Origin of the sequence: Peribacillus sp. NPDC097197, from assembly GCF_050278025.1 — a bacterium.
Classification (GTDB): Bacteria; Bacillota; Bacilli; order Bacillales; family DSM-1321; genus Peribacillus.
Genome location: NZ_JBNNST010000020.1, coordinates 1 through 57,671, shown reverse-complemented (window position 1 = coordinate 57,671; position 57,671 = coordinate 1). Strand labels below are relative to the sequence as shown.

Genomic DNA, 57,671 nt, shown 5'->3' with positions numbered 1-57,671 from the left:
ACCTTTATTTCTACTGTATTTGCCTTACCCTGTTGTTCAAGGGCTTCAATTTCAGCTTGCTCTTGTTTTTTCTCTACATAGTAATCATAATCCCCGAGGAATTCTTCATTGCCGTCCTTGGATAGCTCTATGATTTTTGTAGCGATTCGATTAATGAAGTAACGGTCATGCGAGACAACAAGAATGGTTCCAGGATAATCGATCAAAGCATTTTCAAGGACTAACTTGCTCTCCAGGTCCAAATGGTTAGTCGGTTCATCCAGAATCAAAAAGTTTCCCTTTTCCATCATCATTTTCGCTAAAGCAAGGCGAGCCTTTTCCCCACCGCTCAAAGTTGAAACGGTTTTCAACACATCGTCCCCGCTAAAAAGGAAATTGCCGAGCACTGTCCGGATATCTTTCTCCGGTTTAGTCGGGTAATCATCCCATAGTTCATTCAGGACGCGTTTATTAGAAATGAGATTGGCTTGTTCTTGATCGTAATAACTGACCTCGACATTGGTTCCAAAGCGGAATTCCCCGGAAATCGGAGGGAGCTTTGAAATGACGGTTTTCAATAATGTAGATTTACCGACACCATTTGGTCCGACGAGGGCAATGCTTTCGCCTTTTGTCATCCGGGAGTTAATGTTTTGAGACACTGCTTCCCCCGCATAGCCGATGGCCAAGTTTTGAAGATGAAGCACTTCATTGCCACTTTGTTTTTCTATTTGAAAGGAAAAATTGGCGGATTTCTCATCACCCTGAGGCTTGTCCAATACGTCCATCTTTTCCAGCTGTTTACGACGGCTTTGGGCTCTTTTGGTCGTCGATGCCCTAGTTATATTACGTTGGACAAAATCTCGCAGTTTTTCTATTTCCCCTTGCTGTTTCTCGAATTGTTTCATTTCACGTTCATAGTCTTCTGCTCTTCTTTCTAAGTAGGAGCTGTAATTTCCATAGTACTTTTTCATGTTATTCCGTGAAATTTCATAGACCTGATTGACAACTTTATCAAGAAAATAGCGATCATGGGACACAATAAGTACTGCACCCTGATAGCTTTGCAAATATTGTTCAAGCCAAGAGAGTGTCTCGATATCCAGATGGTTTGTAGGCTCATCGAGTATTAAAATATCGGGTTTCTTTAAAAGTAATTTCCCCAAGGCAAGGCGTGTCTTTTGACCACCGCTCAATGTGGAAATTAAAGTGGAATGATCAAAATCTCCAAATTGGAGACCATGTAAGACAGAGCGGATATCCGCTTCATATTGATACCCGCCCTGTTCTTTGAATGTAACCTGGAGGGTATCATATTCACTTAACACCTTTTGGTAACGTATTTCATCTTCAAATGTTGCGGGGTCGGCCATGGCAGCCTCGAGTCGCCGTAGTTCTTTTTCTTGTGCGATCAGTTTTTCGAATACAGTCAGCATTTCGTCCCAAATGGATAGTTCGGATTCCAATCCAGTATCCTGGGCCATATAACCGATTGTAATGTCTTTTGGCTTGATGATTTCGCCACCATCATGGGAAATTTGACCGGCTATAATTTTTAGCAAGGTTGACTTTCCTGCTCCATTTCGACCGACTAGGGCAATCCGGTCTTTATTTTGAACTTCAAGCTTCATATTTGATAAGATTAGCTCAGCACCATAATATTTCGATAGTTGATTGATTTGTAATAGAATCATGGATTTCACCTCAATTGATTATTGTTAGTGTAACGTATTATAGTATTTAACGGCAACAGCTTTGGTTTTAAAGGTGAAAAACAAGCTGTTACATAATGTAGGATAATAGTGTATGATTTAGGAGGGGTAATTTTATGAGCGATTTAACGCATTTTAATGAACAAGGCAGAGCCAAAATGGTTGATGTGAGCACGAAGCCAGAGACAATCCGGACGGCAACAGCTCAATCCAGCATCTTATTGAACGAAGAAATATATGAAAAAATCACGAATCAACAAATGAAAAAAGGTGATGTATTGGCGGTAGCACAGGTTGCAGGCATCATGGCCAGCAAAAATACATCCAATATCATTCCGATGTGTCACCCCATTTCCCTACAAGGGGTCAATATAGCTTTTGATTGGGAAAAAGAAGAAAAAGGGTACCGGCTTAAAATTGAAACACAGGTTAAGACAAAGGGTAGTACAGGTGTTGAAATGGAAGCGTTAACAGCAGCATCTGCAACCGCATTAACGGTTTACGACATGTGTAAGGCACTGGATAAAGGAATGATTATCGGGCCTACATTTTTAGTGGAGAAAACAGGTGGCGTGTCCAGCAGTGATTACAAAAGGCAGCTAAATCAAATGTAATCGTTTTAAAAGCATGTATAAAGGCGGGGAAGAACAATGAACCATGACCCAAAGATACCGCAAGCAACGGCTAAAAGGTTGCCCTTGTATTATCGATTTTTAAAAAACTTACATTCCTCAGGTAAACAAAGAGTTTCCTCAGCTGAGCTGAGTGAAGCTGTAAAGGTAGATTCAGCAACGATCCGCCGCGATTTTTCCTACTTTGGAGCACTTGGAAAGAAGGGCTACGGCTATAATGTCAATTATTTATTGTCTTTCTTCAGAAAAACATTGGATCAAGATGAACTGACAAAAGTAGCCTTAATTGGAGTGGGGAATTTAGGAACTGCCTTTTTAAATTACAATTTCATGAAAAACAATAATACAAAAATTGAAATGGCATTTGAAGTTTCTGAAGACAAGGTCGGAAAGACCATCGCTGATGTGCCGATCTATCATATGAACGAAATAGACACACTTTTGCAGGAAAACAATATTACGGTAGCGATTTTGACGGTCCCTGCCCAAGAGGCCCAGACGATAACCGATCGTTTGGTTCAGGCCGATATAAAAGGGATACTGAATTTCACTCCAGCCAGGCTGACTGTACCCCCATCCATAAGGGTTCATCATATTGATCTGGCGGTTGAGCTTCAATCGCTGATCTACTTTTTAAAGCACTATCCTGTAGTAGAAGAAGCTGTTCTAGAAGAATAAAAACACGCTGCGATTATGCAGCGTGTTTTTTATTTTTTGTTATTCTTTTGTATGGACTTAATTTTAAAGTGGATGAGAATCATACGGATCCCAGATCCCAAATCAAGAGTCGCAATCAATACAAGGATATAGGCGAAAAATCCCCATCCGGAAGAATTGACTGTCTGGACGGCAATCGTTGTAAAGAGAATGCCCAAGCCTGCGTATACGATTCCGATGAATAAAGGTGACTGACGTTTCATAATAAACCTCCGATAAAGGCTTGTGCAGTATCTGACAATTTCTCGATATCTTCTCTATATACCACCTGAATAATGACAACAAGGGTATTCATAGCGACATGTGCGGCTATGGATACGAGAATACGGCCCGTTTTGGCATATAGGAAGGCAAAAGTGAAGCCCATTGCTGCATATAAAAGAAGATGTTCGAGTTCACCGTGTGCCAAGCCGAAAATAACCGAGCTGAGTAAAGCCGAAATGAAGAAATTAAAGCGTTTATAAAGCGATCCGAAAATAATTTTCCTGAAAATGATTTCTTCCAAAATAGGACCGATCACAGAGGTAACGAATATGACCATCGGAACTTTATAAATGAGTGAAACCAGATTTTGAGTATTTTCAGATTCAGTCTCCACCCCAAGCATTTGTTCGATGTTCCCAGCTATATTTTGAGCGAAAAAGGCTAGGAAGACACCCGCTATTGCCCATAGGAAGGACACGGGAACCGAAGTCTGTGTAAGCTCAGTATTTTCCTTCATATCTTTTCGCAACAAGAATAGAATTACTATTAGTGCTGCAAGAAAACTGAAGACGATCCAGTAAGCGGCCGATTTAACTTCGAGCTCATCACTTGGTATGCCCAGTGCAGACCCGATCACCGTGAAAATCGGCATTCCGACAATACCCGATAATTGCATGGCAATGTAAGTAATGATGACGAACCAATATTCTTTTTTCAAAAATGAAAACTCCTTTAATTAAGTCCGCCATTTTTTTAGAGTCCTGACATGGGGACAATCTATAAACGTATATAAAAAGGGTATCAAAAAACAGCCCATAACACCACTTATAGGTATATAAAAAGAGAACATTTCCAAAAAACATTTTAGGAATCATTATCCTAGAGTAGTATACCCGAAATTTATCAGAAATTAATAAAAAAAATTCAACAAGATACTTGCAAAAAGGGCTCGATTTATTTAATATTATAAATGTGTTAGCACTCGGTGTTGATGAGTGCTAATAAATCAGGCAATTGATTTAAGAGAAAATGAGGAGGTTGTTTCACTTGTTAAAACCATTAGGTGATCGCGTTATTATTGAATTAGTTCAATCTGAAGAAAAAACGGCAAGCGGTATTGTTCTTCCTGATACTGCAAAAGAAAAGCCACAAGAAGGTAAAGTCGTAGCGGTTGGTACAGGCCGTGTCCTTGAAAATGGCGAACGTGTTGCTTTAGAGGTTGCCCAAGGCGATCTAATTATCTTCTCAAAATATGCTGGTACTGAAGTTAAATACGAAAATAATGAATACTTAATCTTACGTGAAAGCGATATCTTAGCTATCATTGGCTAATTATACATCATACTTAACTGAACGAAAATTTTTCTTAAAATGATTAGGGAGGTACTTATACATGGCTAAAGAAATTAAATTTAGTGAAGAAGCTCGCCGTTCAATGCTTCGTGGCGTTGACGCTCTTGCAGATGCAGTAAAAGTAACGCTTGGACCAAAAGGACGTAACGTGGTTCTGGAGAAAAAATTCGGTTCACCGCTTATTACCAATGACGGTGTAACAATCGCTAAAGAAATCGAATTAGAAGATGCTTTCGAAAACATGGGTGCGAAATTGGTTGCTGAAGTAGCAAGCAAAACAAATGACGTAGCTGGTGACGGAACGACTACTGCAACGGTTCTTGCGCAAGCAATGATCCGTGAAGGTCTTAAGAACGTAACAGCTGGTGCTAACCCAATGGGTATCCGTAAAGGGATGGAAAAAGCGGTTAATACTGCGATTGCAGAATTAAAAGCCATTTCTCAACCTGTTGAAAACAAAGAATCGATTGCACAAGTTGCTGCTATCTCTTCAGCTGATGAAGAAGTAGGACAATTGATTGCAGAAGCTATGGAACGTGTAGGTAACGACGGCGTTATCACAATCGAAGAATCAAAAGGCTTCACAACTGAATTGGACGTAGTAGAAGGTATGCAATTCGATCGCGGATATGCATCTCCATACATGGTAACTGATTCAGATAAAATGGAAGCGATTCTTGAAAATCCATATATCTTAATCACTGATAAAAAAATCACGAACCTTCAAGAAATCCTTCCTGTACTTGAGCAAGTTGTACAACAAGGAAAACCACTATTATTGATTTCTGAAGACGTGGAAGGCGAAGCACTTGCAACTCTTGTTGTGAACAAACTTCGTGGAACATTCAATGCAGTGGCAGTTAAAGCTCCTGGATTCGGTGACCGTCGTAAAGCTATGCTTGAAGACATCGCAGCTCTAACAGGCGGCGAATTGATCACGGAAGAAATCGGCCTTGACCTTAAATCTGCAACAATCGATTCTTTAGGACGTGCTTCTAAAGTCGTTGTTACAAAAGAGAACACAACAATCGTTGAAGGTGCTGGAGACACAGCTCAAATTCAAGCTCGTGTAAACCAAATCCGTGTTCAATTAGAAGAAACAACTTCTGAATTCGACCGCGAAAAACTACAAGAACGCCTTGCTAAATTAGCTGGTGGAGTAGCAGTAATCAAAGTCGGAGCAGCTACTGAAACAGAACTTAAAGAACGTAAACTTCGTATTGAAGATGCATTGAACTCTACTCGTGCTGCTGTTGAAGAAGGAATCGTAGCCGGTGGTGGTACAGCTCTTCTAAACGTATACAATAAAGTGGCAGAAATCGAAGCAGAAGGCGACGTAGCAACAGGCGTGAAAATCGTTCTTCGTGCAATCGAAGAGCCGATTCGCCAAATCGCTCACAATGCTGGACTTGAAGGATCTGTAATCGTAGAACGCCTTAAAGGCGAAGCAATCGGTACTGGCTTCAATGCCGCTACTGGAGAATGGGTGAACATGATCGAAGCGGGTATCGTCGATCCTACTAAAGTAACTCGTTCAGCTCTACAAAACGCTGGATCCGTGGCTGCTATGTTCTTAACAACAGAAGCAGTTGTTGCTGATAAACCAGAACCTGCTGGCGCTGGCGGCGGAATGGGAATGCCTGACATGGGCGGAATGGGCGGCATGATGTAATAACTCCGCTTGAAATTCAGTGAAAATAGTAATGTTTTCCTGAATAAGATCTGAAAAAGAGGTTTTCCATGAGTTCTTTGAACTTTTTGGGAAGCCTCTTTTTTCACATGAAGATAAACATGTCTTCATTCTTGTGCCAGAATCGTTTCATTATTTGTGAAAGACTTACCCCTGCCTCAGCTAAGAGAGGGCATCAAGCCGTATATGCGAAAACAATATTGAAACAATGTATTTCGTCTTTATCTTTATTTTTCCTCTTTTGTATTTCCTCTGTCACGACAAAAGCAAGATCATCATTTCCGAATAAGGATTATACCCCCATAATGGTTTCATCCGATACTTCACCGGCTTCATCTTTTGTTACGGTTAATTCGATGGCTCAATGCCAGGTTCGAGATCATGATTTGATGCACCACTGCGAAAAGACGAGGATCATCATCTTTTCTTGACCTTGGCAGTTTTCGATGATTTTTTCTTCCAATTATTTCTGATTCATATAAATACTCCTTTGAAGGATTTAACAAGATTAGTATACACCCATCCCTTTTTTTCAAATTTATCCCATACGACTATTCCATTTTCTATGTTATAGTTCAATATTGAACTATAAAAATCAGATGAACGATTTTATAATTATTTCCTAAAACTAAACGAAACAAAATAAAATTTAAATGAGGTTAAATATATGAGTGTATTAACGGTTACAGACCTAAACCATGGTTTTGGCGATCGTACGATTTTTGATAATGTTTCCTTCCGCTTGTTAAAAGGTGAACATATAGCTTTAATTGGGGCAAATGGCGAAGGTAAATCGACGTTTATGAATATCATTACAGGGAAACTTCAGCCTGACGCTGGAAAAATAGAGTGGTCAAAGCACCAACGAGTCGGTTATCTTGATCAACATACGGTTTTACAAAAGGGAATATCAATCCGTGACGTATTAAAAACGGCTTTTCAATATCTCTTTGACGTTGAAACGAATATTAATACCATTTATGAAAAGATTTCAGATGTTATACCTGAAGAAATGGAAAAGTTGTTAGAGGAAGTTGGGACATTACAGGACATATTAACAAATAATGATTTCTATATTATTGATTCTAAGGTAGACGAAGTGGCACGTGGCCTTGGACTTGATGGTATAGGATTAGAAAAAGATGTTAATGATTTAAGCGGTGGGCAACGAACGAAGGTTTTATTAGCTAAGCTTTTACTTGAGAAACCAGATATTCTTCTTTTAGATGAGCCTACAAACTATTTAGACGAACAACACATTGAGTGGTTAAGACGTTACCTGCAAGAATACGATAACGCTTTTTTATTAATTTCTCATGATATTCCATTTCTTAATAGCGTTGCAAATGTGATCTACCATTTAGAAAATCAGAAATTAAATCGCTACGTGGGTGATTACAACCATTTCCTTATTGCCTATGAAGCTAAAAAAATACAAGTTGAAGCTGCCTTTAAGAGACAACAATCAGAAATTGCTAGTTTAAAAGATTTTGTAGCTCGTAATAAGGCAAGGGCATCTACCAGCAGCCTTGCCATGTCGAGACAGAAAAAACTCGATAAAATGGATGTTATTGAAATAGCACAGGAACGACCAAAACCTGATTTCAACTTTAAAGAAGCAAGGACCTCAGGTAAATTAATTGTTGAGACGAAAGAATTTGTCATTGGATACGATGAGCCACTTTCAAAGCCGTTAAATCTTTATATAGAGCGTGGACAAAAAGTAGCTTTAGTTGGAGCAAATGGGATTGGTAAGACTACACTCCTTCGTAGCATGCTCGGAGAAATAAGATCTCTTTCTGGTTCACTAGAACGCGGTGAACATCAGTATATTGGATATTTTGAACAAGAAGTGAAAACGAAAAATCAAAACACGTGCATCGAAGAAATATCGAATACGTTTCCTCAGTTAAGCCAAGGACAGGTTCGCGCTGCTCTTGCGAGATGTGGGTTAACTAGAAAACATATTGAAAGTAAAATATCCGTATTAAGTGGTGGAGAGCAATCGAAAGTCCGGTTATGCAAACTCCTTAACCAAGAAAGCAATATCCTTGTTTTTGATGAGCCAACCAACCATTTGGATAAAGATGCAAAAGCTGAGCTAAAACGAGCTTTGAAATCGTATAAGGGAAGCGTAGTCCTTATCTCTCATGAACCTGATTTTTACCAAGACGTAGTAACAGATATTTGGGACGTAGAATCATGGACAACGAAAACCATCTAAACTTGAACGATCCGAGTAGGAGTCGCCATTTTAAAAAGGAAGGCCTCCCATCAGTTTACTGAACTGATGGGAGGCCTTCCTTTTTTTATTTATTATTTTTGGTAAAAGAAAGGGATTAACTTTATTATGTCAAATACTACCATTTGCATGTGAGTTAACAAGATAAACTAGAAATAACAGTAGAGGAGATGAAGCTAGTCCGTTAATTTAATGTAGAACCTGTCATGGAACTGTCTATGATGCAGAGCAAAATAGGGGACCACAAAGAGGCAAAGGACATGTCATGTCATGTATCGACTATTTGGCTACTTGGGGTAATGGAGAATAAAAAAAGAGAAATTTAAATTATGAAAGGAATGATTTTTTGAAGAGAAAAGCTAGAAAGCTTCTGACGTATTTTTTAACGCTGGCTTTTACCATAATTTTTTTTATCGATACCGCAATGCAGGTAAACCATGCTTCAGCGGCTGAGGTTAAGGATGCTTCAAAGGCAGAGGTCGTGTCACTGAAAGATGTCTACAAAGACTATTTCCTTATTGGGAATACTGTAAGTCCGGGCGACTTAACCGATTCAGCGAAGTATGATTTTATGAAATTCCACTATAATGCGCTGACGCCTGAAAATGCTACGAAACCGGACTCCATTTGGCCCAATGCAACTAGCGAACCTTCATTCACAACAGCCGACAAATTGTTAACCCAAGTTAATGCTGACGGTTTCTATACGATTGGACACGCGTTGGCGTGGCATAATCAGTCGGCTGGCTGGCCGCCTGCTGGTCTGAATTATACCGAGGCCCGGGCGAGCTTACAAAAGTATATATCGACAATCGCCGGGCACTATAGTCAGGGCCCTTATAAGCTCGACACCTGGGACGTTGTTAACGAAGCAATGAGGGATAATCCAGAAAACCCGACCGACTGGCGGAAGGCGCTTCGCTCTGACATTAATCCAATAGAACGTCCATCAAGATGGTTTGATGCTTACTCTAACGGCGGAAATGGTTGGGATTATATCTATGATTCCTTCTTGTTAGCGCGTGAGGCTGATCCGGACGCCATTCTCTACTACAATGATTTTAACGACGAAGAAATCCCCAACAAAGCAATCGCTATTGCCTCAATGGCCAAGGAACTCAACCAAAAATATGCGAATGAACACCCTGAGGCAAATGGCAGGAAACTGATTGAGGGCATCGGGATACAAGGGCATTACAACCTCAGACTCAATGTGGATAATTTAGAGGGAGTTTTAAAGATATATAGTGAAACCGGGTTGGAGATTAGTATAACTGAACTCGACGTACAATTTAACGGTACTTCATCCGAGGTTCCGCCTACCAAGGAGCAATTGAAGGAGCAAGCGGTATTGTACGCCAAGCTGTTCATGTTATATAAGAAGTATTCCGATAATATAGAACGCGTTACTTTCTGGGGTGTGGCCGATAATAACAGCTGGCGCAGCACGGGTTACCCGCTGCCATTCGACTCCAAGCGTGCCCCTAAAGAAGCGTATTGGGCCATAATAAATCCGGAGGCCTATCTAGGACTCGATGAGTTGCCACCAAAACTCACCTCATTTAAATTCGGGGAGGATGTTTTCAATGTCGAGGGCAAAACCGAATTTGATGTCAATGTCCCAAAGGACGTGTCAAACATTGACTTCTCCGCTTCCAATGTCGCACATCAATACGACAACGATGAAGTTGACGTCGGCGTTAAGCTCGACCCTGCAAGTGGAGCGGTGAGCGGCGGGAAGCCAGCCGTGGCGACGGTAGAGATAGCCAGGAAGGAAAACCCGAATAGATCAACGAAGTATACGATAAACTTCGGGCATATGACCGCTGAATGGGAGAAGGACCAAAACTATACGGATACGGGCTTCCGCTCCTCCGTCAATACCCGCTTTAGTGATGGTAAAAGTAAACTCAAATTATTTCAGGCGTTCTATAATAAGGACAACGGTAAGCAAGCCATGCTCAACAGTAAGGAATTTAAGCCCTTACCAAAACATACAGGTGGCACGCTAACTATTCAAACAGATAAGAGTATAGACGCTGATGATTTGAAAAATTTGACCTTGAAGAAATCTCTTTGGGATCAAAACTGGATGCCAATTATTCCAGCGCGTGTTACTGACTTCAATACTCCGGAAAACTTTTGGAGATTGGCCAAAACAATCGAATCCGGTAAGACATATATCGTTGTCTCATCCAACTCAGGTATGGCCCTGACCAATAGGAATGTACCATCTATCCCGGCCACTGGCGGTGTGACCAACGCCAAACGAGGTATTGCGGGTACTCCTGTCACGATAGAGGACGACATTATTAAAGAGCCGAAGCAGATTCAGGATAATATGAGATTTATCTTTAAAGAGAGTGCCAGCCCCGACCCGGGACCATACACAAAAGCGAAGGGATACACGGGATACACAATGTTGAGTCTAGTTCACGGCGGACTTGTCGCCCCCACTATTTTGTGGCGGGATTTGAGCAATGACGATACGGCTCCTTTACGGACAGACACAACTATTGGTGATCGTGCACTAGATCGGGCGGTATGGTTTAATACCAGCATAGATCCCGATACAGGTGAGACGACACTATTTTCCCATACGGGTTCCAACCATTACACCTATGCACTGCATGGTAATGAAAACGGTTTCATTGGCCAAGGAGGAACGGAGCCATTGGAAAATTATGCAGACAATAGTCGTGTGAAGCTGTATGAGTACGTGTCCAACTATTTATACGAAGACTCAACCAATCTGGGCGTGGAAATTAGCCTAGCACCGGTGGAGCGTATCGTGAGAGATCGTGACACCAAAATCCCCGTCACAGCGGATGTCCCTGACGGTTCCAAAGCAGTATTGGTAAAGGACGGTGTTTCAGTAGCTACTGCGAAATTCGCAAAAGGCAAAGCGACAATCAGCGTTAAAGGCAGCGATGTTGACCCCGGCGATAATTATGCAGTCGTTATCTATGATGGCACCAAAATACTTGGTGCGGCAATGCTGCCGGTAGTCACTGTCGACAAGGCGACGCCATTGGCTACGGTAGGGAAACTGAATGGTAAGCAGAACAGGCTGAAAATCAGCGTTAAAGAGTCATATTCCGATGGTTCGACGGAGAACTTCACTGAGGAGATACTAATCAAGAACAATGCCACAGACGTATATCAAGTGGGACCTTATAAGGTTTACGTGGAGACTAAAGGCAACGACAAGATTCGAAAATGTTATATTGTGAAGGATTAATCAGCAATCAGGGAAAATTGTATTTCTTGATAAAGCAATGGGTAATGAGAAATGATGCTTACCCAAATAGCTTTTTAAGTGGAAGGTCTCCTATCAGTTTAATGAACTGATAGGAGGTTTCTTTGTATATGAACGTAAATATTCATCATTTTATTTATAATGGAATGTCCTAAACTTTTTGGAGTCTCGCTATCTCCCTTAATATCATTTGCGCGCCCTTTTGCGTGTTAATAAAAGAGAAAGATCTCTCTGATTGACGATGGCCTTTTTTGTTATGGGGGCTAGAATCTGCTAACCTGTACTTTAATAGTGAGGCCCATCTATAAGGAATGCGTATAAAGAATAAAATAGTCGGAGGAGAATAAATGCGTTCAGAAAAAGAAATGATGGAATTGATATTACGAGTTGCTGAGAGAGATGAGAGAGTAAGAGCTGTTGCCATGAATGGTTCTCGGACAAATTCTAATGTACCGAAAGATACTTTAAGAGATTATGATATGGTCTATCTTGTATCTGACGTACAATCGTTTCTTTTTAATCCTGATTGGGTAAATGTGTTTGGGAAAAGAATTATCATGCAAACACCAGAGGATATGGTGATGTTTCCACCTGAATTGGATGGGAGATTCACCTACTTAATGTTATTCGAGGATGGTAATCGACTTGATTTAATGCTGGTTCCGATTGAGGAAAAAGAGAAATATTGTTTAGAAGATGGATTAACCGTTATTTTATTAGATAAAGATGGGAATATGCCTAAGCTCTCTGAACCAACGGATAAAGAGTACTGGGTAAAAAAGCCTTCGGCTGAATTTTTTGCAGATTGTTGTAATGAATTTTGGTGGGTTTCCACTTATGTAGCAAAAGGGTTATGGAGACAAGAGATACTCTACGCTTATGCCCACTTAAACGGTGTAAGAGAAATGTTACTAACCATGCTTGAGTGGAAAGTTGGTATAGAAACAAATTTTTCTTTGAGTGTAGGGAAAAACAGTAAGTATTTGAAGCGTTATCTCAATAACGAGATGTGGGAAAGATTGATGAAAACCTATCCTACCGGGGATTATGAACAGGTGTGGCATGCCTTGTTTGAAACCATTGACTTGTTTGAGCAAGTAGCGATTGAAGTAGCTAGTAATCTTGAATATCAATATCCTTCTAAAGATGCGAATAAGGTAAAACAATACCTTACTAAAAGCTAAACTAAGGTATCACATAAACTAACAGATGGGATTTTTTCGTCATATATGCACGATTGAAAAGCAAACAGGTAGGGATCGAACTTTAAATAAGCGCAACATGAATAGATAAGAATCCATTTTGATCAATCTTTGCTCAAAATGGATTCTTTTTTATTTATCGTAAAAAGTTAGTCTCTGTGAAAAAGGACATAGGTGCCGTTAAAACAGGTAGGTCTTTCTAGGTGTTTATCATAGTTTAAAAGGGAAAATGAGGGATTAATAGAATATACTAACTAATAAATAATATTCAGAATAGGGGAATGGAAGTGAAAAAGAAGTTTATAAAGGTTCTAAGTTCAACAATAGTAGCTGCAGCATTACTTGGCCCGAATGTCGGCTTCGCTGAACGAGGACCAAATCCGACCGGTGGAACGAATCTTTCTATCGAAGCATTCCTTAATTATGATGAGCTTGTAAAAAAGTTAAATAAGCTTGAGCAAGTGAGTAAGGGGAAAGTGAAAGTGGAAGTGGCTGGACAAACAAATCAAGGTCGTTCCATTCACAAAGTGACGGTAGGGCATGGTAAAAAAGTTGTTCTTATCCAAAGTGAAATTCATGGAAATGAAAAAACAGGAACGGTTGCGTTATTAAACATTCTTGAAAACCTAGGTAAAAGTAATTCACCTGATGTGAAAAAAATGCTTGATGAACTAACAATCGTTGCTATACCAATGATGAACGTAGATGGATCAGAGCTTGATCGTCGTGGAAATGAGATGACATGGTCAGAGGTGGTAGGGAAATTCCCACAACTCTCGAATGCTAAACCAACTTGGAATTATTACACGACTCCAAGATCCGGAGACGACTATGCTAGCAAACCGGGATTTGATGTGAATCGTGACTTTAATCCAAACTTAAACTATGTGCCACAGCCTCAAGACTTCCCAGGGGCATCTGAAAAGCCAGGCTGGTTCATTACACCTGAATCACAAACGGTACGTGACATATATAAAGGGTTACAATCGAAATTCGGTAAAGTGGATGTTTTTATCGATCTTCATCACCAAGGGTTCCCGTATATCGAAGGAACGGATGACCGCGTGACGATGTCTATATCAGGAAAATTCGTCAACGATCCTAGCACACCTGCAGGGGCTAAGTATAAAGAGTATGCAGATAACTTTAAATATGATTTCTCCCGTCAGTTAACTCTTACTGCCTATAATGCATTACAAACAAAAGGAAATTCTGTGTTTACGAATATTTCACTGTACGATCAAACCGTTGATCTGCCAGGTACTGCTTTAGGAGCGTTTGCGTTAAATGGAAGTGGTACGGTTCTATTTGAAGTGAGTGGACAAACACAAAATTTTGGGCAAAAACAGAAAGGTCAGTTAGTGAAAACAGTTGAAACGGGTCTGATGGGAATAATCTCCGGTGTAACGGATGGATCGGTTCATACTCTTAATCCAACAGACTATGAAAAAATCCCTAAAAGTTCATCTAAACCGGGAATCTAATTATATGGAAGACAGCCCTAACGTTCAAGAATAAGCAGTTCCGTCATAAGTGAATCCATTTAAGTAGTGAAAGGCAGAAATGTTGTTATAACGACATTTCTGCCTTTTTTTTTTCTTGCGTCCAGTTCAAAATCCATATTTACATTACTCTCCACAACTCGGGACCGACGGAAGTTAAGTTTAGATATATAACAGGTGATGCAGATAACCCCTTTAATTCATGCCGCGACAGAACGATTTTTAGATGGTAGGATTAATAACAAGATAGAAAGTCTGGAGCATTAATAAGAAGGTAATGAGATTTTTTTATAATGCAACAGGATCAATAACACTATTAGGAGACAACATTTATGAGAACAATTAAAATTTATGATCGAGATGATTTGATTGAGATTTCTTTCGACGACATCAAAAAGTACCATGGCTACGCAGCCTATATGGCACTTGGTGTAGGATTCCGTGTGGTAGAAGCGGCATTTGAAGCATTATACGGAGACGAAATTCCAAACCGCAAAGATCTTTCGGTGCTTTCCGGTCATGGTGGCCCGGGATTCCGTGATGTATTTGAATTTGTCACACGTGCAAAGACCCGCGGGGTGTATACTGTTGATGTCAACTATCCAAAAGCACAATATGATCCATACCGTCCAACGGGATATGCATATGTATTCACAAAGGAAAATGGCGAAGCGGTAGAAGTATTATTGAAAGAAGACTTCTTGCCACCAATTTTCTATGATTACTTGAAAAAAGGTCGTGAAGATGACTTTTCACCCGAAGAGTATGAAGATAATGAACGTTTAAAGCATGAACTTGGTAATCGTGCCTATGAAATGCCGGTTGAAGATTTATTAATTGTTACTCGCTTAAAATAAGATTTTAAAAGTCACCGATTACATAAATCATACTATCAAAAGGCAAGTGAATCTTGATTCGCTTGCCTTTTTTAAATCCCGATAATGGATCAATGGTCTAGAGCAGCGGTTAACCGACCCCGACTGAATGGAAGAAGCCATTCTACCTTGAATAAAATAAGCCTCCATTTTGCAAAATAAAATATGCATACATATAGGAGGGGACAATCATGAGGGTATGTACTCGAACAGCCACTATAGGTTTTCTTACACTGATACTCTGCATGTTTAGTATTCAGGCACATGCAGAGGTAGGTTTAGAGGAAAAAGCGTATTATGATAATTATCAACGGATCCTGCAAGTCATGAAAAAAGGAATGGAGGAAGCACCTAAGACAGGTGACCCTAGTCTTGATTTTTTATATGAAATGATTCCCCATCACGAAGCGGCGATATCGATGGCTGAAAATGTCTTGAAATATGGCCATGATGAACAGGTCAAGCTGATAGCTTCAAACATTATAAGAGACCAGCTTGCCGGTATAGGAAAGATGGAAGCTCTTAGAAATAAAATGAAAATGAATCCGCAAGTAAACCAGAAGGCAGAAGCATCCTACTTAAAAGCTTATCAAACAATCTATAAAACGATGATTGCCTCAATGGAAGATGCCAAACCAACGGGTAATATCGATCAAGATTTCCTGGAGGAAATGATTCCGCATCATGAAGGTGCCATCAAAATGTCCCAAAATATCTTGAAATATACGCAAAATGCCGAACTCAAAACCCTTCTCCAAAACATTATCACGACTCAACAAAAACAACTTTTAGTAATGAAAGATCTATTAAAGACGATTCACTAAAAGTACAAGAAGCTGACCTTTTTTGGTCAGCTTCTCTTTTATGCTTTATCACCGGTCCATATGGTAAATGGAAGGGGATAAGATGAAATTGGAAAACATTTTTATATGTTTTTAAAACTTAAAGAACTAATAGATAAGGAGATTCAATATATTTAATCAAAATTGTTAAGAATTCTGCGGCGCTTGCACCGTCTAGAATTTGATGGTCAAAGGTTATACTGAATGGAATTTTCTTAACCGATTTGACTGTGCCATTTTCTGTTAGGGTCAGTTCATCCTGAAAAGCTCCTACCCCTAGAATGCCTGTTTCTGGCGAATTCAAAATTGGTGTAAAGTATTCGATTCCACTGGCTCCTAAGTTGGTAATGGTGAATGTAGAGCCGGAAAGCAAGTCTCCGCCCGCTTCTCCATTTTTGGCTTTTTCCGATAATTCCTTTATTTCTTTCGCTAGGCTGCCGATTGTTTTTTGATGGGCATCCTTAATAACAGGGACTAACAAGCCATCTTTTAGCGAAGTGGCGATTCCTAGGTGAACCTCATCGAACTCTGTCAATTGACCATCATGATAGAGAGAGTTCATTTTCTTCAACTCTTGTAAAGCAAGTACAGTTGCTCTTGCAATTAACACGGTTAAAGTGAGTTTGACATCTAATTCACTTGACTCAATTTCTTTCCTCAACACTTTCTGGAAATCGATCAAGTGATCTGCATTGGCTTTACGATGTAAAGTCAATTGTGCCGTCTGTGCCAAACTTCTCCGCATATTCCGAGCAATTGCTTTTCGCATTGGAGGAAGTCCTTCCCCTACATTTTCCGCAATTGCCGGTGTAGGTGAAGGTGGGGCAGGGGGAGTATCGTCCACTCGGCTTGCTAATGCATGCTGAATATCCCGTTTGGTAATTCTACCATTGCCACCGGTACCTTTAATTAAATCAATATCCAAATTCTCAGCGTTGGCCATCTTTTTAGCTAGTGGAGTAATGAAAGTCCGGTCGCCTTTACTTGTCTTTTCTTCGTTTTTCACTAATACGGCTGTATTACCACTAGCCTCCGAACTTTCAGGGGTAGCAGGGGAATCCGATTGAACGGCCTGTAAATCATCCGTTACAATCGTTTCTCCCTCGTCTCCGATCACGGCGATCGTGGCACCGACTTCCAGTTCATCTTCCACTTCACCATTCTTAGTTAACAAAACGCCCGTTATCGGGGCTTCAACGTCTTGGTTTAATTTTTCCGAACTGATCATTAAAATGGGTTCGCCTTTATTAACTGAGTCTCCCACTTCTTTATACCATTCCACAATTGTGCCTTCTGTCATGGTCATTCCTAATTTAGGCATTACGATCGCTTCACTCATAGTAGGTTCACCTCCTAGTTCGTTACGTATTTTTTCAAATCAGCTATTAATTCTTCGGCAACTGTTAACACTTTTTTTGCATCTGGAATGTAGGCTTTCTCTAGGTTAGAAGCAAATGGAACTGGTGTATTTGGTGCACAAACGGTTTTGATTGGGCCATCAAGATAATCGAAAGCTTTATCTGCAACTACCGAGGCAATATCCGTAGCCGTGTTGTTATGTGGGTTGGATTCATCAATGACAATGAGCCGTCCCGTTTTTTTGACAGACTTCAAAACGGTCTCCTGATCCCATGGTGCCACCGTTCTTAAATCAATTACTTCAACTGAGATTCTGTCTTTATTTAATGTTTCTGCAACTTCAAGAGCTACCTGAACCATTTTGCCGATGGCTACAATGGTAAGGTCCGTTCCTTCTCTAGTCACATTCGCTTTACCAATTTCAATCGTGTAGTATTCTTCAGGCACATCGCCTTTCATGCCATATAGCAATTTATCTTCTGAGAAAATGACTAAATTATCTTCTTCAATTGCTGCTAACATCAAACCCTTGGCATCATAGGGATTGGAAGGAACGACCACTTTAACGCCTGGAATAGAACCGAACATTCCATATAATGTTTGGGAGTGTTGAGCCGCAGCACCTGCTCCCGCACCGTGTACGGTCCGGACAGTAAGCGGGATTTTTGCCTTTCCGCCAAACATATACCGCATCTTGGCCCCCTGGTTTAAAATGGGATCCAAAGCAAACCCGATAAAGTCGTTAAACATCAATTCAGAAATAGGGCGCAAACCTGTAGCGGCAGCACCGACCGCTGCACTAAAATAACCATGTTCCGCAATAGGCGTGTCAATGATACGTCCACGGCCGAACTCTGAAACCAGTCCTTTAGATAAACCGAAAACACCGCCAAATGCATCATCATGACGACCATCATCTTGAACTAAGTGGTCTACTTTAGCACCCCCGGCAACGTCAGTACCGATTAATATAACCGTTTCATCTTTTCGCATCGCTTGTGCCATCGCTTCTGTAATAGCGGACATAAAAGTAATTTGTCTATTCGTCATTATAATTCCTCCTATTCTTATGCAAATATATCCGTATATAGAGTGGATTCATCCGGTAATGGACTCGCTTCCGCAAAAGCAGCTGCCTCTTTGATTGTTTTTTCTGCCGCTGCTTCAATGGAATCCGCTTCTTCTGCAGTCATCCAACCATTTTTAATCGCTTTTTCACGGAATTCAGGAATGGGATCACGGTCTTTATTGGGATCTTCATCCGTCTTGTATTTTTGTTCGTCCCCTTCAAAGTGACCATATTGCCGGTATGTGTCGCATTCAATTAATGTAGGACCTTTACCGGATTTGGCCCGTTCAATCGCTTCTTTTGTTGCGTTGTATACGGCTTCGACATCCATGCCATCCACACGTACACCTGGCATATTATAAGCTGGAGCCCTTTCGACCACTGTTTTAGAGGCACTTGCATATCGGAAAGGTGTGCCTTCGCCGAATTGGTTATTTTCACACACAAAGATAACAGGTAGATCTAAGATGGAAGCAAGATTTAGCCCTTCGTGGAACGTACCCTCATTTGAAGCACCATCGCCGAAGAAGCAAACAGCTACATTGTCCCGACCTAATGTCTTAATGCTAAGAGCTGCACCGGCAGCTAGTCCAAACCCACCACCAACAATCCCGTTGGCGCCTAGCATTCCTTTATCAACGTCGGCAACATGCATGGAGCCGCCTTTTCCTCCACCCAGGCCATCTTTTTTCCCCATGATTTCAGCCATCATGCCATTGATATCGCAACCTTTTGCAATGGCATGTCCATGTCCACGGTGAGTACTTGTAATATAATCCTCGTCATCCAATAAACTCATCACTCCGGTTGCAACGGCTTCTTCACCCGCGTATAAATGGACAAATCCTGGTATTAAACCTTTTCCAAAGGTGCGGTGTACATCATCTTCAAAAAATCTAATTTCATTCATCTTTTGATAAATCCAAAGTGCTTCATTCTTTTCCATTCGTAATTCCTCCTTGTTTGGTGTTTACATATGAATCGCTTGTTTGAATAATGCATTTGCGCTTTCTCCAATTGCTTCAGCCACTGCAGGATGTGCATGTATAAGGCTTGCAAGCTCATTCATCGTTCCTTCTGAGTGTTTCACAGCCAAAATTTCCCCGATTAACTCGGTTGCGTGGGCACCGACAATAACCGCCCCCAAAATTTCCTGATATGTACGATCGGAGATGATTTTAACAAAACCTTCTGTTTCTCCCATGGCAATGGCTTTTCCATTTCCAGAAAGGGGAGAGGTGGTGACGCTTACATCATAATTGGCATTCTTGGCTTGCTCTTCACTTAGCCCAAATGAAGCAATTTCGGGATGAGTATATACGCATCTAGGGATTTCAGTCTGATCTATGGGTTGGGGAGCTTCGCCATTCATTGCATGTACTGCAACTAGACCTTCTGCACTCGCCGCATGAGCCAACTGATAGCCTCCGATTAAATCTCCTACTGCATAAACATGTTTCTTACTAGTTTCATAGTATTCATTGACTGCCACAAACTTGTTGGTATCATCCATTTTTATTTTTAGGTCTTGTACCAACTCAATATTAGGGGTTCTACCGGTTGCGACTAGCAGGGTATCATAGGAGATTTCTTGGTCTGCTAATATAACCTGATCTTTTTTCACTTCCCGGATATCGGCCTTAACGATGGTTTGGATGTTTTTCCTTTTCAATTCCTTTTTGATGATTTTTCGTGCGTCCACATCTTCGGTTAATAGAATGTCAGGAGCAACTTCGACAATTGTCACTTTCGTTCCCAATGGCGCCATGGCAAAAGCCAGTTCTACCGAAATGACTCCACCACCAATGATCACCATGGCTTTCGGCAATTCCTTCAGGTCAAAAAATGAATCGGTAGTAAGGTAATCCACTTGATCCAGCCCTTTGATTGGAGGGATGAAAGGCTTGCTTCCGGTTGCCAATAAAATATTTTGGCCTTTTATTTTGTCATCACCGATTGAAACGATTAAGTTTTCCGTTATGGATGCTTCTCCTTGAAGTAAAGTGATTTTGTTTGTCTTTAACAAATGTTCCACACCACTCGTCAATGATTGCACTACTTGATCTTTACGCTTCATCAGTTTTGAGAAATTAATGGATAATTCACCCGTTTCAATTCCCCAGCTGTTTGCCTTTTTTATTTCTTCAATCATTTCTCCATGCTTTAAAAGTGTCTTGGAAGGGATACAGCCAACATTAAGACAGGCCCCGCCAATTTTCTTTTTTTCGACGATGGCGACTTTTTTTCCTAACTGTGCAGCCCGAATGGCAGAAACATATCCTCCAGGACCTGCGCCAATTATAATCACGTCAAATTCCTTCATCTTTACATCACCTGGCTTTCATCTTGAAGTGGAATTTTTCCTACACTAATACATTATGCAAGTGGCGTGCCAACATAGAGCAGGGGGGTGGAATTTCGTTCATCTCCATGAATATCAATGGTTATCACCCATTATTTTGATCATCATCTCCTATATAGAACTGTTCCAATGAAACAAGTAAATGTATCAATGTCTCACAGAAAAAGCCCAAACTGTATCACTCTATCAGTGAGTGGATAAGTTTGGGCTTTTGTCGTTGCATGTTATTTAATTATCCAAGCCAATCTTCTGGTTTCAGTTGATACTGCTTGATTTTTCGATAGATGGTAGAGCGGGAAATGCAAAGGGTCTTTGCAACGTTGGTAATGTTTCCGTTTTCTCTGATCATGGCTTCAATAAGCGCTTCTTTCTCGTTTTCCCCTATATTTTTAACCAATTCAGGAGGAAGGTCGAATGGGAATACTATATTTCCTTCCGTATTGAATAGGGCTTGCTGGATAACATTTTTTAATTCTCTTATGTTTCCTGGCCATGTGTATTGTGTCAGGCAGTCCATGGTATCGGGGTGTACCAGAATGTCTGGTTTTCCGAATTGACCACCCATGGTCTCCATGAATTGGGTGACTAACTCAGGAACATCGTCGATTCTTTCCCGCAAAGAAGGAATTCTCATTTGGATCACGCAAAGTCGATAATATAAGTCCTCACGAAACTCGCCTTTTTTGACCGCTTCCGCTAAATTTTTATGAGTAGCAGCGATGACACGAACATCGAGAGGTATTGGTTTATCTCCGCCAATTCTTGTGACGACTCTCTCTTCGAGTATTCGAAGTAAATGAACTTGTAAATCAAGCGGCATATCTCCAATTTCATCAAGAAAGATTGTGCCTTTTTGGGCCAGCTCGAACTTCCCGGGATTGCCTTTCGCCTTAGCTCCGGTAAAGGCCCCAGATTCATAACCGAATAGTTCACTTTCAAATAATCCATGAGGGATGGCACCACAGTTTATCGCTACGAAAGGCTGATCACGGCGGTTGCTTGCCTGATGGATTGCCTGCGCGAAAACTTCTTTTCCCGTCCCGGTTTCTCCTGTTAGGAAAAGTGTAGCATCGATTAACGATGCCTTTCGCGCCTTTTTCACGACTTCTACAAAATCGTTGGAGGAACCGACCATATCATCAAAGCTATAGCGTGTAGATTTAGTATGTAAGGAACGGCCTGATGAAGGCGTATGTCCGATGGAAGATGGATAGGCTGAATTCTCTCTTAGAAATATGACTGCACCTAGCCGTTCGTCTTGGAAAGTAACGGGATAGATGGAGCAAATGAATTTTTGCTTGTTTTCATCATGACTTACTTTTTCTTCTCTTATTCTCAGTCCGTAGAGTAAGACAGAATCAACAAGTCTATCTAATTCAGGGAGATGCTTGATTGATTGAACATCTTTTAGGATGGAATGCGATTTGGCCACTCTATTTTTTTCTATAATGCTTTTTCCGGTATTCACTACAAATACGGCATCTTCCACACCTTCTAGTGCTGTATTCAAAAATAAATTATTACGCAGAATATACTCATGATATTGCCGATCAATAGATTTCGATATATTGTTCACTTCTGAAATGACGAGCCCAATCGTGTGTTGGTGCACTTGATTAGAGCAACCTGCAATATTGATGATTCCTATTAGCTCGTTTGTAAAAGGATCCAAAATGGGGGAGGCGACACAATACCAATCATGATTTTTTTCACAGAAGTGTTCAGAAAACAAAACTCGAGAAGGTTGTTTCGTCTTCAACACCATTCCTACCGCGTTTGTTCCTGCAGATGTTTCACTCCATGTGCCCCCCGTGAAAATACTTATCCGCTCAGCATTTTCCAATACACCCTTTTCACCGGAGGAGTGCAGAATAGTACCATGTTTATCCGTAATGGAAAGCATTGTTTTAGAGTCATGTAGGATATCTGACAAACTGTTTATTTTCGGGGTAGCGAATGAAAGCAATTGCTCGTTTTTATCGAGCCGAGTCTTCAAAGTGTTTGGGCTAATGATCTCATTAATTTTATTCTGGAATGGGCTGATGCCTAGTTTCTTGGAATTTTCCCATGAATCGAAAATCTCAGCCCGGATGCTTTTATCAGGATACTGTCCTTTTTCTTGGTAAAGGTTCCAAGCGCTTTTCGTGGAAAGGTTGTATTCTTGGGATTCAACAATAGCTCTTCTAAGTGTCTGATTCATTGAATGTCCTCCATCATATAGTTACTTAGGTGTATCTCGTTAATTTAAAACAACTTATTCCAGCCATTTAAATTAACGATAGCTAGAAGATATTATCAAAAAGGACCAAACTAAAGCGGGTTTAGATCTATAGAAGATGAAGAATTGGTATTGAATGAAGTAGACAAGCGTTTAGCTTCTTTTGGTCCATCGTAAACTTGGTGAAGTGTTCAATAACGAAGAAGGCAAGCAATTACATATAGATAAAACAGGAAGGAATGAATAAAAATCATGTTGCTGGATAGTCGTTAGACTATCCAGTTCATCTATCCGAACATTCTTTAACGGATTTTCATCTCATTTAGCTTGTACTAATATTTTTATTTGATTTCTTTCTTTTAATAGACCTTCGAAGCCATCTTCGATTACATTATCAAGCGTGATACGCTTAGTTACTAGTTTGTCGGCCGGGAAGTATCCTTGTGCCATTAAGCTTATGACAGCTGGAAATACATCACGATAGCCAATGATACCCGTTACTGTACGTTCTTTCAGAACGATATTTTGCGGATGAATGGGGGCCTCTTTTTCAAAAATACTTACAATCATCGTCTCACCATTGAATGTAGTGGAGTTGATGGCTTGTGTTAAGACTGGTGGGATTCCTGTGACTTCATAAGAAACATCCACTCCACCATTTGAAAGGTTTTGAATTTGTTCTACAACATCTCCGTTATTTGGGTCAATTGCGATGGCTCCAAGTTCTTCTGCTTTCTGTCTACGTTGTTCCGATAACTCAACCGCATAGATTTCCGCCGCTCCGGCTGCTTTAAGGGCTTCAATAACCAATAAACCGATTGGGCCAGTTCCAAAGACGGCAGCTTTATCGCCAACCTGTAGTTTGCTTTGTTTTACAGCATGAAGAGCCACAGCTGAGGGCTCGACAAGTGCTCCTTGCTCATATGAAACAGTTTCAGGAAGTTTATGTAACATATGTTCTGGAACAGAAGTGTATTCGGAAAATCCGCCTCCGCCTCCAGCAAGTCCGTAGAACCCCATTTTGTTGCAAAGGTTGTATTTCCCTTGTTTGCATGCATCACATTCACCGCATGAATAGATGGGTTCCACAACAACGCGATCCCCTGCTTTTACTTTAGTGACACCTTCACCAATTTCAATGACTTTTCCAGAGAACTCATGCCCCATAACAATCGGAGCTTTATCCCCGCTTAAAGGATGTGGTTCTTCCGCTGGGATGAATATGGGTCCTGCCGTATACTCATGCAAGTCACTCCCACAAATTCCACACCACTCGACTTTAAGTTTAACTTCGCCTTTTTTTGCATGTGGCTCTTCGATATTGTCTAATCTTAAATCTTTAGTATTATGCCATCTGAGCGCTTTCATATTGACACTTCCTTTTGTAGTATGGATTTTATTACCACTGAATCTCAAAATCAGTATACTATTATCGTAATTTTCTTTCAATTTTCAGTAGAGTCTAGTAAACGAGAAGTTTTGGATGATAGGGTAGTAGTCTTAAGCACTTCGAAAGTGATCTTACGAGAGTTATTGAACGGGTTCAATCAAATTGCTGGATAGGGGTATGTTGAGAAAAAATATGGGAGAGGCGTTTTCGAATGAGATGCATGGAGAGGGGAGAGGCTTTTGAGGCCTTTCCCTTTTTCACTGAGACATTGCGGTCCTTATTTATTCCGTAACCGATAACGTAACGGAGCCGATTCCTTCGAATTGACCAGTATACATCCCGATTTCTAGTGTTTTTGGTAGGATGAATGTGCCAGATGATACGAACATGCCTGGTTCGAGTGTTAAATTATGTTGCCCGAGTTTTTCAAGTAGCCACATGATGGCCTTGAGCGGATGCCCCATTACAACCGAAGATGTACCTTCATCAATGGTTTGTCCATTGAAGAGCAACTTGCCATTGATATTGTCTATATCAGTGTAGGTGTAGTCTTTTGCTTCCCCGATGGTTACTTTTCCGCCAACTGCCCCATCTGCGCAAACCTGTTCTTTTGGCATTTTAGGAAACCAATCCTCAAAGCGGGAATCAGGAACTTCTAATCCTGGAGCAATTTGTGTTTTGTTGATTATTTCTTCTTCAGTAGAAGCGGCAGTCAAGGGCTCTTTGACAATAAAGACTAACTCCAGTTCGATCAGCGGACTTAGCATTTGCTTACTTAAAGAAATCTTATTGGTTATTTGTTTATCGGTTAACTGTCCATACAACGGTTCCTTGGCGTTAAACAAGGCTTGTGTTTCGGGACTAGTCATACTGATTTTATACCCTTTCAGGCATTCATCATTTGCTCTTTTTGCGGCAGTGAAAGCATGTTGAATTCGATAGGCTTCTTCCAAACTGATATGTGATGAAAAAACGTCCTTTTTCAATGCCTTTACGTGTATGTAGGAGTCAGACAATTTGTTCAAAAAGACTTCCTTAATCATTCTATCCCATCCCTTCTAATTGAATATTAATACTATTCTAACATTTTTTTAAAAGGAAGAGTTTATTCTTTCTGCCAGAAAACCAGTGAAATAGAAATCATGGAATGCCTTAAACGTTTTTGTTTGAAAAACCTGGTTAGATGGGTTGTAGAATCCATCTAATTGCCTACTAATTTTATCCAAATCAACCCGTAGGATTTACCCAAAAATGTGAAACAATTTCATTTTTTTAAAAAAACTTTTTACGTCTTCGGTACGGAACCAATTACGCGGTTTTTCGGTAAGGGCTTACACCGTTGGTACGTCAAAGTTAACCGAGGGTAATCGAAGCAAATTATCCGCGTGAGAATAGTGGGATCTTATCATGCAATTAAGCCAGGTATCATCACGGTTTACACTCTGCTTCATTTGAATCTTATTTCAATCTTTGTTAAGGTTATTAAGTACTTTAGGGATAAACGTTTAGTCCTAGGGATGGGACGAACAAAAAAATCCAAGTAAAAAACCATTTAAATGTCAGTCGGTATACACCGTTTCTGCAACTATCCTCAGTTGTGATTACTCCTTTTTTTTCTACTTGAAATGCTCAAATAATCACACGTAAATGATCAAGCGATGAATCATGGTCATTGTAAACGTGTTTTTCTTAATGTGTTGTGGTTTAGGACAACCACCGCTTAATTTGGCCACTTCTGTCTTTATTAGGGACACATACTTGATTGTGGTCTAAGGAAAACTCTAAATGATATCCATGTATTCTACTATCGCACCTCTTTTTTCTACTAAAAAAACTCAATTATTTTACACATATGACCAGGACTAATTATGTGAATGTTAAGTATTTTTCAGTGCGTTCGTTTTGGTATACAGTGTAACGTTTTACCCATTATGTTACGTCATTCCCCCTTTTGACGTTCGTGTGAAAGTGCAGGTTGGACTAGCTTAAGAGAGTAGAATTATACAATCATGATGACTCATCACAAGATGAGGAAAACAGCAGAACTGAACATCATATGGTCAACAAACTAACGAGGTGACTGAATGAAGCCATATGTAGAGGTCAGAAATGTTTCGAAAATTTTTGGGAAATCCCCAAAAGCAGCTACGGATTTATTGAAGCAAGGCAAGTCAAAGAAGGAAATTTTGAAAGAAACGGGTCAAACGGTTGGCGTGAATAACGTCAATTTTGAAATTTATCCCGGTGAAATTTTCGTGATCATGGGGTTATCCGGAAGCGGAAAATCGACTTTGATCCGTATGTTCAATCGATTGATTGATCCAACTTTAGGCGAAATCCTAATCGAAAATGAAGATATAGTAAAGATGAATGCGGCCCGCTTAAGAAAAGTAAGGCAACAGAAAATTAGCATGGTTTTTCAAAACTTTGCTTTATTCCCTCATAAAACGATACTGGAAAATGCCGAGTACGGGCTGGAAATTCAAAAGGTGGATGTGAAAATCCGACGTGAAAAAGCCATGAGTGCGCTTGAAGCGGTTGGGTTAAAGGGATATGAAGAACAGATGCCTTCACAACTTAGCGGCGGGATGCAACAAAGGGTCGGTCTTGCACGTGCGCTTGCAAGCGATACGGATGTCTTGTTGATGGATGAGGCCTTTAGTGCGCTTGATCCGTTGATCCGTAAAGACATGCAGGATGAATTGCTAGAAATTCAAGAGCAATACAAAAAGACGATCATTTTCATTACCCATGATCTTGATGAGGCATTAAGAATCGGGGATAGGATTGCGCTTATGAAAGACGGAAGCGTCATCCAACTGGGAACACCAGAACAAATCATGATGAACCCGGCTAATGAGTTTGTCGAGAAGTTTGTTGAAGATGTGGACTTATCCAAGGTGCTTACCGCATCTCACGTGATGAAGCGGCCTGAGAAAATCGCAGTGGACCGTGGTCCAAGGGTTGCCCTTGAGATCATGCGCAAACAAGGTTATTCCAGCATATTCGTCGTAGATCGTAAGCAAGTCTTATTAGGGGCTTTGTCGGCAGAGCAAGCACGCCAGGCATTGAGAAATGACCAATCTATTTCTGAGGTGATGTCAACGGATATCCCGACGGTTCCTGAGGAAGAATTACTTGTAAACCTTATGGACGTGATGGCAACTTCCAGTCTGCCGATTTCGGTCATTGATGATAAGAGAAGAATAAAAGGAATCATTGTCCGTGGTGCCGTCATTGGGGCATTGGCAGGTAATAAAGATTCATTGAATGAACTGATAGAAATGGAGAGTGAAGTTCAATGAATATACCAAAAATCCCATTAGGCGCTTGGGTCGACTCTTTAGTGGACTGGATAACGATTGCATTTGCCGGATTATTTACTCTTATAACGAATGCGATCGAAGGGTTATTGAACCTCTTAGTAGATGTGATGAGTGTTGGACCTTCCATCGTATTGATTATTGTTTTAACTCTTTTAGTTGCCTATACAAGCAAATGGCCGTTAGGAATATTTACGTTCGTTAGCTTATTATTAATTGATAATCTAGGATATTGGGACTCAAGCATACAAACGATTGCTATCGTTTTATTATCAGGGTTCCTCACCATTCTGATAGGGATCCCAGTCGGTATCTGGAGTGCACAGAGTAAGACGGTAAGAAGAATCGTGACACCCGTTCTGGATTTCATGCAAACGATGCCTGCATTCGTTTACTTGATTCCGGCCATCCTGTTTTTTGGAATAGGGGTCGTGCCAGGGATCATCGCGTCGTTCATTTTTGCCATCGCACCAACGATTCGAATGACGAGTCTTGGCATTCAGGAAGTGCCCAATGATTTGATTGAAGCAACGGATGCTTTCGGTTCAACGAGTAGCCAAAAGCTATTCAAGGTACAATTGCCATTGGCGATGCCAACGATTATGGCGGGAGTTAACCAAAGCATCATGCTTGCCCTTTCTATGGTCGTTACGGCTTCCTTGGTCGGTGCACCTGGCCTTGGGGCAGATGTTTACCGGGCAGTAAGCCAAATTAACGTCGGACAAGGCTTTGAAGCGGGCTTGTCGATTGTTATCATTGCCATCATTCTCGATCGCATCACGCAAAACCTGCGTAAACCAGCGTATGGCAAGCTTCTTAGCAAGAAAGTATTTTTCTCAGTTCTAGCGATCCTTGTGGTCGGTACGGCGTTATTTACAATCTTGAAAAAAGAAGAAGTCATGCAAGGCGGTACAAATAACTTTGGTGAACAGACCAATTATGAAATCATCGGTATCGAGCCGGGAGCCGGTTTGATGAAATTAACTAAAACGGCTATCGAAGATTACGATTTGGACAACTGGAATCTTGTCGAAGGTTCTTCAGCCGCGATGGTTGCGGAATTGAAGAAAGCGATTGATAAGAAAGAACCGATTATCGTTACGGGTTGGTCACCGCATTGGATGTTCTCAACATACGATTTGAAGTATCTTGACGATCCGAATGAATCCTTTGGCGGTGCTGAAAACATTAATACCATTGCTCGACAAGGACTCGAAAAGGATGCGCCTGGGGCGTATAAAATCCTAGATCAATTCTTCTGGGAAACGGGTGATATGGAAGATGTGATGGTCGAAGTTGCTGGGGGCAAGTCTCCATCTGAAGCAGCGGAAAAATGGATCAGTGCAAATCCTGATAAAGTGTCTGAATGGACAAAAGGTGCAAAAGAAGGAAATGGTGAAAGTATCAATCTTGTGTATGTGGCCTGGGATACGGAAATAGCCAGTACAAATGTGATTGGCAAGGTTCTCGAAAAGAATGGCTATGATGTAACACTAAGCCAAGTTGAAGTGGGACCAATGTTTGCTGGCGTTGCAAATGGAAGTGCGGATGCATTTGTTGCGGCATGGCTTCCAGGAACGCATCTTGAATATTACAATAAATATAAAGAAGATATCATCGATTTAGGACCAAACCTTAAAGGAACGAAGAATGGATTGGTTGTGCCAGATTACGTCGATATTGATTCTGTTGAAGACTTGAAATAAAGGAAAGAGGGATTTTCATTGATGAAAATCCCTCTTTTTTTTGTTTTATAAACTAGTGAGGCTTCCCTTTAATGGAAACAAATTTATTCTTCAACTCATCGTCCGTTACTTCAATTTTGCCCCTCAAGTCTTCGGATAGCAATACATAGCTTTTGACACCGATAAACTCCGAGTCAGAAACGACGAAGAATCTTGCTCCTTTTTTATAAAGTGAGGAAAAGTCTTCCGTTAACTTATACATTTTCATCTTTTTTCCACCTTGGCTGTTGTTGAATGGTCATTATTAGGATGGAGAACAGGATGCTTTCATTATAAAGAGATTTCCTTCTTTAAAATAGGGGGAAATGCAAAACGTGGATAAAACTCGAATGAGGAGTAAGCAATCCCAACGGTTGAATGATAGAGTAGTAGAGGCAGTGGGATTGTATCCTTGTCAATCTCATGGATTATAGTGTTCCCCGATTGACTTGTTCTTTTAAGAGCTGGATGTTTCCTAATACGTTCTTCGATATTTCCAAGGTGGCTTCAATTGCCATTGCTTTTTGACCTGATAGTTGAAAGGTAATATCCTCGAATAAAACTTCCATGTCATCCAGAACGGCTAGAGCAGAAACATTGTATAGACGAACATCACTAAATTTTCCAGGTTCGAAAATCGCTGTATCGATATATGGTTTAAAATTACTAAGCATTTCAGGAAGATTGATGATCATACGGTCCATTCCTAGACGAATGCCTTCTATGGATGTTTCCATTTCTATGATAGGCTCCAATACTTCTTGGACGGCGTTCTTTATTTTCTGTTCATAATCCGTAAATAAACTTATAAGCAAGCTCACAGGATTACCGTAAATTCCTACTGTCAAAACGGCATTAACAGCTAGAATGATGGCGTCTAATGCTGCCTCGATCAGTGTCAGTACTGTTTTTACGCTTATGAGGATCGGCATTAATACCGTCATCCCTAAAGTGTTGATTTGATTATGTGCCATTTGGACTTGAATCTCTTTGATTTTCATGCCGACCTTTAGGTAGGGGGAGGGCTCTAAAGTGATAAGAGCTGTTTTCTGGACAGAGCCTATTCCATCTGTCGGGGATGCGCTGGTTTGTATGGCTCCTGCTATACTGGCGTCCTTATCGTGAAACGTATCGGCAATGTCCTGAACTTGGCGCTCGTAATCCTGTAATTGTTTATAGACGCTTTCCTTATTTCTTTCGAGTATGTCATAGTGCGCGTCAAGTTCTCCTACAACTGCATCTACAAAAAGGTCTTTTCCGCCTTTAAATAACTCCGGGATTTCATTCGAAATAATAGTCCCGGCACTTGCCACTAAGTCATCGATATCCGCTTTCAATTGCTTCAAGTACTCTTTTGGAGCATAGAAAAGAGTCTCGACGCTTAGATTCACGGATGTGATATATTCGACTATCTCAACAGGCTTAGAGTTCAGGACATTATTTAGAATCCTGCATTTGTCTTCTGCCTTATCGAGGAGCCTAATTAGTTCGTCTATGCATGCCTTCATGACAAACCCCGTTGTGGTGATACCCATAAAGACAGGTTCCCCGGCAATTTCCTCGAACTTTTGTTGAAAGGCATCCTGAAGTGCTGTTACCCGTTGATTGAATTTTTCATTTTCGGTATGGACGATACGGACTGAGTTACCGACATATTCCCTGACCTTGCCAAGACGGCCTTTCACATTATCACGTATTCCATGGGACAGTAGCATCATGTTTTCTTGGTTCATTTCGATTCGCTCACTCTGGCCCCCATACAAAGGGGCGCCTGTCCAGAGACTTGTGACGATATGATCGTCAGCTCCAATATGGACAAAGCCGTGACCTGGTTCTCCTTCTATTCCTATCTCTAATGTAAATTCTCCATTTGCATCTTGCTTGATATATCCAGTATGGTTGGAGCCAAGCATGGAAAAGGAGGGGACGCCGTTATTTATTCCGTACTTCTTACCAGGAATGCGGTCGCCCATCTTAATGGTCTCTTCCGTCCCCGTCAGAAAGTCAAACTTACTATAGTAATTTGTAATATTAGCATATTCTTTATCCGGATCAACCATACCAGCAGGAAGGATCGCTGGATTTAGGGTAACGGCTTTTACTCCTGGATTATCGATTCCGACCGCATTGGTTAAAGCACCAGCAAGGGAATTTCCAGAGACGGAAGATACCTCACCCACTTCATCATTTATATGCTCAAAATAGGCTACGGCTTCTCGGACCTGGGCAGGGGGGGCATCGCTAAGCAGTTTTGTATTCGTTCCAATCCAATCCGTATCCATTTGCTCACTGCCAACGAATACCACGGTCAGCTCTCTTGTTTTAACATTTTGAACAGTAAGTGCATCAAGACCGGTATCCGTGTTATAGATGGTATCTATCACCCTGAATTTCTTTTCATTCACCTTGAACACTTCATCTATATCATAGTGAACATAAGAATGGTATCCGGCAAGCTCGACTAAATCATTATCATCGGTGGCGTGGCTTGATAGGGTATTAACAACAGCCATAGAAGATCCTCCCTAATCTTTCATGATTTCATTTGGTGCTGTTCTTTTTAACGAGTTTTCCTTCGTCCCAATTGCTCGTCTTCGGTCGATTAAGTTATCATTCAATATGATGGAATATGAACCACGTGGGATGCCTTCCATCTTTTCGATATCAGAGACGATTTTATTGAAAATGGCTTCATCAGGGGCCTTATCTTTGTCTTTCATGTATAAATAAATGGTGAAAATGATATCCTCTGGTCCAAATGCGTCTTTCTGAAGAAAATCCCTCAATTCATCCTTACTGATATCCGGGTTTTTTAGATACATTTTATAGAGGGAATCAAATGTATCTCCTACTGGATTTACATAGTAGTGAGAGGTTGCGTATCCTTTAGCGCCTACTTTTTCAATGGCCTTTATTGGTGTTCCCACTATAGGGTAACTGGCTGTGGTTTCTTTTAAGTAGCGATCTAAGTTTGTGAAATCCTCATCAAAAGCCATGGCGTATAGTGCACCAGAAAGGGCGTTTTCCACTTGTCCCTCTTGAGACCAAACTTCATCTGTTTTTACTTTTTTCCTATCGAGATCAATGGGGACGATGGCAAAGGTATAAAAATGAGGTTCGCCGATTGACTCAACAAAAACAGATGCCCCATCAACCGCACCGATTATGTTATGGACCATAACTTCCGTCTTATATGTATCGAGGAAGAATGCCTTTACTGCCTTTTGAATCTCTTCCCGGTGACTTGCAGCGAGGTGACGGATTTCCTTTCCACTATTGCGTAGGGTGTACCCAGCCCCATGATAGTCTTGAATTCGTACAAAGTGATCTTTTTCATAAGCATTTCTTTCACCACTCGTGGCGACTATTTCCTTTTCTACTTCTTTATCTTTTGAAAGATTCATATTTAAGCATCCTCCCAGCAATACGGTTACACCTATTCCTAGCGCCATGACTTTTTTGCCCTTCATTTAAATATCCCCCCTTCAAAGATGCTGTACGATTTGAATATCCAATCATCTATTTTGCGTTCCACCTATACTCTTTTTTTACACATTACCCAACTAATGTAAATAATTCTATCATAATGGGAAATGTTACTTCTGATATCATCAAATGTTTTCAAAAAATAGGTAGAAAGGAATGGGATATTCGTAAGTTTGAAGTCCTTTGGTCTATTTGTGAGCAGAAGCTTACAACCATGATCATGATATCCGGGTTGTTTATAGTGAACATCGTTCAAAGAAGTATATTACATTTCCTCCCAAGTTAGTGTGGGCCGGACCTAAAGTCTTTAATCAAACGATTGATTAAAACAATGATGGGGGTGCAAAAGTCACCTTTTATAATGGAAAGGACGAATTAATCCTATTAAAGGAAAAAATAGTAGGTATATAGAGCGGTTTGTTTGAAAATATGGAAAAAAATGATATATATTTCGCCCAAAGTGGTTTAGAAATGTATGGAAACAGGTACTTAGACTTCTATGATGGTAGATTTAGGATTATTTATATAATCATAATTTACCATTTTATGACCCGTTTGTTAATTTTTATGGCAGAATTTGTATAGTTCTATTAAAATGTAACTAAACACATTAAAGGAGGAATTGTTATGTCACAAATTCGCGTAACCCCATCGGAACTTAAGGATGTAGCTAGACAATATGATAATGAAAGCCAGCAGGTCGTTGATATTATTGGCCGTTTGGATAAAATGAGGGATCACTTAACAGGAATTTGGGAAGGTTCTTCTAGTCAAGCCTTCGTTGGACAATATGAAGAATTAAAACCTTCATTTAATGATATGGCTCGTTTATTAAATGAAGTATCTCAACAATTGACGAAATCTGCTCAAATCCTTGAAGATACAGATAATCAAATTGCTAGCCAAATTCGCGGATAAATTAGATAAAAACGAGATAGAAGCTTTAGGGAAAAGCGCCGTGAATCTGATTGTAGATCGTGGCGTTTTTTTCTTTTAATGAGGTGATTGGCATTTATATTCAATTAACCATTGATTTAAAAAGATATACGGGCGAGGTCTTTGATCTCCAAGTGTCCAATTACCGCTCCGTCAAAAAGGTTGTGGAAATTGTCTGGGAGGTAAAGGGGATTGCACAAGTGCCACGTGAAGGATATTGGGTGCGGGTTCAAAATAAGGAGTTTGTTTGTTCCGGTTATGACACATTATTGGATAGTGGCATCACGACGGGGGATCGGCTCGAGATTCTTTAATGGTAGAGGTATGTCTTACATATAGGAAAAAAGTCTAAAGCCCTTTAGCAGGGGTAAAGGAGTACATAGAATGGGTGAGAAAAAATCATCATATTTGGAAAAGCAAATGGAAGCGGTAATGAAGAAGAATGATGATGGATATATATTCGTTTTCCAACGTGCTAAATTGCTGATGCAAAATCCCTTGGAATTACAGCTGATTCAGGAAGTGGATTCGGTTCTTCATAAAACTATAGAGGTTTCAGAGGATGAGGTGCAGATCAGCATTGTACCGCCCACCTCTTTTTTTGCTTTTAACAAGGCACGCAATAAAAGTTCTTTGAATCGATGGATGGCTTCCCATCAAATGATTAACAAGATCAGGAGACATGAGTTAACTCGGTTACGGGTAATCGTCTGCCCGGAGAATCTGGTTTTCGATCGAAGTTTTACTCCCTATTTTCTTCATTATGGCGTAAAAGAAAGCCTGCCGCCGTATGAGGAGAACGCCAACCAGCTGTTTCAGGAAACCAAGGCGACGATTGCAGCTCTTGTTGATAGTCAGTATACATTTGATCAGTACCTTCTTTACCATAAAACTCTTAAACTATCGAAAGAAACCCAAAGTATCTTAGCGGAAGAGACTTGGGAAGGGCTGATCTTGTATGTCCAGAATCAAATAGAGTTTCTGGAAAAAGAACATAAAACATTTGTGCATATTCCAGAAAAAAAGTGGAAAATGGAGCGTTACACATTATGGGGAATAGGCATAATCTTAGTCCCTCTCTTATTCTTTACGATTTATACACTATTCTTTTCCCAACCAAGGCAAGAGGCTTATGTGGAAAGCGGGGAGAATTTCCTGAAACAGGAATATAGCCAAGTCATTGATCGATTGGAACATTTCAATCCTGAGAAAATGCCATATGTTGTTCAGTATGAGCTTTCTAAATCTTATGTCACTACCCATGGGTCATTGATGGACTTTCAGAAGGAAAATATCTTAAAGGCCATTACGCTACAGACCGATAGTCAGTATCTTCTCTATTGGATATACATTGGCCGGGGCATAAGCGAGGATGCAATCAACTTAGCGAGAATCATGGAAGATCGAGAATTGATTATGTATGGACTTTTGACACAAAAGGAACAAATTAAATCTAATGAGGATTTGTCCGGTGAAGAAAAGGAGACACAAGTGAAAGAAGTGGATACGGAGCTTAAGGAGTATAAAAAGGAAATGGATGAATATCAAAAACAGCTTGAAGAGGCCACGCAATTGGAAGAACAGGAGCAGCCTACTACAGAGCCAAATAGAGAAAGCGTAGTGGAACCGGAAGCCAAACCAGCTGTAAAAGAAGAGGAAAAGAAAAAGGAACCTGCTTCTAAAGAAGAACCTGATAGCAAGGAAGCCTCGGGAAAATCAGCTGAAGAAAAAGAGAAAGAGAATAGCAAAGATTGAGTACGTATGTGCCCTTTGCGGAGGTGAGAAAGAATGAGTTCACTATGGATTTTCTGTAAGAAGACATACCAATCTTATACGATTAGGGAGAAGCAACTGGACCCAATTACGATTGGATCATCACAAAAGGATACAATCACGATTTATTCGCTTCCCTTTAACGAGGGACACATTGAGTTGAGGAAAGATGAAGAGCTTGATGAATATATGGTATTCAGGGGCGAAGAGAAGATTGGGGAGGTAAAGCCTTTCCAGTCCTATATTTTTCACGAAAATCAGGAAGCTGTGGAAATCTTTTATGCTCCCGGAGAACTGAATGAAAGCCTTTATTATATAGATAGTTTGAAAGAAATATCGATATCCGCCCAATCAGGAGCGACGATATGCAAGCAGGAACCAAGTGGAAATGGCTTTTCCCTTGTTCGTCGTCAGGGACAATGGTTGCTCGAACCTACAGCGGACCGGCTTTTTTTAAATGGTGAAAAGGTGGAAGAAATGACGGCACTGGAAAATGGCGATTTGATCTGTTGCCCATATATGGTACTGAGGTTACTAGAAGGCGACATATTAATGATCAAAAGTGCGGATCGTTATGAAACGTCCTTATCCGAAATCATGCAGCCTATATCCGAAATGAAAAAAAGCTATCCCGAGTACCGCAGGACTCCACGGATGATCTATGAATTGCCGGATGAGAAAGTGACCATCTCATTCCCAAGTCAGGAATCGGAAGACCAGAATCGTGGGCTATGGCTGATCCTAATGCCCCCATTAATGATGTTGATCGTCATGGGAGTCGTCATGATTGTTCAGCCGCGTGGAATATTCATCCTCATATCGATTGTGATGTTCACCACCACCATGGTGACTTCCACGGTTCAGTACTTTAAAGATAAAAAGAAACAGAAGCTAAGAGCTGAAAGACGGTTACGCGTCTATACAAGGTATCTAGAACAAAAGCGAGAAGAGTTGGGCGAGTTATCGGCACAGCAAAAGAAAGTATTACTCTACCATTACCCTTCTTTTGAGAAAATGAAGCAACTGACGAATCAGATTAGCGATCGAATATGGGAGCGCACAATGGAAAGTGAAGACTTTCTCCACTTCAGGGTCGGTACGGCGTCCATTCCCTCCAGTTATGAGGTCAAGGTAAACAGCAGTGATATGTCAAATCGGGATATTGATGATCTACTTGAACAGTCCCAGGAACTTGTCGATGTTTACAAAAGCCTTGACGATCTACCCTTAACGATTGATTTGTCTAGCGGCTCCATGGGCCTAGTCGGAAAGGAAACAGTCGTCAAACGCGAGCTGCAGCAGATGATTGGCCAGTTGTCTTTCTTCCATAGCTATCATGATGTCCGGTTTGTGGCGATTTTCCCAGAAAAGGATTATGAGGAATGGGAATGGATGAAATGGTTGCCTCATTTCCAGCTGCCACATGCATACGCGAAAGGCTTCATCTATAATGAACAATCTCGTGATCAACTATTATCTTCCATTTACCAGTTACTCAGAGAAAGGGACCTTGACGAGAATAAAGGAAAAGTAAGATTCACCCCTCATTTCGTATTTATTGTCACCGACCGTACATTGATTGCGGAACATGTCATTCTTGAGTATTTGGAAGGGAAGACCGAAGAGCTGGGCATATCAACCATCTTTGCAGCCGATGCCAAGGAGAGTTTATCGGAAAATGTCCATACATTAGTGAAGTATATCAATGATCATGAGGGAGAAATCTTGATTCAGCAAACAAAAGCCGTTCATACGCCTTTCCGGCTAGATGAGCACGGTAAGGAAGGAAATGAGCGGTACGCCCGGTTATTACGGTCGCTTGACCATCAAAAAGGGATGAATAATTCCATCCCTGAAACCGTTTCGTTCCTGGAACTTTTAAAAGCCCGTGAAGTGGAGGAGCTGCCAATCAGCCAGAATTGGCTGACGAATCAGTCTTCCAAGTCGTTAGCGGTGCCGATTGGATTGAAAGGAAAGACAGATAGGGTGGAGCTGAACTTACATGAAAAGGCACATGGTCCCCACGGTCTGGTTGCCGGTACGACGGGTTCAGGGAAGAGTGAATTGTTGCAGACCTATATTCTTTCATTGGCTGTTCACTATCATCCCCATGAAGTTGCCTTTCTGCTCATTGACTATAAAGGGGGAGGAATGGCACAGCCTTTCAAGCAGATTCCCCATTTACTTGGAGTCATTACGAATATTGAGGGAAGCAAGAACTTCAGTGCCCGGGCACTTGCCTCGATCAATAGCGAGCTGAAGAAACGCCAGCGCCTGTTTGATCGCTATGAGGTCAATCATATCAATGATTACACGGATTTATATAAAGAAGGAAAAGCCGACAAGCCATTGCCACACTTATTCCTGATTTCGGATGAGTTTGCCGAGCTTAAGAATGAAGAACCTGATTTCATTCGGGAATTGGTCAGTACGGCACGGATCGGCCGGAGCTTGGGTGTTCACTTGATTCTGGCCACGCAAAAGCCAGGTGGTGTGATTGATAACCAGATTTGGAGTAATGCCCGTTTTAAGATTTCCTTAAAGGTGCAGGATGCCAATGATAGTAAGGAGATCTTGAAAAATAGCGATGCTGCGAACATTACCGTCACCGGGCGTGGTTATTTACAAGTAGGCAATAATGAGGTGTACGAACTGTTTCAGTCGGCATGGAGCGGCGCCCCTTATATGGAGGATACAGTGGGATCCGAGGATGAAGTAGCACTCGTCACGGATCTAGGGCTTGTCCAGATATCCAATGTAACGGAGCAAGTCTCTCGCACACGTAAAGAGAAAATCAGTGAAATTGAAGCTGTGGCAGATCATATTGTAGCGACGCAGAAAGAAATGAAAATTCCCAAACTGGCTAGTCCTTGGCTGCCTCCTCTTTCAAATCGACTATCACGAATTGATCAAAGAAGCCAAACGGAAAACCAGTTCTATCTAGGAATGAAAGACGAGCCCGAATTGCAGAGCCAGACGGATTATGTTTACAACTGGATAGAAGATGGAAACATCGGGATTTTCGGATCTTCCGGCTATGGCAAGTCAACGACGGTATTAACGCTTCTATTCAATTTCATCGATCAATTTTCACCTGAAGAACTGCATTATTACATTTTTGATTTTGGAAATAGTGCACTGCTGCCACTTCGACAGCTGCCACACACAGGAGATTATTTCAGATTGGATGAGATGAGGAAAATCGAGAAATTCATGTTGTTCATGAGGACGGAGATGGAAAGGCGGAAACAGCTTTTCTCTGAACGGGAACTTAGCAATATCAAGCTCTATAACGCCCTAGTAGAAGATAAGTTGCCGATTATTTACATCGTCATTGACAACTTTGACTTGGTGAAGGATGAAATGCCAGACCAGGAAGCGCAATTCATCCAGTTTGCCCGTGATGGACAATCACTTGGAATCTTTATGATCTTGACCGCTACAAGAATCAATGCCATCCGTCAGCCATTGATGAATAGTTTAAAAACGAAGGTCGTTCATTACCTAATGGACAGTTCGGAACAATATTCCGTTTTAGGCAGGACGCCTTATGAAAATGAACCAGTACCTGGGCGGGCATTGGTGAAGACAGACCAGACCTATCTGATGCAGGTGTATCTGCCAGCAGATGGAGAAAATGATGTAGCCGTTTTGGAAGAAATGAAACAGGTCGTGGCTGAAAACAAGACTCGATACAAGGATTTGGCTAAGCCGCCAGCCATTCCAATGTTGCCAAATCGCCTAGACTTGGCGTCATTCAAGACGTACTATTCACCATCTACCAAGAAAGGGCTCATACCAATCGGCCTTTCAGAAGAGAGCGTATCTCCTGTATGGGTAGATTTGCATGCCAACCCATTCTTACTTATTGTCGGTCAGTCACGTAAAGGGAAAACGAACATGCTTAAAGTGGTCTTAGAAACGCTTCTTACCCAGACGGTCGGGGAAGTTGGCGTATTTGATGGAGTGGATCGCGGTCTATCACCTTATGCAAGCAGGGAGACAGTACGTTACGTAGAAACGAAAGACCAAATTACAGAATGGCTCGATCACATCACGGAAATATTTGAGGCTCGTGAACGCCAGTATTTAGAGGCCTTGGAACAGAAGCCAATGAAACAGCTTGATTTTTCATCCGTCATCTTTGTTATCGACAGCATTTCAAGATTCCAGCAAGCGATTGATGGAAGAATTCAGGACAAGATAAGCGGTTTAATGAAACAATACAGCCACTTAGGTTTTTCCATGCTCGTGGCTGGAAATGCGAATGACTTCACGAAGGGGTATGATTCCCTGACAACGGAATTGAAACAGATCAGGCAGGCAATCTTGCTTCTGAAAAAATCGGATCAGAGTTTATATACGCTCTCGTATTCAAGAAAAGAAGAAGAAATTCAGCCAGGGTACGGTTATTTTGTTCTAAATGGCAGGGAAAGTAAAATCCAGATTCCACTAAGTGAATAAGAAGGAGGGAGAAAGACGTTGAATAAGACAATAAAGCCGTTGTTATTAATTGGGAAGATACTTGTGATCATTGCTCTGCCCATCTTGTTTTTTTCTTATATCGGTCAAAACCCAATGAAGAAAACAGAAACGGCTTCTCGTGAGATTGCTATTGTCAATGAAGATAATGGGGCGGAATATGATAAGAACCAGATTCAAGTCGGATCAGAACTTGTCACGACTTTGGACAAGGATTCTGAATATGATTGGGTCGTCGTCAACAGAAGTGCCGCGGAAAGTGGATTGGCTAATAAAAAGTATGATGCGATCATTTATTTCCCATCGGACTTTTCCAAGAACATTTATACCTTTAATGAAGAACAACCAGTCAAAGCGGGGGTTAAATACAAGGTCCAGACAAGCTTAAATGCGGAAAATATGGAAAAGGTCCAAAAAGAGTTAGAGAAGACCAAGAATAAAATGAATAAGCATATTTCCACGCAATACTGGAGCTATGTATCTCAATCGGTAGAAGATATCCGCAAAAAATTCGATAAAGTTTTGACGAAGGAAATCGCTTTCCAAAACACGATGTATGAATTTTATACCCCAAGCTCAGAAAGCCTGGCTGGGGAAATCAAGCAACATAAAGATATGCTCAAAGGGGTTTTCGCTTCCACGAAGAGTGCAGGGGAAACCACCAATGAAACATTAGGTGAAATGGGGAAAACAAAAGCACAAATGGCCTCTTTCGTGGAGGAAGTTGTGACGTTTGAGGAATACCAGAAAGCGCAAAGTGCTCTTTTTGCTTTGACATCCACCCAAAATCAACAGCTGATCATGGATAGCATCCAAGCGTATGATGGGGTGCTGAATGAGGGAGTCCAGACGATACCGAATATCCAAAAGGATACTAAACCGGGATTTAGTCTTAATGAACAAGGCATGAATGAGAACGTGGTGATGATGCAAGAAAAGATCGAGAGCAGCACTAGTAACCTGGAGGATTTCTCCACCACCATGAAAGAAAAACAGGTGGAACAAATCTCGAAAATAAAGGATGAACAACAAAGTTCGATTGATCAATTTAAACAATCGGAAGAGGACGGACTAAACAAGCTTCAGACAACTTTATTGGAGCAACGTGGAAGTTTGGCCAACAGCTCGGGGGATAAAGATGAAATCGGTGGAGGCGATACACCGATAGAAGATGTTGATACAGGAGGAAAAGGGGATTCAGAGGCAGCGCCTTCAAAAAAGGAAGCAATCGATGATATCTCACTTCAAGTGTTACTGGATAAAATTAATGGTATGAATACGACCCTTGAAAGTTTGGTGCCGGCAGAAGGCAGTGAAGAGGCAAAAGATCAAATTAGCTCTCTTGCAGGCAGTCTGCAAGAGGAAATCAATGGTCTGAGCGGGACCTTGAATAAAAGAACGGAAAACTATAATCAAGTTGTCGTACAATTCAATGCATTGATAGATTCATATAATACGTTACTAACAAATTATAAGAAACTACAAACTGAATATGAAAAGTTGGGAAAAGATTATAAGGATTTGGGTAATCAATGGGAGCAATCACAGGAGGATATTCAAAAATTACAGGATATCCAAAGTATGACCATCAATGAGACCCTTACGGAAATCAAGAAAACAGAAGACGAGCTACTTAAAAAAGTGGGAGGAGAAAGACGGGCGGCATTAGTGGATGTCTTTAATCGATCCATCCTGAGCCGTGACTCAAATGCACTTCTAGCTTATTATGGTTCGCTTTCTTCCTATGGGGAACTTGTTCAACGAGTCAATGAAACGAAAGAAAGTTTGGACGAAGTGTTTACCGCCAATATGAACGAATTAGAAAATATGAAAAATGGCGTTTCTGGTATCGTCGATGAAGAGGCGAAACTTGTCCAATCAAGCCTTTTGGGAGTGGAAGAAGACTTTGGGGCTTTATCTAGCTCGATGCTCGACTTTATATCAGAATATGACGAAAATGTTGAAGTGGAACATGCAGCCACGCTGGAGGAATTAGCAGCCATATCAGCGAGGGCTCAAGAAGTAACGGCAAATCTGACCGGTAATATGGAGACTCCCGAGATGGAGGAGGCCCCTGTTGGAAGTCTTAACGGAGAAATGTTTGTATCTCTTCAGGATTCTACGGCAACCACTGTCGGTTATATTTCGGAGCTAGTCCATTCTGTCGCAGAGCGTCAAGATACCGTTACGAAAGATACATCAGACCTTCAAGCAAAAGTGGGATCCGTTCAGGAAAGAGCCGATCAGCTTAATGAAAATTGGGCTCAAAACGTGGATTCCACGAAGAAAATCAAAACCGATGTCTACAGTGTTTTGAATAATACGTTAGTGGATGATCAGTCGAACGGGTATGTGTACGAGTATTTGGCGAATCCCGTTCAAATCAGCGGGGAAGTATTGCAACAAGAAAAGGTTAATATCCCACCAATCGTGATGTTAGTGATCATCCTTATCTCAGGATTATTGATTGGTTTCTTCCTGCACCATTATGCATCCGTTCCGATGCTGGTGCATGCAGCCTTATTCGCATTACTGAACTTGATCGTCGGCTTGATCATTAGCATGTATGGGCTGAAGATTTATCCGCTTGGCGATATGCAGGCGATTAAATGGACCGTTTTCACTGTCCTGCTTCTATTCTTCTGCTCAGCTTTCACACAGCTTGCCTTTGCGATAGGACCATTTGTCGGGGCGATTCTGGTCATTGGTTTAATCAGTTTCTTTACGATTCCATTATTAGACCTGATCATGCCTAACTTCAATGTCGACCATCCGGTAGCCAATGTTTACATGTCCATTCAATTCGGGAATCAGTTGGCCTTTATCCCGGCTACTACCATTTTGATTATACTCACGGTGGTTGCTGCGGTCCTTCCTTATGTTATGAAGCGTCTTGCAGGTAAAAGAGAGATGGCCCATGAAGCGGAGTAAACAGGTAATTCTCGTGTTCTTCTTCATCCTCTTCAGCCAGCCTATTGATGGGCAAGCTGAGGAGGAACCCATCGTGGAGCCGAATGTGTATCAGGAAAAGGATATCAATATCCAAACTGAATATTTTCATGATGAGGTGTTATTGAAACAGAAGGAGAAAATTCCGGAAGAAGTAAAAGGACTTACTTTTGAAAGAGGAAAGTATGATGTCATAGATTCGATAGAAGAATCCCTTTTTCTTTCTCCTATGACGGAGGATAATAATATCATTGCTTCCAAAGCGGAAGAAATGGGGTTGTTTTCTTCAGAAGTCCCCATTCGAAAGAGAGATAGGGAAGAAGAGAACTCTTTTCTGAACTTTGATCTATCATTGTTACTGGCGATTGTTTTAGGAGTTGCCGTAGTGTGTCTGTTTGTTATCCTTATCCCGAGAATGGGTAAGTTGAATCAAGAAGGAAATAAGAAATGAAGAAGCCCGACTCCAGATTTAGGAGTCGGGTTTTTCTTTTTCCTTATTTTGAAAGGGTGATCAGGAGACCTAAAAGAAGGGCGATGGTAAAGACCCATATAAAGAATTTTTTATACATATTCATTACCTCGAATCGTCAAAATGTGATAATTCATTTTAGCAAATGAGAAGGTATAAGCAAAATGTACGATGAATGAAAAGGATGGAAGGAAGAGGTGAATGAGAAATATAAAAATTAGAATACAAAACCCGCATGCTTGATTTCATGCGGGCTTTGAGTGTGTCTTTATTTGAATAATTGCGGATATATGGTCTTTGCAGTTAGTTCTACGGCTTCTCCGATACGCGGTCCGGGACGTGACATGACGTCTTCGCTAAGCTGATATACTTGGTCTTCCTTCACGGCGCTGACATCTTTCCAACCTTTACGGGATTTGATTTCATCCACAGCATTGTCCACATAGCCTACGGTTGTGATGATGGCATCCGGGTTGCGCTTGACGACTTCTTCATCTGCTATTTTCGCCCAGCCCTTTTGGTCGGCAAAGATATTTTCGATACCGGCAGACGCCAAGATCTCTTGCTGGAAGGTTTCAGCTCCCGCTGTATAGATTTCCGGAGAAGGGCTGATTTCGAAATATGTTTTTTCTTTAGAATCGACACTCGCCACTTTTTCTTCAACATCTTTGATTTGTTTTTTTATGTTTTTGACTAGGTCTTCCCCTTGGTCCGTTACGCCCATGACTTTGGCAATTTGATCAATATCGCTATATACATCATCAAAGGTCACGGCTGATTTAATAATGAAAATGGGAATTCCCGCATCTTCAAGCGGCTTTAATGCTGCTTCATCGCCAATTGTGTAGGCAATGATGGCATCCGGTTTCAAAGAGATGATTTTTTCGGAATTGATTGTCATTGAATCAGAGACACGCTCGACATCTTTAGCTTCCTCAGGATAGTTATCGAAATCTGTCGCTCCAATCACCTTATTCCCTACACCAAGGGCATATAAAATCTCCGTATTACTGGGTTGAAGTGAAACGACCGTTTCCGGAACCTTATCAAATGTGATTTCTTTTCCACTATCATCGGTGACGGTATAGGATTTGACTTCTTCAGTTGTTGCAGGATCTTTTTTCTCTATCGATTTCTGATCATCATTCGAGGCACATCCTGTAAGGAAAAGGGCGACCATCAGAAGGGCAATCCAACTGGATCTTACTGTTCTTATCATGTTTTATTCCTCCGTTTTCTTTTTCATTGTTTTGGTTGGATAGGATTTGCTGATAAAGGGAATCTCTTCGACACCCAGTTGTTTATTGACATAGACAGCCATCACGAATAGAACATTGGCAAGCAAATGAGCATAATCAAAAAGAATCGCGGGCACATCTTTTTCCGTACTGACTTTATGCAAGGTACGGACGGATTTCTTGGCTTCACTACGGCAAGTATGCAAAATACAGGCTGCCGTCGATCCTTGGGGTAGCACAAATGTTTCGATGCGTTCTTTCACTTCAGCGACATAATAGTCATAGATTTCACTTAGGCGGTTTAGACCGTCTTCGGTTATGGCCAATTTCCCCCGGGCAGAACCATTTAAATGATAAGCCATCGGCAACAGTTCCATTAAATCCCTGTAGACTTCAGGAATCTCTTTCGTGAACGACGCTGCCAGTCCCATTTGAGTCGTCAATGAATCGGTGCGAATTTCATAATCAACGGTTGAAACTGATTCGCGCATGAATGGGTAGCATAAAAAGCGGGTATCCTTCTTTGCCATAATTTTTCCTCCTTTTTAATAATGTGAATGACCTGCGTATTGCTTTTCGGCGCAAAAGAAAAAGCCGACCAAAGGTATTGGTCGGCAAACAATCATCTATGTATCTCGAACGGAAAAAAAGATGGAAGATTGCCGTACAATCCTCCTAACTTCCGAAGAGCAAAATACGATAAAAAAAAGGCAGGTCTCCTGGCTCGTGCATCATTTTACTCTAAGAACCTTCCCATTTGGATTGAATGAATGGTATCGTGCGTGCGGATTCATTCACAAACAGTGGCATATTTCTTATTTCATTAGCACTTACAGTTGCGGAAACAGCTTCGGTTTTACACCGAATTCCCTATTAAGCTGACAAGTCAGCACCTATTTTCTGCAAGGTTTATATTCACTTAGTACCAGTCTATCATAATTAATTACTTAAATAGTGAAAAGATTTCAAGAAATCTCTTTTATAGGGGTATTATTCTAGTAAACTCACTTTGTAAGGATAAATTGGAGGTTAATGTAAAATGGATGTCGAATAAATAAGGGTTAAGCATGAGTGATTTACATAATCATGGGAGGTAGAGAATGGTTTATAAACAAGTGAATCAGAAACTGGATATGATTTTGGAAAACATTGAAAAGGTCATTATTGGAAAAAGAGATATAGCAGAACTAAGTCTTGTGGCGCTCCTTTCTGGTGGACATGTCTTATTGGAAGATGTCCCGGGCGTGGGGAAGACCGTCTTGGTCAGGGCGCTAGCGAAGTCCATCGGGGCGGATTTCAAACGGATTCAATTCACGCCTGACTTGCTACCGTCCGATGTAACGGGGGTATCGATTTTCAATCCGAAGGAACAAGAGTTCATCTTTAGACCGGGGCCAATCATGGGCCATATTATTTTGGCCGATGAAATCAATCGGACATCGCCGAAAACGCAATCCGCCCTACTTGAAGGAATGGAAGAGGCAAGCGTGACGGTGGATGGTGTGACAAGGAAACTGGAACAACCGTTTTTCGTCATGGCCACTCAAAATCCAATTGATTACGAAGGCACATACCCACTTCCAGAAGCACAGCTAGATCGTTTTTTATTGAAAATGAAGATGGGGTATCCGGAAGTGGCAGAAGAGATAGAAGTGTTGCATCGGGCCCAATATACGGCTCCGATTGAAGAATTGGAATCCGTGATTTCGTTAGAGGAACTGATAGATTTGCAGAAAGAGGCAAAGGCTGTGATCGTGGATGATACGATAAAGACGTATATCGTCGAGTTAGCCAATCAATCACGTAAGCATGAAAGTGTATATCTTGGGGTGAGCCCACGTGGATCGATTGCCCTAATGAAGGCAGCCCAAGCCTATGCGCTCCTAAAGGGAAGGGATTACGTTTTACCTGATGATGTGCAGCATTTGGTTCCGTTCGTTTTTACCCATCGGCTAATCCTTAATCCGGAAGCGAATTACTCGGGGGTGAATGCTGACATGGTGATACATGAGATAGTGGCTACGACGCAGGTACCCGTGAAGAGGGCCGTGACCTAATGCGGAATGTGCTTACCATACTGAAGAAAAACAGGAATGTCTGTGGGATCATAGTGCTTATGCTCATTTCCTTTTGTTTTGCGATGTTTCAAGGCGGGTTTATCAGTTGGTTCATTTTCTATACCTTTTTGCCGTTCGGTGCGTACTCTATGATTCTGCTGTTTTATCCACTTCAGGCTTTTGAAGTGGAGAGAAGAATTAGTAAACACGAATGCCAGGCCGGAGAGTCGGTAGATATGACATTGGTATTCTCCCGGAAAAACAGACTGCCTCTTTTATATATGGTGGTAGAAGAGGATTTGCCGATGGAACTGGAAAAGAAAACATTGGTTTTTCCAGGATTTAAACAATCCTTCCAATTGACATATACCCTGGAGAATCTGCCAAGAGGAGAACATGTCATCCAATCGGTTCGCTTCAAAATAGGGGACTTCTTTGGACTCTATGAAAAAGAAGCGACAGTGCATGCCCCTTTGAAACTCACCGTTTTCCCGGCTTATCAGGAGTTGAATTATAAACAGTTGGAGCATGTCTTCGATCAAGGACAAGTTGGTACGACGAAAAAAATACAGCGGGAACATTCGGTCGTGTCCGGAATCAGGGAGTATCAGCCGGGTGATCAATTATCCTGGATAAATTGGAAGGCAACGGCCCGAACAAGTGAAATCATGACGAAGGAATTTGAAGTGCAGAAAAACCGTGATGTATTTATTATGCTTGATGAGTACGCCTCTCCCTTCTTCGAAGAAGCTATCGTACTTGCGGCCTCTTTGGTGCATGCCTTGATAAAGAAGGGTATGGATGTTGGGTTAACCAGTACGGGATCAATGGAGGCCGTACCGGCTAAAGGAGGCAGTAAACAGAGGAGAAGACTCTTTTACCGTCTTGCAAAATCAAGGGCCACACATACAAACGTCTGGAATGGAAAGAAGAACAAGGGAGTTGTACCATCAAACGCTTCTGTAATATTCATTGTGTCCGAATTAACGATGGAAAAGATAGAAGGTTGGAATGCATTTACCGGGAATAAAGCGATGACGGTATTTTGCGTGAAAAGTCAGGGAGACTTCACGGGTGAGGAAATACGTGCGAAGTCGGTGGCGTTGGCTCGTGGAATAAAGTTGGTCTTCTTTGAACAGGGTCACCTTCAAAATGAACGAACCGAGGTGAAGGCAAATGAACGCTGATTCTACCAAATCGGAAAGGTGGATGCATGTTCTCTTATATATATTTGGTCTTCTATTGATTACCGAATGGTTACGACCCGTAGAGAAGCTTACGGATACAGGAAATATCTTGATTTTCATTATCTTTGTGTTATTTTCCTTGCTCCTACACTATTTTGGTATCCACTGGTTTGTGCGTTTCATCCTCGTAAGTGCCTTTATATTAATTGCGGTCCATTTCTTGTATTCGTCAGATCCTTTCCTGACCTTCAAATGGCTTACTGGTGATTTGCTGGATATAACGGCTAACGTTTCGAATATGTATGAGGGGAAGTGGGAGCTGCTTTCCAACCCCTTTAGAACGCTGTTGTTTTTCGTGCTTCTTTGGCTTGTGACATACTTGATTCATTACTGGGTGACGGTGAGACGAAACATATTTTTACTTTATATATTAACGATCATTTTCCTATCGATTCTCGATACATTCACACCATATGATGGGGATATGGCCATGATCAGGATCATCATCATCGGGTTTTCGATGCTTGGTGTGTTGGCCATGCTACGCTTGTCCATACAAGAGAGATTGGTGTTTTCAGGAGGTTCATTCAGTAAATGGGCCATCATGCTAGCGGGGATGCTGTTAGTAAGCGTCCTCGTTGGTTTCACTGCTCCGAAGTTCGCGTCACAATGGCCGGACCCTGTACCGTTCATTGTTTCTTATTCCGATAAGGTGACAGGAAGTGATGAAAGCTCCGTTGAAAAACGGGTGGGGTATGACGAAGATGATTCATCACTTGGTGGGTCGATAGAGCCGGACAATACGGTCATTTTTTATAATACGACCAATACCGGACACTATTGGAAAGTCGAGAACAAAGATATCTATACCGGAAAAGGGTGGGTTTCCGTTGAGGGAATGGAAGACTATATCAGTTTCTCTAATGGTCAGGATTTGAAGGATATAAAAGAATTTGAGATTCCTGAAGTGTTGAAAACGGAAGACATGAATACAAGGGTAACCATGATGGAAAGTTACTCTCACCTTCTTCATCCCCAATCAGGGTACCTGAAGAAGGTAGAGGCTGAGAATGGAGATTGGTTTAAATATTATACAAATATGGACAAGTACATTTCGGTAGACGAAGGCAGTAAGCCTCTTACCACGAAAGAATATGAACTGGTTTATGAAATGCCTAGCTATGATCTGGCTGACTTACGGAAAGTTACGGAACAGGATGAAACGATGGATGTCCTCATGGAAAGCAATACACAGCTTCCGGAGGGATTGCCAACCCGTATCTATGAACTGGCCAACGAACTTACGGTGAATGAGGATAATTGGTACGATAAGGCAAAGGCGATAGAAAATCACTTCGACGGTCCTGAATTCAGCTATTCTAAAGAAGACATTCCGTATCCAGGCGATAATCAGGATTATGTGGATCAATTCTTGTTCGAGACCCAAATTGGGTATTGCGATAATTATTCAACGGCGATGGTCATTTTATTACGTGCCGCCAACATTCCGGCAAGATGGGTAAAGGGATATACGGAAGGGGAGAAATCAATTTATAAAGGTGAATCCGCCTATAAAGTGACGAATAATAATGCCCATTCATGGGTGGAGGTTTATTTTTCAGGATTGGGATGGGTACCATTTGAGCCTACGAAGGGATTCAATGGGCAAATGGATTTTTACAATTCGGATTTGAATTCGGAAAATACGGAGGAAACCGAGCAGGAAGACAAAAAACTAGTGGAGCAAGATGAGACACAGACTAGAGAGCGCCCGGATACACCCGAAAATGAACCTGGATCAACTAAGAAAAGTGTCCTTTTAAGCCAAAATACTTTAATAATGTGGAGTGCCGGTATTATTTTATGCATAGCTTTACTTCTTGTCGTAGGGTATTTGTATAGAAGGAAATGGCTCCCTTTTGTACAAATCCTGCGGTTAAAAAAGAAAACCGGTCCATACTTTGTACAGGCGTACCAATTATTATTGAAACAGTTGGTCCGGGCAGGGTTAGAGCGGCCTGAAGGACAAACCTTGCGGGAATATGCAGCCTATGTAGATGCGGTTTATGAGACGAATTTAATGCAGGAAATGACAGCTCGATATGAAGTAATGACTTACCGTGGTGATCCAGAAGAAGAGGAGTGGGAGCGCTTTCGCAGTGACTGGGAAACGCTTATGAAAAAAACTAGCTCTTGACCATGTTTTTATTATATTGATACAATAACTTAAACTAATACTGTCCTTCATATATCCTCGATAATATGGATCGAAAGTTTCTACCGAATCACCGTAAATGATTTGACTATGAAGGCAGATTTACAGGAAAGCTGAAAATCTGCCTTCGTATATACTTTTTCCGTATATCGTTGTGGGTGGATTTTTAGTTTTCCTTTTTTTATGATACTATTTTTTTATATGAAAAATCACTCGTTTTTGGGTGAATTACATTGATAGAGGTGACGTTTGTGCCGGGGAAAACAGAATTGCAGAAAAACCAAGAAATGATTGTAGTACTTGATTTCGGAAGCCAATATAATCAATTGATTACGCGACGTATTCGTGAATTCGGTGTGTACAGTGAGCTTCATCCTCATACCATTACAGTGGAGGAACTACAGGAAATGAATCCTACAGGGATCATTTTTTCAGGTGGCCCTAACAGTGTATATGATGCAAGTGCATTTGGCTGCGATGAACGTATTTTCGATTTAGGTCTTCCAATTTTCGGAATTTGTTATGGCATGCAGCTGATGACGAAACATTTTGGCGGAAAAGTGGAACGCGCCAAAAACCGTGAATATGGAAAAGCGACTCTTACGATTCAAAATGAATCTAAATTATTCAGTGATCTTCCAAAAGAACAAATCGTCTGGATGAGCCACGGTGACTTGGTCGTCGAAACACCTGAAGGTTTCACGGTCGATGGAACGAATCCGTCTTGTCCGATTTCGGCAATGAGTGATGAGTCACGTAAATTATATGCCGTTCAATTCCATCCAGAAGTACGTCACTCCGTACACGGCAATGAAATCTTGAAGAACTTCGTATTCGGAGTTTGTGGATGTAAAGGTGACTGGTCCATGGAAAATTTCGTTGAAATTGAAATGGGAAAAATCCGTCAAACAGTCGGGGATAAAAAAGTACTTTGCGCATTGAGCGGTGGAGTGGATTCATCCGTAGTGGCTGTGTTGATCCATAAAGCGATTGGCGATCAGCTGACATGTATCTTCGTTGATCATGGCTTACTTCGTAAAGGTGAAGCGGAAAGTGTTATGAAAACTTTCAGTGATGGCTTTAATATGAACGTCATTAAAGTGGATGCAAAAGAACGTTTCTTATCGAAACTTGCTGGCGTTTCCGATCCTGAACAGAAACGTAAAATCATCGGTAACGAGTTCATCTACGTGTTCGATGATGAAGCAACGAAACTAGAAGGCATCGATTTCCTTGCACAAGGTACGCTTTACACAGATATCATTGAAAGCGGTACAGCAACGGCACAAACGATTAAATCACATCATAATGTCGGCGGTCTACCGGAAGATATGCAATTCAAATTGATTGAACCATTGAATACTTTGTTCAAGGACGAAGTACGGGCATTAGGAAGCGAAATGGGCATTCCTGATGAAATCGTTTGGCGTCAGCCGTTCCCAGGTCCTGGTTTGGGAATTCGTGTATTAGGAGAAATTTCAGATGAAAAGCTTGAAATCGTCCGTGAGTCTGATTATATCTTACGCGAGGAAATCAGGAAGAATGGTTTAGAACGTGAAATTTGGCAATACTTCACAGTCCTTCCTAACATTCGTAGTGTAGGGGTAATGGGAGATGCCCGTACGTATGATTACACAATCGGTATCCGTGCTGTCACATCAATTGATGGAATGACTTCCGACTGGGCTCGAATTCCTTGGGAAGTACTTGAAATCATCTCCACAAGAATCGTCAATGAAGTGGACCATGTTAACCGCGTTGTGTATGACATAACGTCCAAGCCACCTGCAACGATTGAGTGGGAATAGTATATACATCGAACCAGTGAGGGTTTTACCTTCGCTGGTTTTTTTTGGTATTTATCTTTTTGGGTTTATTTGTGGATGATAGAGGGTGGATATTCTTCGTGAAATGGAAATGATAACTAAAAGGCGAACGTTCTATATTTTTTAATTAAAATTATTCGCTTTTTATATTGACGGCTGTTTTACGCACTGGTACACTATACCTATAATAATAAATTAAACATAATCGTCGTATAATATCGGGAATATGGCCCGAAAGTTTCTACCAAGCTGCCGTTAACAGCTTGACTACGATGTGAATGAATGGGTGGGGTAGGTCACGCGCGCATTCTTTACATATTAGTAGTTGAGCCCCCGTTCGGAAGCGAATGGGGTATTTTCATTTTGTGTTATACGAACTTATGATAGGGGAGACTCATTATGAAAAATTACTTTCGTTTTAATGAACTGGGTACTAGCTATCGTCGGGAAATACTCGGCGGTTTAACTACATTCCTCTCAATGGCTTATATACTGGTTGTGAATCCAGTGATGTTAACGTTACAGGGCATAGAGGATTACCCTGATGAATTGAGAATGGATTATGGAGCAGTGTTTGCCGCAACGGCATTGGCTGCCGCAATTGGTTCCATATTGATGGGTCTCATAGCCAGGTATCCAATCTCGCTTGCACCAGGAATGGGATTGAATGCATTTTTTGCCTTTACGGTTGTACTCGGTTTCGGAATCCCGTGGCAAACGGCTTTAACCGGTGTTTTAATTTCAGGGCTCATATTTGTCCTTCTATCCTTATCTGGTATTCGGGAAAAAATCATTAATGCCATTCCAGTCGAATTGAAATATGCGGTCGGAGCTGGTATTGGACTATTTATAACATTTGTAGGGTTTCAAAATGCAGGGATCATCACGAATGATGATAGTGTACTGGTCGGACTTGGTGATTTAACGAACGGAAGTACATTGCTCGCGGTATTCGGGATAATCGTCACCGTCATTCTAATGACCAAAGGCGTGAAAAGCGGTGTATTCATCGGAATGGTGATCACTGCCATAGCTGGCATGATTTTTGGGCAAGTGCCAGTGCCGGAGAAAATCGTTGGAGCGATTCCAAGTATCGCACCAACATTCGGAGTTGCGTTCGATGCTTTCGGAAATCCTGGTGAGCTCTTTACAGGTCAAATGCTGATCGTGATTTTGACCTTCTTGTTCGTAGCGTTTTTCGATACAGCCGGTACGTTGGTGGCTGTCGCTCAACAAGCAGGTTTAATGAAGGATAATGTTCTTCCGAGAGTTGGAAAAGGGTTGCTTGCTGACTCTCTATCCATTGTCTCAGGTGCCATCCTTGGTACATCGACGACGACATCTTATGTGGAGTCGACAGCGGGTGTCGCTGCCGGTGCTCGTAGCGGTTTTGCCGCAGTGGTTACAGGTTTACTGTTCGTCCTATCTCTTTTCTTTTTCCCGCTACTTTCCGTCGTGACGTCAGCGGTAACTGCACCAGCTTTAGTCATTGTAGGTGTACTAATGGCCTCATCGCTTAAAAACATTGACTGGCATAAATTTGAAGTAGCGGTGCCTGCCTTCTTCACAGTTATCATGATGCCCATGACATATTCGATTGCAACAGGGATTGCCTGTGGATTTATCTTTTATCCCATTACGATGACAATGAAAGGGAGAGCGAAAGAAGTTCACCCAATCATGTGGGGACTTGGAGTGGTCTTCCTTCTATACTTCATATTTTTAAAGTGAAACAACACGAGAAAAGAGGCCTATTATAGGCCTCTTTTCTCGTGTTGTAAGAAGAAGGACTTTACGTGTATAGTATAGATATAAATGTTTTGTAATGGATGGGATAATTCTTTCAAAAAAGAGGGAAAAAAATGAGCGGTTTTATCGTTGAAAAGGTATTGAACAATAATGTTGTAATTGCTAATCACCCATCATATGGTGAGGTCGTTTCTATTGGAAAGGGCCTGGGATTTAATCGAAAAAAAGGCGATGAACTAAGTCCGGAACTCGCAGAGAAAACGTTTGTTTTGAAAAGCGAGAAGGAACAGGAGAATTACAAGAAGTTATTGCCGAAAATCGATCAAAATCTTCAAGCGGCCATAATTGAATCCATTCATTTGATAAACAAAAGGGTCCCTGGAAAACTTAATGAGCATATACATGTGGGCTTAACTGATCATTTACTATTCGCCCTTCAACGGGTTTCCCAAGGGATGACCATAAAAAACCCATTTTTAAAAGAGACGATCACCCTCTATCCTTTTGAGCATAATATCGCAGTCGAGGTTGTTGACCTCATTCAAGATAAGACCGGGATAGGACTGCCTCATGGAGAGATTGGCTTCATCACGCTTCATATCCATAGTGCCATAGCAAATAAGGATTTATCTGACGTCAATCAGTATTCCCAGGTGATTTTTCAACTGATTTCCATTATAGAAGAGCAGTTGAACGTTGAGATAAATAAAGAAAGCATCGATTATTCGCGGCTGATTCGTCATTTAAGGTTTATGATCGATCGCGTATTGGCAGGGGAAACGGTGGATGAACCTGAAAAAATCACTTTGCTATTGAAAGAAGAATATCCTGTATGCTACAATTTGTCTTGGAAACTAATAAAAATTATGCAACAGAAATTAGGCAAACCGGTTTGTGATGCGGAAGCTGTCTACTTAACGATGCATATTCAACGATTGCAAAATAAAATTAAATAAAACATTAACCTACGTGTTACTGATTCGATCAGGCATAAGTAAGGAGAATGATTGAGAGTGGAACAGGGTAATCTATACCCACATGTTCTTTTTCGGTCCTACCTTTACTTATGCCTTTTTTGCATACAAAACAGCTTAGAAGTGTATTAGCAGTTTAATGAAATGTAACCGTTTTATTAGTGTGAAAACAAAATGAGGAGGAAACCTAATGTTTAAGAAGTTGTTTGGTATCTTGCAAAAAATTGGAAAATCTTTAATGCTTCCTGTAGCGATCTTGCCTGCTGCCGGCATTTTACTCGCACTGGGTAATGCTTTACAAAACCCTGCCCTCTTGGATATCGCTCCGTTTCTAGAAAATGGCGGAGTGGAAATGGTAGCGTCCGTCATGGAAAACGCTGGGAATATTATTTTTGGAAATCTTCCGCTATTATTTGCGGTAGGTGTAGCGATTGGACTGGCAGGTGGAGATGGGGTTGCTGGTTTGGCAGCAATCATCGGATTCCTGATCATGAATGTAACAATGGGAACGGTCTTAGGAATTGATTTGACTGATGTCGAGAAAAACAGTGCCGTTTACAGCAATGTTCTTGGAATTCCTACGTTAGGTACAGGAGTATTCGGCGGAATCATCGTCGGGGTCATGGCTGCCATTTTGTATAATAAGTTCTATGAAATTGAGATGCCTTCGTATTTAGGGTTCTTTGCGGGAAAACGTTTCGTGCCTATTATTACAGCGGTGAGCGCGGTTGTTTTGGGACTGGTCATGATTGTAATTTGGCCGACCGTTCAATCTGGATTAAATTCCTTCTCAGAAAACATGCTTGGAGCTAATTTGACGCTTAGTGCATTTGTCTTTGGGGTAGTGGAACGGGCGTTAATTCCGTTCGGCTTGCATCATATCTTCTATTCACCATTCTGGTTTGAATTTGGTAGCTACATCGATTCGTCGGGTGAACCTATCAGAGGTGACCAAGCAATCTTCATGGCGCAAATTAAAGATGGAGTGGAGAATTTAACGGCTGGTACGTTCATGACAGGGAAATATCCATTCATGATGTTCGGGTTACCGGCTGCAGCATTGGCCATCTATCACGAAGCCCGTCCAGAACGCAAGAAAATTGTCGGTGGTTTAATGGCATCGGCTGCTCTTACAGCTTTCTTGACAGGTATAACAGAGCCAATTGAATTCTCATTCTTATTTGTAGCGCCGATTCTTTTCGCTATTCACTGTGTGTTTGCAGGTCTATCATTCATGACGATGCATTTGCTTGATGTGAAAATTGGGATGACCTTCTCCGGCGGGTTAATCGACTATACATTATTCGGTTTAATCAATCCGCAAACAAATGCTTGGATCGTAATTCCGGTTGGTTTAGTATTTGCGCTTATCTATTATTTCGGATTCCGATTTGCAATCAGGAAATTCAACTTGAAAACTCCTGGTCGCGAGGTAGAAGAAGATGATGACGAAGTTGGAGTATCTTCCAAGAAATCAGGTAACCTTCCTGGAGATATTTTGGAAGCGATGGGCGGAAAAGAAAACATCGCGCATTTGGACGCTTGTATCACGCGCCTTCGTGTGTCAGTTAATGATATTAAAGAAGTTGATAAAAATAGATTGAAGAAACTCGGTGCGGCAGGAGTGCTTGAAGTCGGTAACAATATCCAAGCCATCTTTGGCCCGCGTTCCGAAACGATTAAAGGGCAAATGAAAGAAATTATGGATGGGAAAAGACCTAGTAGGGTTGAAGCCTCACCAGAAAAAGGCGTAGAAAATCAAATAGAAGATGTGATTCCGAAACCATTACGGACGGAAGGGTCTTCTGACTCTGAAAAATTCGTTTCTCCTATTAAAGGAGAAATCAAGCCAATTACTGAAGTGCCTGATCCAGTATTTGCTGAAAAAATGATGGGCGATGGCTTTGCTATTGTGCCGGATGATGGTCTGGTAGTTTCTCCGGTTGACGGGACGATTGTCAATCTCTTTCCAACTAAACACGCCATTGGTATCGTTTCGGAAACAGGGCGAGAAGTCCTGATTCACGTCGGAATCGATACAGTTAAATTAGAAGGTAAAGGGTTTGAAGCGCTCGTCGCTCAAGATGACAAGGTGAAAATCGGCCAACCACTACTTAAAGTAGATATTGACTATGTTAAAAATAATGCGACTTCTATTATTACTCCGATTGTCTTTACGAACCTCGCTGAAGGGGAAAGCGTTAAGATAGAAAAGAGTGGAAAAGTCGATATTAAAGAAGCAAATATTATTTCTTTTAATAAATAAGCGTTATAGAAGCAGGGGGTGACTATTGAAGTTGCCCCCTGCTTCTATTTATAGATTTATGTTAACGACATGTCTTTGAAGCAGAAAGGATAAAGTGGGTATACTAGTGGAAGTTGTACTCTATAGATAGGATTTAAAAAAAACAAAGAAATATCACAATTTTAATTGACTTGTATTTCTACTGGTGATATTATATTAACTACACCGAAACAAGACATCAACACGACATCATAACGAGAAAAGAAACATTCGAAACTTGTTGACAAGTTGGTTGAGAGGTGTTAAGATAATAAAGTCGCTAAGATAGCGGCAAACAAATTGCTCTTTGAAAACTGAACAAAACAAAGCGCCAACGTAAATTTTGAGTGAGCACACACTATAAAAAAAGCAAAATGAGCAAGTCAAACATT

The 57,671-nt window shown here is 41.2% G+C and carries 40 protein-coding genes, 1 pseudogene and 3 riboswitches (1 of these 44 running past the window's edge); of the genes and pseudogenes, 25 read left to right on the top strand and 16 right to left on the bottom strand.

Annotation, left to right across the window (positions count from 1 at the left end; genetic code table 11):
- Positions 1-1,673, bottom strand: partial view of an ABC-F family ATP-binding cassette domain-containing protein gene (locus tag ACQKL6_RS18770; RefSeq protein ID WP_427651741.1) — the 5' portion only. Its footprint begins 247 nt before the window's first position; 1,673 of the gene's 1,920 nt are visible here — the first part of the coding sequence; it begins with the start codon at positions 1,671-1,673; its stop codon lies off the left edge, out of view.
- A 134-nt stretch (positions 1,674-1,807) separates the two neighbouring features.
- Between ACQKL6_RS18770 and moaC the strand changes: the two genes are divergently transcribed.
- Together moaC and ACQKL6_RS18760 are read left to right on the top strand one after the other, a co-directional pair.
- On the top strand, positions 1,808-2,305 hold the full coding sequence (gene moaC / locus ACQKL6_RS18765; protein WP_402875444.1) for a cyclic pyranopterin monophosphate synthase MoaC: 498 nt from the start codon (positions 1,808-1,810) through the stop codon (positions 2,303-2,305).
- 36 nt (positions 2,306-2,341) lie between these two features.
- Positions 2,342-3,001 carry a redox-sensing transcriptional repressor Rex gene (locus ACQKL6_RS18760; protein ID WP_402875445.1) on the top strand — a complete coding sequence of 220 codons (660 nt, stop codon included), beginning with the start codon at positions 2,342-2,344 and terminating at the stop codon, positions 2,999-3,001.
- A gap of 29 nt (positions 3,002-3,030) precedes the next feature.
- On the opposite strand, the gene ACQKL6_RS18755 is transcribed toward ACQKL6_RS18760, so the two are convergent.
- Together ACQKL6_RS18755 and ACQKL6_RS18750 are read right to left on the bottom strand one after the other, a co-directional pair.
- Positions 3,031-3,243 (bottom strand): YdiK family protein, encoded by a 213-nt coding sequence (locus tag ACQKL6_RS18755; RefSeq protein WP_402875447.1) that lies wholly within the window; start codon positions 3,241-3,243, stop codon positions 3,031-3,033.
- Complete coding sequence (locus tag ACQKL6_RS18750; protein ID WP_402991579.1) at positions 3,240-3,962, bottom strand: CPBP family intramembrane glutamic endopeptidase; 723 nt, start codon at positions 3,960-3,962, stop codon at positions 3,240-3,242. Before ACQKL6_RS18750 ends, ACQKL6_RS18755 begins: the two co-directional genes overlap by 4 nt.
- A gap of 329 nt (positions 3,963-4,291) precedes the next feature.
- On the opposite strand from ACQKL6_RS18750, the gene groES reads away from it, so the two are divergent.
- Entirely contained in the window at positions 4,292-4,576 is a 285-nt protein-coding gene (groES, locus tag ACQKL6_RS18745) for a co-chaperone GroES (RefSeq protein ID WP_402875451.1), read from the top strand.
- A 61-nt stretch (positions 4,577-4,637) separates the two neighbouring features.
- The gene (gene groL / locus ACQKL6_RS18740; protein ID WP_402959449.1) at positions 4,638-6,269 is read left to right on the top strand and encodes a chaperonin GroEL; all 1,632 of its coding nucleotides are present in this window, start codon (positions 4,638-4,640) and stop codon (positions 6,267-6,269) included.
- A 193-nt stretch (positions 6,270-6,462) separates the two neighbouring features.
- Here the strand turns inward: groL and ACQKL6_RS18735 are convergent.
- A pseudogene (locus tag ACQKL6_RS18735) lies at positions 6,463-6,708 on the bottom strand (hypothetical protein).
- Between the two features lie 246 nt (positions 6,709-6,954).
- Here ACQKL6_RS18735 and ACQKL6_RS18730 point away from each other — a divergent pair.
- From ACQKL6_RS18730 to ACQKL6_RS18705, 6 genes are all read left to right on the top strand, one after another.
- On the top strand, positions 6,955-8,511 hold the full coding sequence (locus ACQKL6_RS18730) for an ABC-F family ATP-binding cassette domain-containing protein (RefSeq protein ID WP_427651740.1): 1,557 nt from the start codon (positions 6,955-6,957) through the stop codon (positions 8,509-8,511).
- Positions 8,512-8,875: 364 nt separating this feature from the next.
- The gene (locus ACQKL6_RS18725; RefSeq protein ID WP_427651739.1) at positions 8,876-11,770 is read left to right on the top strand and encodes an endo-1,4-beta-xylanase; all 2,895 of its coding nucleotides are present in this window, start codon (positions 8,876-8,878) and stop codon (positions 11,768-11,770) included.
- A gap of 365 nt (positions 11,771-12,135) precedes the next feature.
- Positions 12,136-12,972 carry an aminoglycoside 6-adenylyltransferase gene (locus ACQKL6_RS18720; protein WP_402991587.1) on the top strand — a complete coding sequence of 279 codons (837 nt, stop codon included), beginning with the start codon at positions 12,136-12,138 and terminating at the stop codon, positions 12,970-12,972.
- A 305-nt stretch (positions 12,973-13,277) separates the two neighbouring features.
- Entirely contained in the window at positions 13,278-14,474 is a 1,197-nt protein-coding gene (locus ACQKL6_RS18715; RefSeq protein ID WP_427651738.1) for a M14 family zinc carboxypeptidase, read from the top strand.
- A 350-nt stretch (positions 14,475-14,824) separates the two neighbouring features.
- Entirely contained in the window at positions 14,825-15,349 is a 525-nt protein-coding gene (locus tag ACQKL6_RS18710; RefSeq protein ID WP_427651737.1) for a hypothetical protein, read from the top strand.
- A gap of 209 nt (positions 15,350-15,558) precedes the next feature.
- The gene (locus tag ACQKL6_RS18705; RefSeq protein ID WP_402991601.1) at positions 15,559-16,191 is read left to right on the top strand and encodes a DUF305 domain-containing protein; all 633 of its coding nucleotides are present in this window, start codon (positions 15,559-15,561) and stop codon (positions 16,189-16,191) included.
- Positions 16,192-16,309: 118 nt separating this feature from the next.
- On the opposite strand, the gene ACQKL6_RS18700 is transcribed toward ACQKL6_RS18705, so the two are convergent.
- From ACQKL6_RS18700 to ACQKL6_RS18670, 7 genes are all read right to left on the bottom strand, one after another.
- Entirely contained in the window at positions 16,310-17,548 is a 1,239-nt protein-coding gene (locus ACQKL6_RS18700) for a dihydrolipoamide acetyltransferase family protein (RefSeq protein WP_402875501.1), read from the bottom strand.
- A gap of 14 nt (positions 17,549-17,562) precedes the next feature.
- Complete coding sequence (locus ACQKL6_RS18695) at positions 17,563-18,618, bottom strand: alpha-ketoacid dehydrogenase subunit beta (RefSeq protein WP_402875503.1); 1,056 nt, start codon at positions 18,616-18,618, stop codon at positions 17,563-17,565.
- 17 nt (positions 18,619-18,635) lie between these two features.
- Positions 18,636-19,583, bottom strand: coding sequence for a thiamine pyrophosphate-dependent dehydrogenase E1 component subunit alpha (locus tag ACQKL6_RS18690; RefSeq protein WP_402875505.1), 948 nt, complete (start codon positions 19,581-19,583; stop codon positions 18,636-18,638).
- Between the two features lie 24 nt (positions 19,584-19,607).
- Positions 19,608-20,960 (bottom strand): dihydrolipoyl dehydrogenase, encoded by a 1,353-nt coding sequence (gene lpdA, locus ACQKL6_RS18685; protein ID WP_427651735.1) that lies wholly within the window; start codon positions 20,958-20,960, stop codon positions 19,608-19,610.
- A gap of 271 nt (positions 20,961-21,231) precedes the next feature.
- Entirely contained in the window at positions 21,232-23,199 is a 1,968-nt protein-coding gene (locus ACQKL6_RS18680; RefSeq protein ID WP_402991607.1) for a sigma-54-dependent Fis family transcriptional regulator, read from the bottom strand.
- Between the two features lie 336 nt (positions 23,200-23,535).
- Positions 23,536-24,585: a 2,3-butanediol dehydrogenase gene (locus ACQKL6_RS18675; RefSeq protein WP_402991610.1), complete on the bottom strand. Its 1,050-nt coding sequence runs from the start codon at positions 24,583-24,585 to the stop codon at positions 23,536-23,538.
- A gap of 303 nt (positions 24,586-24,888) precedes the next feature.
- On the bottom strand, positions 24,889-25,650 hold the full coding sequence (locus ACQKL6_RS18670) for a 2-keto-4-pentenoate hydratase (protein ID WP_402959466.1): 762 nt from the start codon (positions 25,648-25,650) through the stop codon (positions 24,889-24,891).
- A gap of 1,041 nt (positions 25,651-26,691) precedes the next feature.
- Between ACQKL6_RS18670 and ACQKL6_RS18665 the strand changes: the two genes are divergently transcribed.
- Both ACQKL6_RS18665 and ACQKL6_RS18660 read left to right on the top strand, forming a co-directional pair.
- Complete coding sequence (locus tag ACQKL6_RS18665; RefSeq protein ID WP_402875515.1) at positions 26,692-27,912, top strand: quaternary amine ABC transporter ATP-binding protein; 1,221 nt, start codon at positions 26,692-26,694, stop codon at positions 27,910-27,912.
- Entirely contained in the window at positions 27,909-29,636 is a 1,728-nt protein-coding gene (locus tag ACQKL6_RS18660; RefSeq protein WP_402991613.1) for a glycine betaine ABC transporter substrate-binding protein, read from the top strand. Before ACQKL6_RS18665 ends, ACQKL6_RS18660 begins: the two co-directional genes overlap by 4 nt.
- A 52-nt stretch (positions 29,637-29,688) precedes the next feature.
- Here ACQKL6_RS18660 and ACQKL6_RS18655 read toward each other — a convergent pair whose 3' ends face one another.
- The 3 genes from ACQKL6_RS18655 to ACQKL6_RS18645 all read right to left on the bottom strand — a co-directional run bounded on the left by ACQKL6_RS18655 (position 29,689) and on the right by ACQKL6_RS18645 (position 33,124).
- Positions 29,689-29,883: a hypothetical protein gene (locus ACQKL6_RS18655; RefSeq protein ID WP_402875518.1), complete on the bottom strand. Its 195-nt coding sequence runs from the start codon at positions 29,881-29,883 to the stop codon at positions 29,689-29,691.
- 199 nt (positions 29,884-30,082) lie between these two features.
- Complete coding sequence (locus ACQKL6_RS18650) at positions 30,083-32,167, bottom strand: SA1320 family protein (protein ID WP_427651733.1); 2,085 nt, start codon at positions 32,165-32,167, stop codon at positions 30,083-30,085.
- Positions 32,168-32,179: 12 nt separating this feature from the next.
- On the bottom strand, positions 32,180-33,124 hold the full coding sequence (locus tag ACQKL6_RS18645) for a DUF1672 family protein (RefSeq protein WP_402991618.1): 945 nt from the start codon (positions 33,122-33,124) through the stop codon (positions 32,180-32,182).
- Between the two features lie 643 nt (positions 33,125-33,767).
- On the opposite strand from ACQKL6_RS18645, the gene ACQKL6_RS18640 reads away from it, so the two are divergent.
- The 6 genes from ACQKL6_RS18640 (at position 33,768) to essA (ending at position 43,731) form a co-directional block, all read left to right on the top strand.
- Positions 33,768-34,058: a WXG100 family type VII secretion target gene (locus ACQKL6_RS18640; protein WP_402875524.1), complete on the top strand. Its 291-nt coding sequence runs from the start codon at positions 33,768-33,770 to the stop codon at positions 34,056-34,058.
- A gap of 92 nt (positions 34,059-34,150) precedes the next feature.
- Positions 34,151-34,390: an EsaB/YukD family protein gene (locus tag ACQKL6_RS18635; protein ID WP_427651744.1), complete on the top strand. Its 240-nt coding sequence runs from the start codon at positions 34,151-34,153 to the stop codon at positions 34,388-34,390.
- Between the two features lie 70 nt (positions 34,391-34,460).
- The gene (gene essB, locus ACQKL6_RS18630; RefSeq protein ID WP_402991621.1) at positions 34,461-35,831 is read left to right on the top strand and encodes a type VII secretion protein EssB; all 1,371 of its coding nucleotides are present in this window, start codon (positions 34,461-34,463) and stop codon (positions 35,829-35,831) included.
- A gap of 33 nt (positions 35,832-35,864) precedes the next feature.
- Entirely contained in the window at positions 35,865-40,313 is a 4,449-nt protein-coding gene (essC, locus tag ACQKL6_RS18625; protein ID WP_427651731.1) for a type VII secretion protein EssC, read from the top strand.
- Between the two features lie 18 nt (positions 40,314-40,331).
- Complete coding sequence (gene esaA / locus ACQKL6_RS18620; protein ID WP_402991627.1) at positions 40,332-43,262, top strand: type VII secretion protein EsaA; 2,931 nt, start codon at positions 40,332-40,334, stop codon at positions 43,260-43,262.
- Positions 43,249-43,731 carry a type VII secretion protein EssA gene (essA, locus tag ACQKL6_RS18615; RefSeq protein WP_402875530.1) on the top strand — a complete coding sequence of 161 codons (483 nt, stop codon included), beginning with the start codon at positions 43,249-43,251 and terminating at the stop codon, positions 43,729-43,731. The genes esaA and essA overlap by 14 nt, the downstream gene beginning before the upstream one ends.
- Before the next feature lie 286 nt (positions 43,732-44,017).
- Here essA and ACQKL6_RS18610 read toward each other — a convergent pair whose 3' ends face one another.
- Together ACQKL6_RS18610 and ACQKL6_RS18605 are read right to left on the bottom strand one after the other, a co-directional pair.
- Complete coding sequence (locus ACQKL6_RS18610; protein ID WP_402991630.1) at positions 44,018-44,968, bottom strand: ABC transporter substrate-binding protein; 951 nt, start codon at positions 44,966-44,968, stop codon at positions 44,018-44,020.
- Positions 44,969-44,971: 3 nt separating this feature from the next.
- The gene (locus ACQKL6_RS18605; protein WP_427651730.1) at positions 44,972-45,517 is read right to left on the bottom strand and encodes a hypothetical protein; all 546 of its coding nucleotides are present in this window, start codon (positions 45,515-45,517) and stop codon (positions 44,972-44,974) included.
- Positions 45,518-45,679: 162 nt separating this feature from the next.
- A riboswitch (cobalamin riboswitch) is annotated at positions 45,680-45,899 on the bottom strand.
- Positions 45,900-46,087: 188 nt separating this feature from the next.
- Here ACQKL6_RS18605 and ACQKL6_RS18600 point away from each other — a divergent pair.
- The 7 genes from ACQKL6_RS18600 to ptsG all read left to right on the top strand — a co-directional run bounded on the left by ACQKL6_RS18600 (position 46,088) and on the right by ptsG (position 57,261).
- Positions 46,088-47,044 carry an AAA family ATPase gene (locus ACQKL6_RS18600; protein ID WP_402991636.1) on the top strand — a complete coding sequence of 319 codons (957 nt, stop codon included), beginning with the start codon at positions 46,088-46,090 and terminating at the stop codon, positions 47,042-47,044.
- Entirely contained in the window at positions 47,044-48,231 is a 1,188-nt protein-coding gene (locus ACQKL6_RS18595) for a DUF58 domain-containing protein (RefSeq protein ID WP_402875540.1), read from the top strand. The genes ACQKL6_RS18600 and ACQKL6_RS18595 overlap by 1 nt, the downstream gene beginning before the upstream one ends.
- Before the next feature lie 55 nt (positions 48,232-48,286).
- On the top strand, positions 48,287-50,428 hold the full coding sequence (locus tag ACQKL6_RS18590; RefSeq protein WP_427651729.1) for a transglutaminaseTgpA domain-containing protein: 2,142 nt from the start codon (positions 48,287-48,289) through the stop codon (positions 50,426-50,428).
- 27 nt (positions 50,429-50,455) lie between these two features.
- Positions 50,456-50,557: riboswitch (purine riboswitch) on the top strand.
- Between the two features lie 140 nt (positions 50,558-50,697).
- Positions 50,698-52,254: a glutamine-hydrolyzing GMP synthase gene (gene guaA, locus ACQKL6_RS18585; RefSeq protein ID WP_427651743.1), complete on the top strand. Its 1,557-nt coding sequence runs from the start codon at positions 50,698-50,700 to the stop codon at positions 52,252-52,254.
- 206 nt (positions 52,255-52,460) lie between these two features.
- Positions 52,461-52,562, top strand: a riboswitch (purine riboswitch).
- Between the two features lie 109 nt (positions 52,563-52,671).
- Positions 52,672-54,003 (top strand): NCS2 family permease, encoded by a 1,332-nt coding sequence (locus tag ACQKL6_RS18580; RefSeq protein ID WP_402875544.1) that lies wholly within the window; start codon positions 52,672-52,674, stop codon positions 54,001-54,003.
- 131 nt (positions 54,004-54,134) lie between these two features.
- Positions 54,135-54,977, top strand: coding sequence for a glucose PTS transporter transcription antiterminator GlcT (gene glcT / locus ACQKL6_RS18575; RefSeq protein ID WP_402875546.1), 843 nt, complete (start codon positions 54,135-54,137; stop codon positions 54,975-54,977).
- A 208-nt stretch (positions 54,978-55,185) separates the two neighbouring features.
- Positions 55,186-57,261 carry a glucose-specific PTS transporter subunit IIBC gene (gene ptsG / locus ACQKL6_RS18570; RefSeq protein ID WP_402959488.1) on the top strand — a complete coding sequence of 692 codons (2,076 nt, stop codon included), beginning with the start codon at positions 55,186-55,188 and terminating at the stop codon, positions 57,259-57,261.
- Positions 57,262-57,671 lie beyond the last annotated feature (410 nt).

Coding starts and splice junctions, on each gene's coding strand:
- ACQKL6_RS18595 (WP_402875540.1), top strand. CDS start 47,044: ATGCGGAATGTGCTTACCATACTGAAGAAAAACAGGAATGTCTGTGGG.
- essB (WP_402991621.1), top strand. CDS start 34,461: ATGGGTGAGAAAAAATCATCATATTTGGAAAAGCAAATGGAAGCGGTA.
- ACQKL6_RS18690 (WP_402875505.1), bottom strand. CDS start 19,583: ATGGAAAAGAATGAAGCACTTTGGATTTATCAAAAGATGAATGAAATT.
- ACQKL6_RS18600 (WP_402991636.1), top strand. CDS start 46,088: ATGGTTTATAAACAAGTGAATCAGAAACTGGATATGATTTTGGAAAAC.
- ACQKL6_RS18705 (WP_402991601.1), top strand. CDS start 15,559: ATGAGGGTATGTACTCGAACAGCCACTATAGGTTTTCTTACACTGATA.
- ACQKL6_RS18660 (WP_402991613.1), top strand. CDS start 27,909: ATGAATATACCAAAAATCCCATTAGGCGCTTGGGTCGACTCTTTAGTG.
- ACQKL6_RS18730 (WP_427651740.1), top strand. CDS start 6,955: ATGAGTGTATTAACGGTTACAGACCTAAACCATGGTTTTGGCGATCGT.
- essC (WP_427651731.1), top strand. CDS start 35,865: ATGAGTTCACTATGGATTTTCTGTAAGAAGACATACCAATCTTATACG.
- ACQKL6_RS18680 (WP_402991607.1), bottom strand. CDS start 23,199: ATGAATCAGACACTTAGAAGAGCTATTGTTGAATCCCAAGAATACAAC.
- ptsG (WP_402959488.1), top strand. CDS start 55,186: ATGTTTAAGAAGTTGTTTGGTATCTTGCAAAAAATTGGAAAATCTTTA.
- ACQKL6_RS18700 (WP_402875501.1), bottom strand. CDS start 17,548: ATGAGTGAAGCGATCGTAATGCCTAAATTAGGAATGACCATGACAGAA.
- ACQKL6_RS18670 (WP_402959466.1), bottom strand. CDS start 25,650: ATGATTAAGGAAGTCTTTTTGAACAAATTGTCTGACTCCTACATACAC.
- ACQKL6_RS18650 (WP_427651733.1), bottom strand. CDS start 32,167: ATGGCTGTTGTTAATACCCTATCAAGCCACGCCACCGATGATAATGAT.
- ACQKL6_RS18710 (WP_427651737.1), top strand. CDS start 14,825: ATGAGAACAATTAAAATTTATGATCGAGATGATTTGATTGAGATTTCT.
- ACQKL6_RS18655 (WP_402875518.1), bottom strand. CDS start 29,883: ATGAAAATGTATAAGTTAACGGAAGACTTTTCCTCACTTTATAAAAAA.
- glcT (WP_402875546.1), top strand. CDS start 54,135: ATGAGCGGTTTTATCGTTGAAAAGGTATTGAACAATAATGTTGTAATT.
- ACQKL6_RS18605 (WP_427651730.1), bottom strand. CDS start 45,517: ATGGCAAAGAAGGATACCCGCTTTTTATGCTACCCATTCATGCGCGAA.
- ACQKL6_RS18675 (WP_402991610.1), bottom strand. CDS start 24,585: ATGAAAGCGCTCAGATGGCATAATACTAAAGATTTAAGATTAGACAAT.
- ACQKL6_RS18610 (WP_402991630.1), bottom strand. CDS start 44,968: ATGATAAGAACAGTAAGATCCAGTTGGATTGCCCTTCTGATGGTCGCC.
- groL (WP_402959449.1), top strand. CDS start 4,638: ATGGCTAAAGAAATTAAATTTAGTGAAGAAGCTCGCCGTTCAATGCTT.
- ACQKL6_RS18640 (WP_402875524.1), top strand. CDS start 33,768: ATGTCACAAATTCGCGTAACCCCATCGGAACTTAAGGATGTAGCTAGA.
- ACQKL6_RS18755 (WP_402875447.1), bottom strand. CDS start 3,243: ATGAAACGTCAGTCACCTTTATTCATCGGAATCGTATACGCAGGCTTG.
- ACQKL6_RS18645 (WP_402991618.1), bottom strand. CDS start 33,124: ATGAAGGGCAAAAAAGTCATGGCGCTAGGAATAGGTGTAACCGTATTG.
- moaC (WP_402875444.1), top strand. CDS start 1,808: ATGAGCGATTTAACGCATTTTAATGAACAAGGCAGAGCCAAAATGGTT.
- ACQKL6_RS18580 (WP_402875544.1), top strand. CDS start 52,672: ATGAAAAATTACTTTCGTTTTAATGAACTGGGTACTAGCTATCGTCGG.
- essA (WP_402875530.1), top strand. CDS start 43,249: ATGAAGCGGAGTAAACAGGTAATTCTCGTGTTCTTCTTCATCCTCTTC.
- ACQKL6_RS18760 (WP_402875445.1), top strand. CDS start 2,342: ATGAACCATGACCCAAAGATACCGCAAGCAACGGCTAAAAGGTTGCCC.
- lpdA (WP_427651735.1), bottom strand. CDS start 20,960: ATGAAGGAATTTGACGTGATTATAATTGGCGCAGGTCCTGGAGGATAT.
- ACQKL6_RS18695 (WP_402875503.1), bottom strand. CDS start 18,618: ATGACGAATAGACAAATTACTTTTATGTCCGCTATTACAGAAGCGATG.
- ACQKL6_RS18665 (WP_402875515.1), top strand. CDS start 26,692: ATGAAGCCATATGTAGAGGTCAGAAATGTTTCGAAAATTTTTGGGAAA.
- ACQKL6_RS18720 (WP_402991587.1), top strand. CDS start 12,136: ATGCGTTCAGAAAAAGAAATGATGGAATTGATATTACGAGTTGCTGAG.